The sequence below is a fragment of the Janthinobacterium sp. BCJ23 genome, from assembly GCF_059617945.1.
Genome location: NZ_JCAQAW010000010.1, coordinates 173,015 through 230,685 on the forward strand (window position 1 = coordinate 173,015; position 57,671 = coordinate 230,685).

The 57,671-nt window shown below is 62.4% G+C and carries 47 protein-coding genes, 1 pseudogene and 2 riboswitches; of the genes and pseudogenes, 25 read left to right on the plus strand and 23 right to left on the minus strand.

Annotation, left to right across the window (positions count from 1 at the left end; genetic code table 11):
- Positions 1 to 217: 217 nt before the first annotated feature.
- The 3 genes from pyrH to rpsB all read right to left on the minus strand — a co-directional run bounded on the left by pyrH (position 218) and on the right by rpsB (position 2,905).
- Positions 218 to 934 (minus strand): UMP kinase, encoded by a 717-nt coding sequence (gene pyrH / locus AC54AG_RS25155; RefSeq protein ID WP_034752258.1) that lies wholly within the window; start codon positions 932 to 934, stop codon positions 218 to 220.
- 148 nt (positions 935 to 1,082) lie between these two features.
- Complete coding sequence (gene tsf / locus AC54AG_RS25160; RefSeq protein ID WP_034752260.1) at positions 1,083 to 1,994, minus strand: translation elongation factor Ts; 912 nt, start codon at positions 1,992 to 1,994, stop codon at positions 1,083 to 1,085.
- Between the two features lie 158 nt (positions 1,995 to 2,152).
- Positions 2,153 to 2,905, minus strand: a complete 753-nt coding sequence (gene rpsB / locus AC54AG_RS25165; RefSeq protein WP_010397614.1) for a 30S ribosomal protein S2 — start codon at positions 2,903 to 2,905, stop codon at positions 2,153 to 2,155.
- A gap of 399 nt (positions 2,906 to 3,304) precedes the next feature.
- Here rpsB and map point away from each other — a divergent pair, with 399 nt between their 5' ends.
- The 4 genes from map to AC54AG_RS25185 all read left to right on the plus strand — a co-directional run bounded on the left by map (position 3,305) and on the right by AC54AG_RS25185 (position 8,409).
- On the plus strand, positions 3,305 to 4,117 hold the full coding sequence (gene map / locus AC54AG_RS25170; protein ID WP_496632014.1) for a type I methionyl aminopeptidase: 813 nt from the start codon (positions 3,305 to 3,307) through the stop codon (positions 4,115 to 4,117).
- A gap of 34 nt (positions 4,118 to 4,151) precedes the next feature.
- A complete protein-coding gene (locus AC54AG_RS25175) occupies positions 4,152 to 6,719 on the plus strand; it encodes a [protein-PII] uridylyltransferase (protein WP_034752262.1) in 2,568 nt (855 codons plus the stop codon).
- A gap of 41 nt (positions 6,720 to 6,760) precedes the next feature.
- Entirely contained in the window at positions 6,761 to 7,510 is a 750-nt protein-coding gene (locus AC54AG_RS25180; RefSeq protein ID WP_034752263.1) for a pseudouridine synthase, read from the plus strand.
- 134 nt (positions 7,511 to 7,644) lie between these two features.
- Entirely contained in the window at positions 7,645 to 8,409 is a 765-nt protein-coding gene (locus AC54AG_RS25185) for a flagellar brake protein (RefSeq protein ID WP_496632017.1), read from the plus strand.
- A 179-nt stretch (positions 8,410 to 8,588) separates the two neighbouring features.
- Here the strand turns inward: AC54AG_RS25185 and def are convergent, their stop codons facing one another.
- From def to AC54AG_RS25220, 7 genes are all read right to left on the minus strand, one after another.
- On the minus strand, positions 8,589 to 9,125 hold the full coding sequence (def, locus tag AC54AG_RS25190; protein ID WP_034752265.1) for a peptide deformylase: 537 nt from the start codon (positions 9,123 to 9,125) through the stop codon (positions 8,589 to 8,591).
- Positions 9,122 to 10,015, minus strand: coding sequence for a UTP--glucose-1-phosphate uridylyltransferase GalU (galU, locus tag AC54AG_RS25195; RefSeq protein WP_034752268.1), 894 nt, complete (start codon positions 10,013 to 10,015; stop codon positions 9,122 to 9,124). Before galU ends, def begins: the two co-directional genes overlap by 4 nt.
- A gap of 24 nt (positions 10,016 to 10,039) precedes the next feature.
- The gene (gene ligA, locus AC54AG_RS25200; protein ID WP_496632019.1) at positions 10,040 to 12,391 is read right to left on the minus strand and encodes an NAD-dependent DNA ligase LigA; all 2,352 of its coding nucleotides are present in this window, start codon (positions 12,389 to 12,391) and stop codon (positions 10,040 to 10,042) included.
- 14 nt (positions 12,392 to 12,405) lie between these two features.
- The gene (locus AC54AG_RS25205; protein WP_496632021.1) at positions 12,406 to 13,575 is read right to left on the minus strand and encodes a cell division protein ZipA C-terminal FtsZ-binding domain-containing protein; all 1,170 of its coding nucleotides are present in this window, start codon (positions 13,573 to 13,575) and stop codon (positions 12,406 to 12,408) included.
- Positions 13,572 to 17,099, minus strand: a complete 3,528-nt coding sequence (smc, locus tag AC54AG_RS25210; protein WP_496632023.1) for a chromosome segregation protein SMC — start codon at positions 17,097 to 17,099, stop codon at positions 13,572 to 13,574. The genes AC54AG_RS25205 and smc overlap by 4 nt, the downstream gene beginning before the upstream one ends.
- A 184-nt stretch (positions 17,100 to 17,283) precedes the next feature.
- Positions 17,284 to 17,919 carry a phosphatase PAP2 family protein gene (locus tag AC54AG_RS25215; protein WP_235194236.1) on the minus strand — a complete coding sequence of 212 codons (636 nt, stop codon included), beginning with the start codon at positions 17,917 to 17,919 and terminating at the stop codon, positions 17,284 to 17,286.
- Positions 17,920 to 18,053: 134 nt separating this feature from the next.
- Positions 18,054 to 18,626: an ATP-dependent Clp protease proteolytic subunit gene (locus AC54AG_RS25220; protein WP_034752378.1), complete on the minus strand. Its 573-nt coding sequence runs from the start codon at positions 18,624 to 18,626 to the stop codon at positions 18,054 to 18,056.
- 169 nt (positions 18,627 to 18,795) lie between these two features.
- Positions 18,796 to 18,882, plus strand: a riboswitch (glycine riboswitch).
- Positions 18,883 to 18,909: 27 nt separating this feature from the next.
- A riboswitch (glycine riboswitch) is annotated at positions 18,910 to 19,015 on the plus strand.
- Positions 19,016 to 19,089: 74 nt separating this feature from the next.
- On the opposite strand from AC54AG_RS25220, the gene gcvT reads away from it, so the two are divergent.
- The 3 genes from gcvT to gcvP all read left to right on the plus strand — a co-directional run bounded on the left by gcvT (position 19,090) and on the right by gcvP (position 23,684).
- Positions 19,090 to 20,211 carry a glycine cleavage system aminomethyltransferase GcvT gene (gene gcvT / locus AC54AG_RS25225; protein ID WP_496632026.1) on the plus strand — a complete coding sequence of 374 codons (1,122 nt, stop codon included), beginning with the start codon at positions 19,090 to 19,092 and terminating at the stop codon, positions 20,209 to 20,211.
- Positions 20,212 to 20,284: 73 nt separating this feature from the next.
- Complete coding sequence (gene gcvH / locus AC54AG_RS25230) at positions 20,285 to 20,665, plus strand: glycine cleavage system protein GcvH (RefSeq protein ID WP_034752282.1); 381 nt, start codon at positions 20,285 to 20,287, stop codon at positions 20,663 to 20,665.
- 118 nt (positions 20,666 to 20,783) lie between these two features.
- Positions 20,784 to 23,684, plus strand: a complete 2,901-nt coding sequence (gene gcvP / locus AC54AG_RS25235) for an aminomethyl-transferring glycine dehydrogenase (RefSeq protein ID WP_496632028.1) — start codon at positions 20,784 to 20,786, stop codon at positions 23,682 to 23,684.
- Positions 23,685 to 23,995: 311 nt separating this feature from the next.
- Here gcvP and AC54AG_RS25240 read toward each other — a convergent pair whose 3' ends face one another.
- Positions 23,996 to 24,163 carry a hypothetical protein gene (locus tag AC54AG_RS25240; RefSeq protein ID WP_175444571.1) on the minus strand — a complete coding sequence of 56 codons (168 nt, stop codon included), beginning with the start codon at positions 24,161 to 24,163 and terminating at the stop codon, positions 23,996 to 23,998.
- 144 nt (positions 24,164 to 24,307) lie between these two features.
- Between AC54AG_RS25240 and AC54AG_RS25245 the strand changes: the two genes are divergently transcribed.
- The 6 genes from AC54AG_RS25245 to AC54AG_RS25270 all read left to right on the plus strand — a co-directional run bounded on the left by AC54AG_RS25245 (position 24,308) and on the right by AC54AG_RS25270 (position 30,784).
- A complete protein-coding gene (locus tag AC54AG_RS25245) occupies positions 24,308 to 25,525 on the plus strand; it encodes a Bcr/CflA family efflux MFS transporter (protein WP_496632030.1) in 1,218 nt (405 codons plus the stop codon).
- A gap of 25 nt (positions 25,526 to 25,550) precedes the next feature.
- Positions 25,551 to 26,168 carry a TetR/AcrR family transcriptional regulator gene (locus AC54AG_RS25250; RefSeq protein ID WP_496632032.1) on the plus strand — a complete coding sequence of 206 codons (618 nt, stop codon included), beginning with the start codon at positions 25,551 to 25,553 and terminating at the stop codon, positions 26,166 to 26,168.
- Entirely contained in the window at positions 26,165 to 26,833 is a 669-nt protein-coding gene (locus AC54AG_RS25255; protein WP_496632035.1) for an Asp/Glu/hydantoin racemase, read from the plus strand. Before AC54AG_RS25250 ends, AC54AG_RS25255 begins: the two co-directional genes overlap by 4 nt.
- 379 nt (positions 26,834 to 27,212) lie before the next feature.
- Positions 27,213 to 29,897: a magnesium-translocating P-type ATPase gene (mgtA, locus tag AC54AG_RS25260; RefSeq protein WP_496632037.1), complete on the plus strand. Its 2,685-nt coding sequence runs from the start codon at positions 27,213 to 27,215 to the stop codon at positions 29,895 to 29,897.
- Positions 29,898 to 29,933: 36 nt separating this feature from the next.
- Positions 29,934 to 30,275, plus strand: coding sequence for a hypothetical protein (locus AC54AG_RS25265; RefSeq protein WP_496632039.1), 342 nt, complete (start codon positions 29,934 to 29,936; stop codon positions 30,273 to 30,275).
- Positions 30,272 to 30,784, plus strand: a complete 513-nt coding sequence (locus AC54AG_RS25270; RefSeq protein ID WP_496632041.1) for a ribonuclease HI family protein — start codon at positions 30,272 to 30,274, stop codon at positions 30,782 to 30,784. The genes AC54AG_RS25265 and AC54AG_RS25270 overlap by 4 nt, the downstream gene beginning before the upstream one ends.
- On the opposite strand, the gene AC54AG_RS25275 is transcribed toward AC54AG_RS25270, so the two are convergent.
- The 3 genes from AC54AG_RS25275 to AC54AG_RS25285 form a co-directional block, all read right to left on the minus strand.
- The gene (locus AC54AG_RS25275; RefSeq protein WP_496632043.1) at positions 30,781 to 32,418 is read right to left on the minus strand and encodes a methyl-accepting chemotaxis protein; all 1,638 of its coding nucleotides are present in this window, start codon (positions 32,416 to 32,418) and stop codon (positions 30,781 to 30,783) included. The two genes, AC54AG_RS25270 and AC54AG_RS25275, sit on opposite strands and share 4 nt — an antisense overlap.
- Before the next feature lie 81 nt (positions 32,419 to 32,499).
- Positions 32,500 to 34,107, minus strand: a complete 1,608-nt coding sequence (locus AC54AG_RS25280) for a methyl-accepting chemotaxis protein (RefSeq protein WP_338682048.1) — start codon at positions 34,105 to 34,107, stop codon at positions 32,500 to 32,502.
- 238 nt (positions 34,108 to 34,345) lie between these two features.
- On the minus strand, positions 34,346 to 34,837 hold the full coding sequence (locus AC54AG_RS25285) for a chemotaxis protein CheW (RefSeq protein WP_034752308.1): 492 nt from the start codon (positions 34,835 to 34,837) through the stop codon (positions 34,346 to 34,348).
- Positions 34,838 to 34,885: 48 nt separating this feature from the next.
- On the opposite strand from AC54AG_RS25285, the gene AC54AG_RS25290 reads away from it, so the two are divergent.
- The 5 genes from AC54AG_RS25290 (at position 34,886) to AC54AG_RS25310 (ending at position 39,008) form a co-directional block, all read left to right on the plus strand.
- Positions 34,886 to 35,164, plus strand: a complete 279-nt coding sequence (locus tag AC54AG_RS25290) for a hypothetical protein (RefSeq protein ID WP_139143373.1) — start codon at positions 34,886 to 34,888, stop codon at positions 35,162 to 35,164.
- 3 nt (positions 35,165 to 35,167) lie between these two features.
- Complete coding sequence (locus AC54AG_RS25295; RefSeq protein WP_070303118.1) at positions 35,168 to 35,818, plus strand: HD domain-containing protein; 651 nt, start codon at positions 35,168 to 35,170, stop codon at positions 35,816 to 35,818.
- On the plus strand, positions 35,800 to 37,221 hold the full coding sequence (locus tag AC54AG_RS25300; protein WP_496632047.1) for a TCR/Tet family MFS transporter: 1,422 nt from the start codon (positions 35,800 to 35,802) through the stop codon (positions 37,219 to 37,221). The genes AC54AG_RS25295 and AC54AG_RS25300 overlap by 19 nt, the downstream gene beginning before the upstream one ends.
- Before the next feature lie 100 nt (positions 37,222 to 37,321).
- On the plus strand, positions 37,322 to 38,143 hold the full coding sequence (locus AC54AG_RS25305; protein ID WP_331778709.1) for a substrate-binding periplasmic protein: 822 nt from the start codon (positions 37,322 to 37,324) through the stop codon (positions 38,141 to 38,143).
- 7 nt (positions 38,144 to 38,150) lie between these two features.
- A complete protein-coding gene (locus tag AC54AG_RS25310; RefSeq protein WP_496632049.1) occupies positions 38,151 to 39,008 on the plus strand; it encodes an EamA family transporter in 858 nt (285 codons plus the stop codon).
- On the opposite strand, the gene AC54AG_RS25315 is transcribed toward AC54AG_RS25310, so the two are convergent.
- The gene (locus AC54AG_RS25315; protein WP_219328410.1) at positions 39,005 to 40,948 is read right to left on the minus strand and encodes a CocE/NonD family hydrolase; all 1,944 of its coding nucleotides are present in this window, start codon (positions 40,946 to 40,948) and stop codon (positions 39,005 to 39,007) included. The two genes, AC54AG_RS25310 and AC54AG_RS25315, sit on opposite strands and share 4 nt — an antisense overlap.
- 318 nt (positions 40,949 to 41,266) lie before the next feature.
- Here AC54AG_RS25315 and trpS point away from each other — a divergent pair, with 318 nt between their 5' ends.
- The 4 genes and pseudogenes from trpS to AC54AG_RS25335 all read left to right on the plus strand — a co-directional run bounded on the left by trpS (position 41,267) and on the right by AC54AG_RS25335 (position 46,057).
- Complete coding sequence (trpS, locus tag AC54AG_RS25320) at positions 41,267 to 42,343, plus strand: tryptophan--tRNA ligase (protein WP_217494627.1); 1,077 nt, start codon at positions 41,267 to 41,269, stop codon at positions 42,341 to 42,343.
- A gap of 119 nt (positions 42,344 to 42,462) precedes the next feature.
- Complete coding sequence (locus tag AC54AG_RS25325; RefSeq protein ID WP_496632051.1) at positions 42,463 to 44,052, plus strand: pyridoxal-dependent decarboxylase; 1,590 nt, start codon at positions 42,463 to 42,465, stop codon at positions 44,050 to 44,052.
- A 36-nt stretch (positions 44,053 to 44,088) separates the two neighbouring features.
- Entirely contained in the window at positions 44,089 to 45,330 is a 1,242-nt protein-coding gene (locus tag AC54AG_RS25330) for a voltage-gated chloride channel family protein (protein WP_496632053.1), read from the plus strand.
- Positions 45,327 to 46,057: pseudogene (locus AC54AG_RS25335) on the plus strand (class I SAM-dependent methyltransferase). Before AC54AG_RS25330 ends, AC54AG_RS25335 begins: the two are co-directional and overlap by 4 nt.
- Before the next feature lie 8 nt (positions 46,058 to 46,065).
- Here the strand turns inward: AC54AG_RS25335 and AC54AG_RS25340 are convergent.
- Positions 46,066 to 46,623 (minus strand): helix-turn-helix domain-containing protein, encoded by a 558-nt coding sequence (locus AC54AG_RS25340; protein ID WP_496632055.1) that lies wholly within the window; start codon positions 46,621 to 46,623, stop codon positions 46,066 to 46,068.
- A gap of 51 nt (positions 46,624 to 46,674) precedes the next feature.
- Between AC54AG_RS25340 and AC54AG_RS25345 the strand changes: the two genes are divergently transcribed.
- On the plus strand, positions 46,675 to 47,586 hold the full coding sequence (locus AC54AG_RS25345) for a DMT family transporter (RefSeq protein WP_496632057.1): 912 nt from the start codon (positions 46,675 to 46,677) through the stop codon (positions 47,584 to 47,586).
- On the opposite strand, the gene AC54AG_RS25350 is transcribed toward AC54AG_RS25345, so the two are convergent.
- From AC54AG_RS25350 to AC54AG_RS25375, 6 genes are all read right to left on the minus strand, one after another.
- Positions 47,583 to 48,530: a cupin-like domain-containing protein gene (locus AC54AG_RS25350; protein ID WP_496632059.1), complete on the minus strand. Its 948-nt coding sequence runs from the start codon at positions 48,528 to 48,530 to the stop codon at positions 47,583 to 47,585. The two genes, AC54AG_RS25345 and AC54AG_RS25350, sit on opposite strands and share 4 nt — an antisense overlap.
- A 52-nt stretch (positions 48,531 to 48,582) precedes the next feature.
- Positions 48,583 to 49,575 carry a chemotaxis protein CheB gene (locus AC54AG_RS25355; RefSeq protein ID WP_496632061.1) on the minus strand — a complete coding sequence of 331 codons (993 nt, stop codon included), beginning with the start codon at positions 49,573 to 49,575 and terminating at the stop codon, positions 48,583 to 48,585.
- A 160-nt stretch (positions 49,576 to 49,735) separates the two neighbouring features.
- Positions 49,736 to 50,479, minus strand: a complete 744-nt coding sequence (locus AC54AG_RS25360; protein WP_034752328.1) for a DNA-binding protein — start codon at positions 50,477 to 50,479, stop codon at positions 49,736 to 49,738.
- A 142-nt stretch (positions 50,480 to 50,621) separates the two neighbouring features.
- The gene (locus AC54AG_RS25365; RefSeq protein WP_496632063.1) at positions 50,622 to 51,239 is read right to left on the minus strand and encodes an LON peptidase substrate-binding domain-containing protein; all 618 of its coding nucleotides are present in this window, start codon (positions 51,237 to 51,239) and stop codon (positions 50,622 to 50,624) included.
- A gap of 65 nt (positions 51,240 to 51,304) precedes the next feature.
- Positions 51,305 to 52,543: a DEAD/DEAH box helicase gene (locus AC54AG_RS25370; protein WP_496632065.1), complete on the minus strand. Its 1,239-nt coding sequence runs from the start codon at positions 52,541 to 52,543 to the stop codon at positions 51,305 to 51,307.
- Between the two features lie 119 nt (positions 52,544 to 52,662).
- Positions 52,663 to 54,744 (minus strand): TonB-dependent receptor plug domain-containing protein, encoded by a 2,082-nt coding sequence (locus tag AC54AG_RS25375; protein WP_496632067.1) that lies wholly within the window; start codon positions 54,742 to 54,744, stop codon positions 52,663 to 52,665.
- 393 nt (positions 54,745 to 55,137) lie between these two features.
- Between AC54AG_RS25375 and asd the strand changes: the two genes are divergently transcribed.
- Positions 55,138 to 55,986, plus strand: a complete 849-nt coding sequence (gene asd, locus AC54AG_RS25380; RefSeq protein WP_034752331.1) for an archaetidylserine decarboxylase — start codon at positions 55,138 to 55,140, stop codon at positions 55,984 to 55,986.
- Positions 55,987 to 56,003: 17 nt separating this feature from the next.
- Here asd and AC54AG_RS25385 read toward each other — a convergent pair whose 3' ends face one another.
- The gene (locus AC54AG_RS25385; protein ID WP_496632070.1) at positions 56,004 to 56,909 is read right to left on the minus strand and encodes a LysR family transcriptional regulator; all 906 of its coding nucleotides are present in this window, start codon (positions 56,907 to 56,909) and stop codon (positions 56,004 to 56,006) included.
- Between the two features lie 115 nt (positions 56,910 to 57,024).
- On the opposite strand from AC54AG_RS25385, the gene AC54AG_RS25390 reads away from it, so the two are divergent.
- Positions 57,025 to 57,624: an FMN-dependent NADH-azoreductase gene (locus AC54AG_RS25390; RefSeq protein WP_496632072.1), complete on the plus strand. Its 600-nt coding sequence runs from the start codon at positions 57,025 to 57,027 to the stop codon at positions 57,622 to 57,624.
- Positions 57,625 to 57,671 lie beyond the last annotated feature (47 nt).

A 57,671-nucleotide genomic window follows, 5' to 3' on the forward strand; every position in this document is an offset into this window, starting at 1 on the left:
TGCGCTTCTCAGCCACAACTCCCTTCCGCTCGCGACGGTTTTGTCAGGCGTTGTTAGTGATAAATTAATCTTGCAATTACATCCATATAACGAGCGGCTGGCGCCCGTCAAGAGTGCCGAAAACCGTTCCGGGCAAGGCGCAGCGCCGAAGGCAGTACGAATAGTACGGCGAGGCGCTGCAACGCAGCCATGGACGGTTTCTCGGTGCTCCTTATTTCTATACGTGAACCAGCGTGCCTTCATCCTCGCCCATGATGACGCGCATCAGCGCGCCTGGCTTGGTGATCGAAAACACCTTGATTGGCAGTTTCTGGTCGCGGCACAGGGCGAAAGCGGTGGCGTCCATCACTTGCAGGTGCTTGGCGATGGCGTCGTCGAACGTAATCGTGTGGAACAGGGTGGCGTTCGGATCCTTCTTCGGATCGGCCGTGTAGACGCCGTCGACCTTGGTGGCCTTCAGGACGATCTCGGCGCTGATCTCGGAACCGCGCAGGGCGGCTGCCGTGTCGGTGGTGAAGAACGGATTGCCGGTACCGGCGGCGAAGACGACCACTTTACCTTCTTCCAGGTATTGCAGGGCTTTCGGGCGGACGTACGGCTCGACCACTTGTTCGATGCCGATGGCCGACATGACGCGCGCGGTAATGCCGACGTGGCGCATGGCATCGGCCAGGGCCAGTGCATTCATCACGGTGGCGAGCATGCCCATGTAATCGGCGGTGGCACGGTCCATGCCTTGCGCGCCAGGCGCGACGCCGCGGAAGATATTGCCGCCGCCAATCACGATTGCCAGTTCCACACCCAACTTCGCCACCTCGGCCACATCGGCCACCATGCGCTCGATCGTGGCGCGGTTGATGCCGTAGGGATCATCGCCCATCAGGGCTTCGCCGGACAACTTGAGGAGGACGCGCTTGTAGGCTGGTTTTGACATGAGCTGGGGCTCCATAAATGAGGTTATTCGAGTATGACATGGCGCAGCGCCTTGCAGCGCCGGATAGGCGGGAGGAAGCTGCCCATGCCGCCGCCCGGCACGACAGGTGCGGGCGGGCCAAAAAAACGGGCCTCTCGGCCCGCTTTACTTACGCTCCCTGGGAGGCAGCCATCTGTGCTGCGACTTCTGCTGCGAAGTCGTCTTGCTTCTTCTCGATGCCCTCGCCCACTACGTACATGGCGAAACCTTTGACGCTGGTGTTAGCCGCCTTCAGCATTTGCTCAACCGACAGCTTGTCGTTTTTCACGAAAGCTTGGTTCAGCAGGGAAACTTCTTTCAGGAACTTCTGTACGGAACCTTCCAGGCGCTTGGCCAGGATTTCCGGCGATTGCGCTGGCTTGCCTTCGGCGGCCGCTTTGGCTGCGTCTTCTTCGGCTTTCAGTTGTGCAACCGAACGCTCTTTTTCGATCAGCTCCGCTGGCACTTCGTTCGACGACAGCGACACTGGCTTCATGGCAGCGATGTGCATGGCCACGTCTTTGCCCACTTGCTCATCGGCGCCGTCGAATTCGACGATCACGCCAATGCGCGAACCGTGCAGGTACGAAGCCAGCTTGGCGCTGGTTTCGAAACGCTGGAAGCGGCGGATGGTCATGTTTTCGCCGATTTTGCCGATCAGGGCAGCGCGCACGTCTTCCAGGGTCTTGCCATCGAGCGGCAGGGCCAGCAGGGCAGCTACGTCAGCCGGGTTGTGTTCCGCTACCAGACGGGCAGCGTTGTTGGCCAGTGCCAGGAAATCATCGTTTTTCGCAACGAAGTCGGTTTCCGAGTTCACTTCGACCAGGGCGCCTACGCCGTTGGCGATGTAGGTTGCCACGACGCCTTCAGCGGTGATGCGTGCCGATGCTTTCGATGCCTTGCCGCCCAGTTTGACGCGCAGGATCTCTTCCGCACGAGCCATGTCGCCTTCGGCTTCGGTCAGTGCTTTTTTGCATTCCATCATTGGTGCGTCGGTTTTGCCGCGCAATTCGCCTACCATCGCTGCTGTAATCGCTGCCATGTGTTTCTCCTGATTCGGTGAGTCGATAGTCGCGGCCGGGCATGCATGCCTCGCCAGCGGTCACTATCGTTTTTTTGTTAAAAAAAAGGGGGAGCTGCTGCCACCCCTTTTCCCTTACTGCTGTGCTTACAAACGGCTATCTTGCGATAGCCTGGCCATTAAGCCTGTTCGTTAACTTCGACGAATTCGTCGCCAGCGGCTGCTTTAACCATTTCAACAACTTCGTTACCGGCAGCTGCACGGCCTTCGATGATTGCATCAGCAACACCGCGAGCGTACAACATGATGGCTTTCGAGGAGTCATCGTTACCTGGGATCACGAAGTTCACGCCTTCTGGGGAGTGGTTGGTATCGACAACGCCGATGACCGGGATACCCAGTTTAGCTGCTTCGGTGATCGCACCTTTGTGGTAGCCGACGTCGACGACGAAGATTGCGTCAGGAATGCCGCCCATGTCCTTGATGCCGCCGATCGATTTTTGCAGCTTGATCATTTCGCGGGAGAACATCAGCGCTTCTTTTTTCGACAGCTTCTCGATCGAACCGTCTTCGATCATCACTTCCATGTCTTTCAGACGCTTGATCGAGGTTTTGATCGTTTTGAAGTTGGTCAGCATGCCGCCCAACCAACGTTGATCAACGAAAGGCACGCCAGCGCGTTGTGCTTCAGCAGCGATGATTTCGCGAGCTTGACGCTTGGTGCCAACCATCAGGATGGTGCCACGGTTTGCAGCCAGTTGACGCACGTGCTTCATTGCGTCCTGGTACATCGCCATGGTTTTTTCCAGGTTGATGATGTGGATCTTGTTGCGATGGCCGAAGATGAACGGTGCCATTTTTGGATTCCAAAAACGGGTTTGGTGACCAAAGTGGACACCGGCTTCCAGCATTTCGCGCATTGTTACGGACATTATTAACTCCAGGGTTGGGTCTGGAATCCGATCAGTCACCATACAGGCACCCTTGTCGACCGGATTCGCGTGTTTATATAAATTAAAGACACTGTTTTACTGCATTGCTTAAAAGAGAATTCAAGCAACCCGGGATTCTACACTGAAATGCCTGCCGCATCAAGTCCGCGCCGCAAATCGCGCGCCCGGCGGAAACACCCAGCGCACCACCATGGTGCAAGGCGTGGCCGCGCCGCCTTTTCGTCCGCTTTCTCCCCACAAATCCCCTTCCGGCCCTAGGAAGGAGGCGGCGGATTGAGGGCGCCTCGTTTATAATTTCGACATATTTGCAGACTTTTCCCATACAGCAGGAATCGTCTGTGCTTTTCACCTGAATTCTTGCAGATTGCGAATTACACCATGTCCACCATCCGTATCAATACCGCCACCGACATCGAAGGCATGCGCATTGCCGGCAAGCTCGGCGCCGAAGTGCTCGACTACATCACCCCGTTCGTCAAGGTCGGTGTCACGACAGGCGAACTGGACCGCCTGTGCCATGAATACATGGTCAACGTGCAAGGCACCATCCCTGCACCGCTGAACTACTGCCCGCCCGGCTACACGCCTTACCCGAAGGCCATCTGCACCTCCGTCAACGACGTCATCTGCCATGGCATTCCTGGCGACAAGGTCCTGAAAAGCGGCGACTCCGTCAACCTCGACATCACCGTCATCAAGGATGGCTACCACGGCGACAACAGCCGCATGTTCCTCGTCGGCACGCCGACCATCCTGGCCAAGCGCCTGTCGGAAATCACCTATGAATGCATGTGGCTGGGCATCGACCAGATCAAGCCGGGCGCCCATCTCGGCGATATCGGCCACGCCATCCAGCAGCACGCCGAGAAAGCCGGCTACAGCGTGGTGCGCGAATTCTGCGGCCACGGCATCGGCAAGGTCTTCCATGAAGAACCGCAGGTATTGCATTACGGCAAACCAGGCACCCTCGAGCGCCTGGAAGCGGGCATGATTTTCACCGTCGAACCGATGATCAACTCGGGCCGCCGCGAAATCCGCGAAATGAACGATGGCTGGACCATCAAAACCAAGGACCGCAGCCTGTCGGCGCAATGGGAACACACGGTGCTGGTGACGGAAACGGGCTATGAAGTGCTGACCGTCTCGCCCGGCATGCCGCCACCGCCCGCCTTGATCCTGAACAAAGCCTGATCTTCCATCCCACGCACCGCCACCCAGGGCCCAGATGAAAAAGCAAGTTCGGGAACAGCTGAAACAGCAACTGAAAGCCGACCGCCAGGTCGTCATTGCGGCCTTCCAGGCCGACGGCAAGCCTGAAAAACTGCTGCGCAGCCTGCGCCACAGCGTCGACGGCGTGCTGGCGCGTGCCTGGCAGGAAGCGGGTTTGCCGCCCGGCACGGCGCTGGTGGGCGTGGGCGGCTACGGCCGCGGCGAACTGTTTCCGTATTCCGACGTCGACCTGCTGATCCTGCTGCAACAGGCGCCGGACGCCGCCACGCAGGAAAAGCTCGAGGAACTGGTGCAACTGCTGTGGGACCTGGGCCTGGAAATCGGCCACAGCATCCGCACGGTCGATGAATGCATGGTCGAATCGAAGGCCGACATCACCGTCCAAACGAGCTTGCTCGAAGCGCGCCTCGTGTGCGGCAACGCGGACCTGTTCGCGCAATTGCAGCAACGCTATGACGCGGCCATGGACCCGCAAGCCTTCTTCCAGGCAAAAACAGCGGAAATGCGCCAGCGCCATGCCAAATATGAAGACACGGCTTTCAGCCTGGAACCGAATTGCAAGGAAAGCCCGGGCGGCCTGCGCGACCTGCAGGTCATCCTGTGGGTGGCCAAGGCGGCAGGCCTGGCGAACTCGTGGCGCACCCTGGCCACGAGCGGCCTGATCACCCTGACGGAAGCGCGCCAGCTGATGGAAAAGGAGCGCGCCTTCAAGGATATCCGCGTGCGCCTCCACCTGCACGCGGGACGGCGCGAAGACCGCCTCGTGTTCGACGTGCAGACGGCGATCGCCGAATCGCTGGGCTTGCAGGCGACGGGCAGCGGGCCGCACATGCGCCGCGCCAGCGAATTCTTGATGCAGCGCTACTACTGGGCCGCCAAGACGGTGACCCAGCTCAACACGATTTTGCTGCAAAACATCGAGGCACGGCTATTTCCGCAAGACGACGTGGCCGTGCCCATCAACGAGCGCTTCAACGAGGTCAACAGCCTGATCGACATCAGCGCCGACGACACGTTCGAACAATATCCGTCGGCCATGCTGGAAATTTTTGTCCTGATGACGGAGCGCCCGGCCCTGAAGGGCATGACCTCGCGCGCCACGCGAGCCCTGTGGCATGCACGCTTCAAGATCGACGCCGCCTTCCGCCAGGACCCAGTCAACCGCGCCCTCTTCCTGCGCATCATGCAGGCGCCTGTCGGCATCATCCATGCGCTGCGGCGCATGAACGAGATGAGCATCCTGGGGCGCTACCTGCCGAATTTCCGCCGCATCGTGGGCCAGATGCAGCACGACCTGTTCCATGTGTACACGGTCGACCAGCACATTCTGATGGTGGTGCGTAACATGCGCCGCTTCACCATGAGTGAACACGCACACGAATACCCGTTCTGCAGCCAGCTGATGGCCGACTTCTCGCAGTCGTGGCTGCTGTACGTGGCGGCCCTGTTCCACGACATCGCCAAGGGCCGCGGCGGCGACCACTCGAAGCTGGGCGTGGCCGACGCCACCCAGTTCTGCCAGGATCACGGCCTGTCGCAAGAAGACACGGAACTCGTGGCATTCTTGGTGGAAAATCATTTGACCATGTCGCAAGTGGCGCAAAAGCAGGACTTGTCCGATCCCGACGTCATTGCCGCCTTTGCGAAAGTGGTCAAGGATGAGCGCCACCTGACGGGCCTGTACCTGCTGACGGTGGCCGACATCCGCGGCACCAGCCCGAAAGTGTGGAATGCCTGGAAGGGCAAGCTGCTGGAAGACCTGTACAAGATCACCCTGCGCGTGCTGGGCGGCGAGCCGCACACGGCCGACCGCGAGCTGAAAAACCGCCAGCAGGAAGCGCTGGCCACCCTGCGCCTGTACGGTTTGCCGCCGGACGCGCACCTGAAACTGTGGCAGCAGCTGGACGTGGCGTATTTCCTGCGCCACGACGCGTCCGACATCGCCTGGCAGACGCGCTCGCTGTATGACAAGCTCGACAGCAAGTTGCCGGTGGTAAAATGCCGGCTGGCGCCCATCGGCGAAGGCTTGCAGGTGGCCGTGTACATTCCCGACCAGCCCGACCTGTTCGCGCGCATCTGCAGCTATTTCGACCGCAAGAATTTCAGCATCCTCGACGCGAAGATCCACACGACGAAAAACGGCTATGCGCTCGACACCTTCCTCGTCACCGAGCAGAACTTCGCCAAGAGCTACCGCGACATCATCAGCCTGATCGAGCATGAGCTGGGCGAGCTGCTGCAGTCGCAAACGCCGCTGCCGCCGCCGGGCAAGGGACGGCTGTCGCGCCTGTCGCGCACCTTCCCCTTCCAGCCGACCGTGGATTTGCGGCCCGATGAGAAGGGCCAGTACTATTTGCTGTCGGTGGCGGCCAACGACCGCACGGGCCTGCTGTATGCGATCGCCAACGTGCTGACCAAGTACCGCATCAACTTGCACACGGCCAAGATCATGACCCTGGGCGAGCGGGTCGAAGACGTCTTCCTCGTCGACGGCCCCGCGCTCAACAATGCCCGCAACCAGATATTGCTGGAAACCGATTTACTCGATGCGCTGAAAGTGTAAGCTTTCCGCGCAACGCCTACCCTTACTGAAACTGAAACAACATGACCGAAGAATTATTACGCTTGTCCAAACGCATGTCCGAACTGGGCCTGTGCTCGCGCCGCGAAGCCGATGAATGGATCGCCCGCGGTTGGGTCCGCGTGGATGGCAAAGTAGTGTCCGAGCTGGGCAGCAAGGTCTACCCGAGCCAGAGAGTCACCGTGGAACGTCAGGCGGCGGCCGAGCAATCGAAGCGCGTCACCGTACTGATCAACAAACCGGTCGGCTATGTCAGCGGCCAGGCAGAAGACGGCTACACGCCCGCCGTGGCCCTGATCAAGGCGGAAAACCGCTGGGCGGAAGACCGCAGCCCGGAACAGTTCCACCCGACCCAGCTGCGCAGCCTGGTGGCCGCCGGCCGACTGGACATCGATTCCGTCGGCTTGCTGGTCTTGACGCAGGACGGCCGCGTGGCCAAGCAGCTGATCGGCCACGATACCGACATCGACAAGGAATACCTGGTGCGCGTGAGCTACACCAAGGGCGGCACCCTGCCCGACAGCGAACTGAAAAAGCTCAACCACGGCCTGTGGCTCGACGGCAAGCCGCTGCTGCCGGCCAAGGTGCGCTGGCAAAACGAAGACCAGCTGAGCTTTACCCTGCGCGAAGGCAAGAAACGCCAGATCCGCCGCATGTGCGAAGCCGTCGGCCTGAAAGTGCTGGGATTGAAACGCGTGCGCATCGGCAAGGTCAAACTGGGCGACTTGCCGACGGGACAATGGCGTTACCTGAGCGCTGACGAGCAATTCTAAGCGCCCGCCTGGCATGCCAGGCCACATAAGCAACAGGAATATAGTGATATAAAATTAATTATTGTGATTTACTTAGTAAATATTGCCTTAAACCTATACACTATTCCCCATTAGAACAGAAGAGATACGCTGTCGTGAACGATCCCATTCCCAATCCCCTGCGCAAGGGCGCGCCCAGTCTGGTTGACGTGGCCGAGCCGATGGCCCCCGGCACCAAGCCGCACCATATGAGCGATCCATGGGATATCGGTGAAACCCTGTGCAGCCTGGCTGACAACGGCGACGCCATTTCCATCTACCCGGCAGGCGGCGAAGACGTCATCCTGGCGCGCATCCTGTCCGTCGATGACGACTTGCCGCAATTCGTGCTGGAACTCAATGAAGGCGCGACCCTGCCGGAAGGTGGCGCCACGTTTGTATCGTGGGTGCAAAGCGCCAAGCTGCAATTTACCATCAATGGCGAATGGCAAGCGTATCCCGACCGTCCCAACGTCTACCTGACGAACTTCCCCAGTCATTGCCTGGTGCTGGAACGGCGCGAATCGACGCGCCTGGAAACGCCGCTGGGCGTGTACTACCTGGCCGCTTTCGTGCTCGAGGGGCGTCCGTATGAGCTGCAGCTGTACGATTTCTCGGCCGGCGGCATCGGCATGCGCGCCCATCCGCGCGACACGGTCGGCCTGTACGTGGGCCGCAAGCTGTCGCGCGTGCGCCTGGAACTGGGGCCGAACAAGGTCATGATCGCCGACCTGGAAATCCGCCTGTCGCGCACCTTCCGCTCCTTCCTGCTGGGCGAACAGGTGCAGATCGGCTGCCGCTTCCTGAACCTGACGGAAGCCATGGAAGATGAATTGAAAGCCTTGCTCGATAACCTGGGCAGCAGCCGCAAGGTGCGCTAGGTTTGCTTCACATATAAAAATGGCCGCCCAGCTGATTGCTGCGCGGCCATTTTTTTTGTTTGATAGTCACAAGTACGAGGTGCCTGAAAAACGCTCAGGGCAAGGCGCATTGCCGAAGACAGTACGAATAGTACGGCGAGGCAATGCAACGCCGCCATGGGCGTTTTCTCAGGTGCCGATCAGTCGTCGTCGTTCGGGTCCAGGTCCGGAAACATCACTTCCGTATAGCCGAACTGCGTAAAGTCGACGATACGCATCGGATACAGAATGCCATGTAAATGATCGACTTCATGCTGCACCACGCGCGCATGGAAGCCGTCGCAGTCGCGGCTGATGGGCTGGCCGAACTGGTCCACGCCTTCGTAGTGCAGCTCGCTCCAGCGCGGCACGCTGCCGCGCAGGCCAGGCACGGACAGGCAGCCTTCGAAGCCCTCTTCCTTGCGCTCCGACAAGGGCGTCAGCACAGGGTTGATCAGCACGGTTTCCGGCACTTGCGGCGCGTCCGGATAGCGCAGATTCTGCTTGAAGCCGTAGATCACCAGCTGCAGGTTGACGCCGATCTGCGGCGCCGCCAGGCCCGCGCCATTGGCTGCATGCATGGTGTCGAACATGTCGGCGATCAAGGCATGCAGTTCGGGCGTATCGAATTCACGCACTGGCTCGGCCATCCGCAGCAGGCGCGGATCGCCCATCTTGAGGATTTCACGTACGGTCATTTTGCTTCCAGTGCCGATTGCAATTCTTGCAGGTAGGTGCGAAAGGCCGCACCCGTTTCCGGATGTTTCATGCCCATTGCCGTCGTTGCCTTCAGATAACCCAGCTTGGAGCCGCAATCATAACGCTGCCCCTGGTAGCGGTAAGCCAGCACGCGCTCTTCGCGCATCAGGGCGGCGATGCCGTCCGTCAACTGGATTTCACCGCCGGCGCCCGTGCCGATATTTTCCAGGTGATTAAAGACACGGCTGGTCAGCACATAACGGCCCACCACGGCCAGGGTCGATGGCGCCTCTTCGGGCGAGGGCTTTTCCACGATGGCCGAGACCAGTTCCAGATCGGGCTGATAATTCTTTGCCGACACGATACCGTACTGCTTGGTTTCCGCGCGCGGCACGTCCTGCACCGCCAGCAGCGAGCAATTTTCATACTGGAAGACATCGGTCATCTGCGCCAGCACGGGGCGCACGCCCTCTTCCACGTCCATGAAGTCGTCGGCCAGCAAGACGGCAAACGGCTCGTCGCCGATCACGGGACGGGCGCACAGCACGGCATGCCCCAGGCCCAGCGGCGCCGACTGGCGGATGTAAATGCAGTTGATATGCTTGGGAATGACGTTTTGCACCATCTCGAGCAACTGGCGCTTGCCGGCCGCTTCCAGTTCCGACTCGAGCTCATAGGCCGTATCGAAATGGTCTTCGATGGCGCGCTTGTTGCGGCCCGTGATGAAGATCATTTCCGTGATGCCCGCCGCCACGGCTTCTTCCACCGCGTACTGGATCAATGGCTTGTCAACGATGGGCAACATTTCCTTCGGTTGCGCCTTGGTCGCAGGCAAGAAACGGCTGCCCAGGCCGGCGACGGGAAAGACTGCTTTTCTGATTTTTTTCATGGGTCTTCTGTAATTTTTAAATGATTAGTCTTGCGCGAGCAAGGCCAGCAAACCAGCCTCGTCGAGTATGGCCACGCCCAGTTCCTGGGCTTTGGCCAGTTTGCTGCCAGCATCCGATCCGGCCACGACATAACCGGTTTTCTTCGACACGGAACCGCTGACCTTGCCGCCGGCCGCCTCGATCAGCTCCGCAGCTTCGTCGCGGCTCATGTTGGGCAACGTGCCCGTCAAGACGAAGGTTTTGCCGTCCAGCTTGCCGCCAGCGGCTGGCATTTCAGGCAATTGTGACATTAATTCATTTCGCAGGGCGTCCAGTTGACCAAGCAGCTTGACATTGCTCTCATCGGCCAGCCACTGCGCCAGCGCTTCGGCCACGGCAGCCGGCAAGCCCGCGTGGAAGCTGGCGCCTTGCGCCGCCAGGCTGGCCAGGGTGACGCCCCGCTCCACCAGTTGCTTGCTGCGCGGCTCCGTCAGTTTCGGGATGCCGATGGCCGCCAGCAATTTGGTTTCCTCAAGCTGCGTGCGCAGCTTGGCGCTGGGCGCGTGTTCGCCCTGCGGCGTGACGCCAGCGTCCAGCAATGCCTGCAGCGCCTGCTGATTCTTTTCCTCGGCGAAGAAATCGGCAATCGATTCGGCCACTGTACCGCCGATGTCGGGCAGCACGCGCAGCAAGGCCGCTGGCGCTTGGCGCACATAGGCCAGGCTGCCCAGCCACTCGGCCAGAGTCTTCGCCGTCGATTCGCCCACGTGACGGATGCCCAGCGCGAACAGGAAACGTTCGAGCGGCGGGCGCTTGCTCGCCTCGATGCCGGCCAGCAGGTTTTCCGCCCACTTGGTGGGAATCTTGCCTTGTTGCACTGTTTCCGGCGTCGAACCGTCACGTTCGTCGGCGCGCAACTTCATTTCCAGCAATTTATCGAGGGTAAGGCTGTACAGGTCAGCCAGGCCATGCACGTATTCGAGTTCGACCAGGGTATCGATATAACGTTCCCCCAGGCCTTCGATATCCATCATGCGGCGGCCCGCGAAATGACGGAACGCTTCCTTGCGCTGCGCCGAGCAGAACAAGCCGCCCGAGCAGCGGGCGATGGCTTCGCCCTCTTCGCGCACCACGTGCGAGCCGCAGACGGGGCATGCTTCGAGCATCTTGAACGGCAGCGGCGCAGGTTCTGGGCGTTTTTCCAGTACCACGCTCAGCACTTCAGGAATGACGTCGCCGGCACGGCGCACGACGACGGTATCGCCCACGCGCACATCCTTGCGCAGCACTTCATCTTCATTGTGCAAGGTGGCGTTCGTCACCGTCACGCCGCCCACGGACACGGGCGCCAGACGCGCCACGGGCGTCATGGCGCCCGTGCGGCCCACCTGGATATCGATGCCCAGCACTTGTGTCAGCGCTTCTTCGGCCGGAAACTTGTGCGCCAGCGCAAAACGCGGTGCGCGCGAGACAAAACCCAGCTCCTGCTGGTCTTCCGTCGCGTTCACCTTGTAGACGACGCCGTCGATTTCATACGGCAAGGCGGGGCGGCGCGCGCCGATATCGGCGTAGTAGGCCAGCAAGCCCTGCGCACCCCGCACCACCTTGCGCTCTTTTGACACGGGAATGCCCAAGGTCTCGTACCAGTCCAGCAAGGCCGAATGCGACACTGGCATGGCGGCGCCATCGAGGGCGCCGATGCCGTAGGCATAGAAACGCAGCTTGCGCTGCGCCGTGATGCGCGAATCGAGCTGGCGCAGGCTGCCGGCGGCCGCATTGCGCGGATTGGCAAATTCCTTCTGCCCTGCCTCGCGCTGGCGTTCGTTCAGGCGGGCAAAATCGCCCTTGAACATCATGACTTCGCCGCGCACGTCGAGCAAGGCTGGAATCTTGTCGCCATGCAGGCGCAGCGGGATGCCGGAAATCGTGCGGATATTCGCCGTCACGTCCTCGCCCGTGGCGCCGTCGCCGCGCGTGGCCGCCTGCACGAACAGGCCGTTTTCATAGCGCAGGTTGATGGCCAGGCCATCGAATTTCACTTCGGCCGCATACGCGACGTCCTGCGCATCGAGGCCCAGGCCTTCGCGCACGCGGCGGTCGAAATTGACGATATCGTCATCGGAAAAACCATTGTTCAGCGACAGCATTGGCACCGTGTGCGTGACTTGCTCGAATTGCGGCAACGGTGCCGCCCCCACGCGCAAGGTGGGCGAGTCGGGTGTGCGCAAGTCGGGATGGGTCGCTTCCAGCACCTGCAGTTCGACGAACAGCTTGTCGTACTCGGCGTCGGGGATGGTGGGATTGTCGAGCACGTGGTAGGCGTGCAGATGCCGATTGAGTTCGGCCGTGAGTGCCAGGACGCGGGCGGCGGCGTCCTGGTTGATCGGATCAGTCATTGTTGCGGGATTCTTCAGCTAAATAAACGCAGGGCGCGGGTGGAACCGGCCGGAATGTCGGCCGCATCCATTTCCTGGTAAAACTCTTGCACCTGGCCGGCGATCTCGGCCAGCGCCGCATCGGACAGGGCCTGGTTGTAATCGTCGACGATGGTGGCGTCGAGGCGGCCTACCAGTGCCTTGGCGCAAGCGACCATGGCGCCGAAACCGTCGCGCGCGGGCGCCACGCAGGGCACGTCCAGCAGCAGCGTCAAACGGGGCGTCGTTTCCTCGGCCAGGGTGACATTCGTCGACAGCGAGAACAGATAGCCGCCTTCGCCGTCCGGCATGACGAAGCGGCCGTCCGGACGCACGTCAAAGCCCTGTTTTTCCAGCGCGAACAGCAAGGTGGAAATGGCCCATGGTGCGCCATTCGTGTGCAGGTTCACGCCCAGCTGGGCGTCGTGACCGGCAACGAAACGGTGCAGATTGCGCGCTTCGGCCATCACTTCCATCATGTCCGGCACTTCCGGCTCGGCGCCGATCTCGTCCGCCACACCGCGCAGGCGCGTGACCAGTTCCGAGTATTCGAGCTCGTTCAAGGCCGTGCTGCGGCTGGCCAGCTGCACGCCGCCCTGCATCTTGGTGTAGACACCGCCATGCGTGATCGGTTCCCAGTCGCCATTCACGTGCAAACCAATGAAGTGGACGGGCTTGTTGCCCACCAGGCGCAGGGTTTGCAGCACGGGCAGGATCTTGTCGCCGCGCACGGGCGCTTCCAGCGACAAAGGCAGCAGGCAATCGATGAGCGGATCGACCAGGCTGGTCGCCTGTTCGCTGGCGGCGCTGACTTCCTGCTGCGCCGGCGCGGCAAGAGCGGCGAGAGGCACTTCGATGCCGGCACCACCCAATGACGGTTCCGCATGCACGGGGGCGTCGGGCACGGGCGCCACTGGCGGCGCGCCGAACGACGGTTCGGCCTTGGCGGCGGGCGCGGCGTCAAAGCGCGGCTCCTGGCGCAAGACGGGTTCCTGGGCTTCCACTGCGGGCGCATCGCCTTCGCGCATCAGCACGTCGTCATGGTCGGTGGAAAAGGCCCGTTCCACGCTTTTCTTGGCCTTGTATTCCTGCCATTTGTTGTACGAGAAAACGCCGACGATAAAGACGCCGCCGGCGCCGAACAAGGTAATTTGAAGGTCTGTCATGCTGCTTGTGCCTCGGTTGCAAAATTTGCGGCGGACTCCATGTCCACCGCCACGATGCGCGATACGCCCTGCTCCTGCATCGTCACACCGATCAATTGATGGGCCATTTCCATCGCAATCTTGTTATGCGAAATGAAAAGGAATTGGGTCTGGTCGGACATGCGCTTGACCATGCGGCAGAAGCGTTCCGTGTTCGAATCATCCAGCGGTGCATCGACTTCGTCGAGCAGGCAGAACGGCGCCGGATTCAGGCGGAACATGGAAAACACCAATGCGGTCGCGGTCAGCGCCTTCTCTCCACCGGACAACAGGTGGATGGTGGCATTTTTCTTGCCGGGAGGCTGCGCCATGACTTGTACACCGGAATCGAGAATCTCGTCGCCCGTCATGGTCAGTTTCGCCTGGCCGCCGCCGAACAGGATCGGGAACAGCTCGGAAAAGTGATGGTTGACCTTGTCGAACGTGTCTTGCAGCAAGTCGCGCGTTTCCTTGTCGATCTTGTGGATCGCGTCTTCCAGCGTGTTGATCGCTTCCGTCAGGTCGGCATTCTGGGCGTCGAGGAAATTCTTGCGCTCGGATGCCTGCGCCAGTTCGTCCAGCGCGGCCAGGTTGACGGCGCCCAGGGCCGTGATGGCATTGGTCAGACGCGTGACTTCGCCCTGCAGATACGACGGGCGCATGTCCGGATGCAGCTTTTCCGTCAGGGCCGCTTCATCGGCGCCCGATTCCAGCAATTGCTGGGCGAATTGCTCCTGGTTCAGGCGCGCGGCCTGTTCCTTGAGCTGCATTTCCATGATCTTGTCGCGCTGCGGCTGCAAGCTGCGTTCCGATTGCGTGCGCGCATCTTCGGACAGGCGCAGCTGCTGCGTAATTTGATCGAGTTCGTGGCGCGCGTCGGCCAGCGCCCGCTCCTGCGTGGTGCGGCGTTCGAGCAAATCCTGCAAGCCGTCGGCGGCCGCGCCGCTTTCCAGGTTGGCCAGTTCCAGTTCGCCCGCCTGCAGGCTGGCCGTCACTTGCTGGGCCTGCGTACTGGCCGTGGCGATATTGCGGCGCAACTCCTCGATCTTCGCGCGGTGGGCTTTTTCCGCGTATTCCGTATCCTTGGCGGCCCGCTCCAGGTCGCGCAAGGCTTCGCGCGCCTCGGCCAGACGCTGTTCCTTCTGCAGGAAGTCCGTATGGCCGTCTTCGTGCGCTTCCTGCAAGTTGCCCAGCTCCATGTCCAGCTGTTCGAATTTCTCTTCCGACTCGGCCTTGATCTGCTGCTGTTCCGCTTCCTGCGCGGCGATTTCGGCCAGGTCGGCGCCGATCTGCGTGCTGCGCTGGTTGAAGCGCGCTTCCACTTCCGACAGTTTCACCACGTCCAGCTGCAAGGTATGCACGGAGGAAGTGAGCTGCTGTATGCGCAGTCGCAAGTCGGACAGGTTGCGCGTCAGGGTGGCGACGGCCGCGTCGGCCCGCACGGAACGGGCGCGCGCCTCTTCGGCCAGCAATTGCTGAGCGCGCAACTGTTTGCCGATATTCTCGATTTCCTGCTGGCGGCCCAGCATGCCTTCCTGCTCCGAATCGGCCGCATAGAAGCGCACGCTGGTGGCCGTGACCACGTGACCGGCGCGCGTGACAAAATAGCCGCCCGGCGGCAACTTTGCGCGTTCCGCCAGCGCTTCGGCCGCGTCTTCCACGGCGTAGGCGTTGTACAGCCAATCCTGCAGCAAGCCGCGCAAGCCCGGATCATTGAGTTTGAGCAAGTTCAGAAAAGGCTTGAGGCCCGGCACTTCCGGCAAGGGCAGCGGCGCCACGGTCGATGGCGCGTACAGGGCCAGCTTGGCTGGTGGCGCATCGGCAAAGAAGGCCTTGGCCCAGTCGATGTTCGACAGTTGCAGAGCCGACGTGCGCTCGCGCAAGATCGATTCCATGGCCGCTTCCCAGCCCGCTTCGATCTGCAGCTTTTGCCACAGGCGCGGCAAGGTGTCGAGCTCGTGCTTTTTCAGCCACGGCTGAACCTTGCCCTGCGTTTGTACCCGTTCCTGCAATTGTTTCAAGGCGGAAAGACGCGCTTCCAGCTGGGCGTTGGCAGCCGTTTCGGCATTGACTTGCGCCTGCGCCTCCATCCGTTCCTGCTCCAGCTTCGGCTGCTGCTCCAGCGCCTCTTCCAGGTAAAAGCCCTGCTCTTCCAGGGTTTGCTGCTTTTCTTCCAGCTGCAGTTTCAGGTTTTCCAGGTGGCTGCTATCGGGCAAACTGAGGCTGTTCTTTTCCTGCTGCAGGCGCTCGCGGCGCGTGAGCAAGCTGGCCAGGATGTTCGAGGCGTTGCGCTGGTGCGCCGATTCCAGTTCCAGCTGCTGCTGTGCCTGCATGATCCGCGCGCGCGATTCCGTGCTCTTGTTTTGTGCGGCGCGCCAGGCGGCGTCGAGTTCGGGCAATTGCTCGCCCTTCTGCTCGGCCATCATTTGCGACTGTTCCACCTTGGCAGCCAGTTCCTCGAGGTGGAATTCCGCCTCTTCGATCTGTTCCTGGTATTCGCTACCCTGCTGCGTCCACTGGTCGCGCTGGGCAGTCAATGTGGCCAGCTGCGCCTGCAGGCGGGCGCGCGATTCGATGACGAACTTGATCTGCGCCTCCAGGCTGCCGATTTCCGCATTCGTCTGGTACAGATGGCCTTGCGCCGTATGCAGCCGGTCGCCCACGGCAAAGTGCGCCTGGCGCATCTGCTCGAGGGTCAGTTCCACGTTGCGCAGCTTGGCCGTCTGCTCTTCCAGGTCCGTCTGCGCCTGTTCCACTTCGCGGAAATAGCGCGTCTGTTCGTTTTGCGCCTCGTTCTTGCGCAGCAGCCACAACAGTTTCTGCTTTTCTTCCTGGTCCGCCTGCAAGGCGTGGAAACGGGTGGCCACGGCCGCCTGCGCTTCCAGCTTTTCCAAGTTGGCATTGAGTTCGCGCAAGATGTCTTCCACGCGCAGCAAATTCTCGCGCGTGTCCTGCAGGCGGTTTTCCGTCTCGCGGCGGCGTTCCTTGTATTTCGATACGCCAGCCGCTTCTTCGAGGAAAACGCGCAATTCTTCCGGGCGCGATTCGATGATGCGCGAAATCATGCCCTGGCCGATGATGGCATAGGCGCGCGGACCGAGGCCCGTGCCAAGGAAGATATCCTGGATGTCGCGCCGGCGCACGGGCTGGCCATTGATGTAATAGGTGGACGTGCCGTCGCGCGTCAGGGTGCGCTTGACGGCGATCTCGGCGTACTGGCCCCACTGGCCGGACGCCTTGCCATCGTTATTGTCGAACACCAGTTCCACGGAAGCGCGCCCGGCTGGTTTACGGTGGGTGGAGCCGTTGAAAATGACGTCCTGCATCGATTCGCCGCGCAATTCCGACGCTTTCGATTCGCCCAGCACCCAGCGCACGGCGTCGATGATGTTCGACTTGCCGCAGCCATTCGGCCCGACCACGCCCACGAGCTGGCCTGGCACCTGGAAATTGGTGGGATCGACGAAAGACTTAAATCCCGACAACTTGATGGAAGAGAGACGCACGTGTTTTAGAGTTCCTGGCCTATGCTGGCGGTTATATTATGGGTGAACCCGGTTCATATTCAGTTCAGATGCAGCATCGCGACGGCTGTCTGGCCATGCACCGCAAAAAAAGTGGTTCATCATACCATTTCCTGATGCTTTTCTGGCCAAAAAACAGCGGCGCCAGGCGCCGGTTGGCAGCGGATCAGCGGGCAGGACGGCCATCCTGCGCCAGTTTCCAGTCCGCACGCGAAAAAACGCGCTCGTGGCCGGACAGCACCAGGGCCAGTTTTTGCAGCCATTGTTCGGTCGGCATGGGTTCGGCCTTGAAGCTCAGCACCACCATCAGCGCCAGGCTGGCCAGGGCCAGCGCATGGCTGACGGCGAAATTGACGGCGCCGCGGGCATTCCACATGAAGCCCAGCGCCACCGCCAGGCCCAGCACGCAGCCGCTGACGGCTTCCGACACGCTGTGCGCATGCACGACCACGCGGGAAATGGCCACCAGCACGGCAAAGGCCACGCCGACGAGCACGCCGGCATGGCGCCAGCGCGGCTCGGCCCGCTGCAACAGCACATACATCAGCACGGGAAACACAGCGCCGGCGCGCATGGCGTGGCCGCTGAAACCCGTAAAATCGAGCGTGCTGCTGCCCACGCCCCAGCTCATGAAGGCCAGCTTCGACAGCACCACGAGGGCAAGGCCGCCGCCGTACCACAAGCTCCAGCTGAGCACCAAACGCCACTGGCGCGACACGAGCAGCCACAGGGCAATCGCCACGCCAGCCGGCCCCATCACGGACATGTCGGCCGCAAAAGAAATCCCATTCCACCAAGTCATCGTGCATGCGCTTATTTCATGATCAGCTTGCACTATGCCACGACTCTGCCCTGTTCCGCGCGGCTTTTGCTGTGCTGCAGCGAAGAATTACATTCGATTACAAAATTTCCTCGTCAAGACCAGCCGCCTGGGCGTCAGATATTCGTCAGGCGCTTGCCCTTGGGCGGCGCAAAGTCGCGGATCGAGTCGATCATGCCCACGTCCAGCGCCTGGTCGGCCGTCAGGTGCAGGTCGGAATACGCATGCACCTGCCACTGCTCTTGCGTCAGGTTGACGTGGCCGCGCAGGATGCGCTCGGTGCGCATGTCGTCGGCGCGCAAGCCCTCGACGATGATGCTGAGCGCATCGGGACGCGAACCGGGCGACGCCGTCGCATGCGACTTGTGCACCATGAAGCGGGCCGTGTCGCTGGCGTGGCGCTGCCGCCCCGCCAGGAACAGGGTGACGGCGATGGACGCCACGGCGCCTGCGTTGTAGGTAATGATGTCGAGCGGCAACTTGCTGAGGAAGTTGTACAGACAGATGCCATCGCTGACATAGCCGCCGTTGGACTGGATCAAAATGTGCGCGGTGGTGAGCTTGTCTTCCGTGATGTCGGCCACGGCGTTGAAGACGCGCCGCACCATGTCACTGTTGACGTCGCCCGAGAGGGTAAAGTAACCGTGCTGCTCGGTGTTGTTTTGTGTCTCGCTTTGTGTCGTGTTCATGGCAGGCACCCGCAAGAAAGCCAGGATTTCATCATAGCGCATTCCCGCGCGGCCGGGCGCCCTTTTGCACCGGGCCAGCGCCCCTCCCAGCCCCGCAAACCGGGGCTTTTGCTGCAATTTGGCAACGTCTTTTCAGATTGACAGAAACACCCTGCTGGCATATATTCCTCCCACTTGATCGGGAGAGGGCAACCCAGCGTTGCCGCCGAAGGGGCACTACCCAAAAACTCTCAGGCAAAAGGACCGATCAGGCGGACTGAAGCTGTTGCTTTGGCAACATCTTTAGCTCAACTCTGGAGAGCGGCCGCGGCTATTGCCGGCGGCCCACCGAAGGGGCGCACGGGGCAAGCCCCCGTAATCTCTCAGGTACAAAGGACAGGGGGGTCAGTGATCACGCTGGAAAGCCGTGTTTGGCTATTCTATGTTTTGTTAACTCCCCCTTTACCTTCGTCCCGAGGAATCCATGACGCTCAAAGCGACCCCACTCAACAACGCCCACCGTGCCCTCGGCGCCCGCATGGTCGATTTCGGCGGCTGGGACATGCCTGTCAACTACGGTTCGCAAATCGAAGAACACAACGCCGTGCGCGGCGACGCCGGCATGTTCGACGTGTCCCATATGTGCGTGGTCGATATCGAAGGTCCGAACGTGCGCGCCTTCCTGCGCGGCTTGCTGGCCAATAACGTCGACAAGCTGCAAGTGTCGGGCAAGGCCCTGTACTCGTGCATGTTGAATGCCGAAGGCACCGTCATCGATGACCTGATCGTCTACTTCTTCAATGAAAACTGGTTCCGCCTCGTCGTCAACGCGGGCACGGCCGAAAAAGACGTGGCCTGGATGCAGCAGCAAAATACCGGCACCAACAGCGGCCTGACGATCACGCAGCGCCGCGACGGCAACGACGCCATGGCCCTGGTGGCCGTGCAAGGCCCGAACGCGCGCGCCAAGGTGTGGCAAGTGCTGCCAGAAACGCAAGCCGCGTCCGAAGCCATCAAGCCGTTCAACGTCGTCATCGTCAAGGACACGGCTTTCGGCGAAGTCATGCTGGCGCGCACCGGCTACACGGGCGAAGACGGTTTTGAAATCGGCGTGGCCGCGACCCGGGTGGAAGCGCTGTGGAATGCATTGATCGCCGCTGGCGTCAAGCCGGCCGGCCTCGGTGCGCGCGACACCCTGCGCCTGGAAGCGGGCATGAATCTGTACGGCCAGGACATGGATGAAACCGTCAACCCGCTCGACGCGGGCCTCGCATGGACGATCGACCTGGTCAGCGAGCGTGACTTCATCGGCAAGGCCGCCCTGCTGGCCAAAGGCCAGAATGCGCAATTCGTCGGCCTGATCCTGCGTGAAAAAGGCGGCGTGCTGCGCGCCCATCAAAAAGTCATCATCGCCGGTAACGAGCAAACAGGCGAAATCACGAGCGGCACCTTCAGCCCGACCATGCAGGAAGCAATTGCCCTGGCGCGCGTGCCCAACGGCGTCAACGTGGGCGACACCGTGCACGTGGAAATCCGCGGCAAGCAGCTTGCCGCCTCGGTAGTCAAGCTGCCTTTCGTGCGTAACGGTAAAATCCTGGCTGCGTAAGCGTATTTATAGAGCCGCCCGCAAGACCGTACAACCATAATCAATAACGAACATTTACCATCTGGAGCCACACATGAACATTCCTGCAGACCTGAAGTACACCGCTTCCCACGAATGGGTACGCCTGGAAGCCGACGGCACGATCACCGTCGGCATCACCGAGTACGCGCAGGATGCGCTGGGCGACATCGTCTTTGTCGAACTGCCTGACGTCGGCGCCACCTTCACCGCCGGCGACGACGCCGCCGTGGTGGAATCGGTCAAGGCAGCAAGCGACATCTATGCGCCGCTGTCGGGCGAAGTCGTGGCCGTCAACGACGACGTGGTCAATGCGCCTGAATCGATCAACGCCGACGCCTACGCCAACTGGCTGTTCAAGATCAAGCCAGCCGACGTGTCGGCCCTGGACGGCTTGCTCGACGCTGCCGCCTATGGCGCCACCACCAGCGCGTAATCGCGTTTGACTCACGGGCCGCGTTTGCGGCCCGTTTGCATTTAATTTTGTAGCTATGCCCCGGCGCCGCGCCCGCGCGCCGCATCCCGGTTTTTCAGTCTTTTTTGGCCTCTATATCATGACCCGCACCAGCCTGACCCAACTCGAAGCACGCGATGCCTTCATCGCCCGCCACATCGGCCCTTCCGCCACCGAACAGCAAGCCATGCTGGAGACCCTCGGCTATCCATCGCGCGCCGCGCTGATCGACGCCCTGGTACCGGCCAACATCCGCAACAAGGGCGCCCTGCCCCTGGGCGCGTACTCGCAGCCGATGCCGGAACAGGAAGCCCTGTCGCGCCTGAAAGCCATCGCCGGCAAGAACCAGGTGCTCAAATCTCTGATCGGCCAGGGCTACTACAACACGTTCACCCCTGGCGTCGTGTTGCGCAACATCTTTGAAAACCCGGCCTGGTACACGGCGTACACGCCTTACCAGCCAGAGATTTCGCAAGGCCGCCTGGAAGCGATTTTAAACTTCCAGCAAGTAATCACGGACCTGACCGGCATGGGCATCTCGAATGCCTCGATGCTGGACGAAGGCACGGCCGCCGCCGAAGCGATGACGCTGATCCAGCGCGTGGGCAAGTCGAAGTCGAACGTGCTGTACGTCGCCAACGACGTGCTGCCGCAAACCCTGGAAGTGGTGCAGACGCGCGCCCAGCCGATCGGCATCGAGGTGCGTACGTTCGACCCGGCTGAAATCGAGTCGCTCGACGCCTGCTTCGGCGTGCTGCTGCAATACCCTGGCGTGAACGGTGTCGTGCGCGACTACCGCGCCGGCGTGGAAAAACTGCATGCGAATGGCGCCATGGTCATCGTCGCGGCAGACCTGCTGGCCCTGACCATGCTCACGCCACCGGGCGAATGGGGCGCCGACGTCGTCGTCGGCAACAGCCAGCGCTTCGGCGTGCCGCTCGGTTTCGGCGGCCCGCACGCAGGCTATCTGTCCACGCGCGATGAATTCAAGCGCAATATGTCGGGCCGCCTGGTCGGCGTGACCGTCGATGCGCAAGGCAACAAGGCGTATCGTCTGGCCCTGCAAACGCGCGAACAGCATATCCGCCGCGAAAAAGCGACGTCCAACATCTGCACGGCGCAAGTGCTGCTGGCCGTTATGGCCTCGATGTACGCCGTCTACCACGGCCCTGCCGGCCTGCTGCAGATCGCCCAGCGCGTGCACCGCTTTACGGGGGTGCTGGCGGCCAACCTGAAGACGCTCGGTTATGGCGTCGTCAACGCGAGCTACTTCGACACCCTGACCATCAATGTCGCCGATGCGGCGCAACTGCACGCAACGGCCATGCACCACGGCGTCAACCTGCGCAAGATCGACAACACCCATGTCGGCGTGTCGCTCGACGAAACCACCACGCGCGATGATATCGCGCTGCTGTGGAAGGTCTTCGCGCACGGCCTGGCCAACGCGCCTGCCGCCCCGGACCTGGACGCCGTTGAAGCAAATGTGACCAGCGCGCTGCCGGCCAACCTGGCGCGCGAAAGCGCCTACCTGACCCACCCCGTCTTCAACAGCTACCACTCGGAACACGAAATGCTGCGCTACCTGCGCAGCCTGGCCGACAAGGACCTGGCGCTGGACCGCACCATGATCCCGCTCGGCTCGTGCACCATGAAGCTGAACGCCACGAGCGAGATGATTCCCGTCACCTGGCCCGAGTTCTCGAACATCCACCCGTTCGCGCCGGACGCGCAAACGGTCGGCTACCGCGAAATGATCTCGCAGCTGGAAGAGATGCTGTGCGCGCTGACCGGCTACGCGGCCGTCTCGCTGCAGCCGAACGCCGGCTCGCAGGGCGAATACGCGGGTCTGCTGGTGATCAAGGCGTATCACGAATCGCGCGGCGAAGGCCACCGCAACATCTGCCTGATTCCATCGTCGGCACACGGCACCAACCCCGCATCGGCCAACATGGTCGGCATGCAGGTCGTCGTCACCAGCTGCGACGCCAACGGCAACGTGGATCTGGCCGACCTGAAAGCGAAAGCGGAAAAGCACAGCGCCAACCTGGCTTGCGTGATGGTCACCTACCCATCGACCCACGGCGTGTTTGAAGAAGGCATCCAGGAACTGTGCGAAATCATCCACTCGCACGGCGGCCAGGTCTACATCGACGGCGCCAACATGAACGCGCTGGTCGGCGTGGCCGCTCCCGGCTCGTTTGGCGGCGACGTGTCGCACCTGAACCTGCACAAGACTTTCTGCATCCCGCACGGCGGTGGCGGACCAGGCGTCGGCCCGATCGGCGTGGGCGCCCACCTGGCGAAATTCCTGCCGAACCAGCGTTCAAGCGGCTACCAGCGCGACGCCGCCGGCATCGGCGCCGTCAGCGCCGCGCCATTCGGCTCGGCCAGCATCCTGCCGATTTCGTGGATGTACATCGCCATGATGGGCGCGGAAGGCTTGACGGCGGCCACCGAGACGGCGATCCTGGCGGCGAACTATATCGCGCGCCGCCTGGCGCCGCACTACCCCGTGCTGTATTCGGGCCACGACGGCCTGGTCGCGCACGAGTGCATCCTGGACCTGCGCCCGATCACGGACGCCACCGGCATCAGCAACGAAGACGTGGCCAAGCGTTTGATGGACTTCGGTTTCCATGCGCCGACCATGAGCTTCCCCGTGCCGGGCACGCTGATGATCGAGCCGACGGAAAGCGAATCGAAAGTGGAAATCGACCGCTTCATCGACGCCATGATCGCCATCCGCGCGGAAATCGCCAAGGTCGCCAGCGGTGAATTCGACCACGACGACAACCCTTTGAGGAACGCGCCGCACACGGCACAAGTCTTGATGTCGGACAGCTGGGACCGCAAGTACAGCCGTGAAATCGCGGCCTACCCTGTCGCTTCCCTGCGCCAGCGCAAATACTGGCCGCCGGTCGGCCGCGCCGACAACGTGTACGGCGACCGCAATCTGTTCTGCGGCTGCGCACCGATCAGCTCGTACGAGGAGGAATAACGCCAGACCAAACCTACTGCGCGTCGCGCTTTGCGGCCGGCGATGCTCACCGTACTAGAGTACGGTTGCGCTTCTCGGCCACAAATCACTGACGCTCGCTACGGTTTTGTCAGGCGTCGAAACTCGGTAATCAGGAATTAAAATCCTGGCGAAAACCGGGAGCATTAAACCAGACCGGCAGGCCGCAAGGTCTGCCGTTTTTTTATGCGCCGCCTACAGCTACGTAGGTCGGATTAGCGCGCAAGCGCGTAATCCGACACCACCACCGGCCTCGCCAACAATGTTGTCGGATTACGCTCCGCTAATCCGACCTACGCTAGCGGCAACGCCAGCAGGACGGCGCCCGGCAGCCCTAGGGTCGTGCCGAGTATCGTCAGCAATATGACGTCGCGCCGCTCGCAGCGGGCGCGGTGCGAACTCCAGGCGGCGAACAGCAGCGCCACGGCAACGCCGCTGAGCGAAATTCCCACTTCCGTCATGCCAGCTCTCCCGTCATTGTCTCTTCCTTCATCGCTCTCATCCTTTTCATTGATTGAACAAGCTACCTACCGGTAGGCAGTAAGTGTACAATAAAAAACACGGCGGCGTCCATGCCCTGTTTTTTGACGATAAAAGGAATCGCAATGCAGCAGCAAACCACTCTCCCCGCCGCCAGTCTCGGGCTGGCGGCTTCCCTGGCTCTCGTGGCCGTGCTTGGTCCGGCAGGCATCGACATGTACCTGGCCTCGATGCCCGCCATGGCGCGCGAGCTGCACACCTCGTATGCGAATGTGCAGCTGAGCCTGACCTTCTTCCTGCTGGCACTCGGCGCAGGCCAATTGCTGTGCGGGCCGCTCACCGACATGCTGGGCCGGCGCCGTCCGCTGCTGGCCGGCATCGCCGTCTACATCGTGGCGGCCGTATGGGCGTCGCAGGCGGATCAATTGAGCACCCTGTTGCTGGCGCGTACCTTGCAGGGCCTGGGCGCGGCGCTGACCCTGGTCGTCGTGATGAGCATGGTGCGCGACGTGGCCAATGGGGTCAAAGCGGCGCAGCTGTTTGCCCTGTTGATGACCATTGTCGGTCTGGCGCCCGTGCTGGCGCCCGCCGTGGGCGGCTTGCTCGACGCGCACTACGGCTGGGGCGCCGTGATGCTGGCCCTGGCCGCGCTGGGCGCCTTGACTCTGCTCAATAGCGCGCTGTTCCTGCCGGAAACCTTGCCGCCTGCCCGCCGCGTTTCGCCACGAGGCATGCACCGCACCTATGCGCGCATCGCACTGGACCGCGCCTTCCTGCTGCCCGCGCTGGCCCTGTCCGCCACTTTCTTTTTCCTGTTCGCGTATATCGGCGGCGCGTCGCTCGTGTACCAGCGCGACTTCGGCCTGTCCGCCAGCAGTTTCGGCCTCGTCTTTGGCGCGACGGGCGTGGCCGTGCTGCTGGGCGCCATGGCCAGCGGCCGGATGGTGGAACAGCATGGCGTGGCGCGCTTGAGCCTGGCGGGCAGTGTGGCCATGCTGGGCGGCGCGGCACTGGCCCTGCTCGGTGCTTGGGCGGGAGCGGGCATCGCCGCCGTCGTGCCGGGCATGTTCGTGGCCCTGTTTGGCCTGGGCATCGCGGAAGCGGCGCTGATGGCCATGGCCATGGGTTCGCAGCAGCGCGCACTCGGCTCCACGGCCGCCCTGCTGGGCGCCATCCAGATGACCTTGTCGTCCTTGGCCACGCCTCTGGCGGCCAGTCTTTCCGAATGGGGGCCATTGCCCTGGCTGCTGTTCTTGACCGTGGCCGGCCTGCTGGTATCATGGCTGACCCTGGCCACTGCGCGCATCCATCCAGTCCATGCCGGCAGCCTGGGAGCGCACTGACGCTTCACCCAACCACTACCCTCATATGAAGAAACGCTCGGCCTCGGCCGATAACATCTGCGCCGTCGCCGTCGTGCATTTTTCCGAACACGGCTACGACGCCTCGTCGCTCAGCGACATTGCCGAACAGGCGGGCATGCGCAAGGCTTCGCTGTATTCGCACTTCGCCGGCAAGGACGCCCTGTTTCTGGACGTGTTTGCCGACGCGCTGGCCGAAGAGCAAGCGTTCATGGATAGCTGCTTCGCCGACGAAGCGGCGCTGACGGCGCCCGGCGGCCTGCAGGCCGGCGCCCTGTATTGCGACCGCATGGCGCAGCGCTACGCCGACTCGGCCCATCTGCGCTTTTTGCTGCGCACGGCATATTTACCGCCCGCGCCCTTGCGCATCGAAGTCGGCACGGGCTATGAAGCCTTGCTCGCGCAATTGCAGCGGCATTACGTGGCCAGCCTGGGCCGCATGGCGCCTGCCCTGGCGCCGCAGCGCGTCGACCTGTATGCGCAAGCCTACCTGGGCATCGTCGACAGCCTGCACGTCGAGCTGATCTACGCAGGCGGCGCCGCGCTGCAGCAGAGGCATGCGGCCCTGTGGCACATCCTGTCCGATTCGCTGGCGATGGCGCAAACGGCTTCGCCTTCCCCATGACATCATTCATTTCCTTCCTGCACACGTCTCCCGTGCATGTGGCCAGCTTCGCGCGCCTTCTCGACACCCAGGCGCCAGGCATGCTCGCCGAACACCATGTGGATGAAGCCTTGCTGGCGGCGGCGCAGCAAGCCGGCGCCGACGAGGCCGCGCTGGAACAGCGCATCCACGCCGCCATGGCGACTGCCGCTGCCAGCGGGGCGGCCGTCGTGGTCTGCACCTGCTCCACCATCGGAGCCGCCGCCGAACGCACGCCGACCGACGGACGCTACACCGCCATGCGCATCGACCGCGCCATGGCCGATGCCGCCGTGCTGGCAGGCCCGTGCATCCTGGTCGTGGCGGCCCTGGCCAGCACGCTGGCGCCCACCACGCGCCTGTTGCAGGAATCGGCTGCCGCGCTGGACAGGCCTATCCAGTTGCAGTCGCTGCTGGCCGAAGGCGCGTGGACGCACTTCCAGGCAGGTGATCACGCAACGTACATCGGCGCCATCGCCGGCTGCATAACAGCCACACTGCCAACCGCACCGGCAACCGATGTGATCGTGCTGGCACAGGCGTCGATGGCGCCGGCAGCGCAGGCACTGCAGGAGCTGGGCGTGCCGGTAATGTCGAGTCCATCGCTCGGTGTCGCGCGGGCGCTCGCACAATTGCAGGCACCTTGACGTCAACATTACACTTTGGAAACCTAAGATTTCTTCAGTTGACACCCTGGCAGCCCATCCATAAGATGCCCTCATTATTCATTTACGGAGTCCCACGTGGGTACTTGTTCTAGTGACAGTAGCCGATCTTGTATCGGTGATTGCCTCGGCAGCTAAACAGCAAGCAACGCGGAACTCTCTTTCCTCCGTGCCTTGCTGAGCAAGGTGCGGTGTCTCGCGCGGCCAGTCCGGCTGCGCGCCTCCTCCCTCTTTCCGATCGCGACCGGCTACTGACCCGGATTGCCCGCCAGCGTCATGATTCGTCATGTTGCCTTGGCGGCACGCAAGTCTTGCCTGCGGCTGCGCCGCCCGTCAACACCTCGCCGTGAAAGGAAGAGCCATGAACCTCTTCACCCGCTTATTCGAATCGTTCCTGCGCAAACGCCATACGTCCGGCCATTTCCGCCGCCGCGCCATGCCGCTGGAAAACAGCACGGCCCGCCCCGTGCCCGACCATCTGGCGCGCCAGCTGCTGGCCGCCGCCCATGAAGAGCTCGACAGCGCGCTGAACCGCCTGCACACGCGCATCGAAGGCTTGCGCGATGCCGAGGCGCAAGTCATCGGCGCGCAAACGGGCCCGAACGAGGTCGAGCATGAAAAGCCGCTGGCCTGGTACCAGCATCTGTGGCTGTGCTACAAGAATCCGTTCAACCTGCTGCTCACCGTGCTGGCCATCGTGTCCTACCTGACAGAAGATCCGAAGGCGACCATCGTCATCGGCACCATGGTGATTTTGTCGACCCTGCTGCGTTTCGTGCAGGAAGGCCGCTCGAACCGCGCCGCCGAGCGCCTGAAAGCCATGGTCAGCAATACGGCCACCGTGCTGCGCAATGGCCAGCAGATCGAGCTGCCGATCCGCCAGCTGGTGCAGGGCGACATCATCGTGCTGTCGGCCGGCGACATGATCCCCGCCGATTGCCGTCTGCTGTCCGCGAAAGACCTGTTCGTCAGCCAGGCCGCCATGACCGGTGAATCCTTGCCGGTGGAAAAGATGGCCGAGCTGGCCGACGCCCATGGCAAAGACCCGATGGAACTGGCCAATTTGCTGTTCATGGGCACGAACGTAATTTCGGGCGCCGCCACGGCGCTGGTCCTGGCCACGGGCAACCGCACGTATTTTGGCACCATCGCCACGAGAGTGACGGCCACCGAGCGCACGCCGACGGCGTTCGAGGCGGGCGTGAACAGCGTCAGCTGGCTCTTGATCCGCTTCGCCCTCGTGATGGCGCCGCTCGTGTTCCTCATCAATGGCTGGACCAAGGGCGACTGGATGGAAGCGTTTCTGTTCGCGCTGTCGGTGGCCGTCGGCCTGACGCCGGAAATGCTGCCCATGATCGTCACCAGTACCCTGGCCAAGGGCGCCGTGAAACTGTCGAAAAAGAAAGTCGTCGTCAAGCGCCTCGATGCGATCCAGAACTTCGGCGCCATGGACGTGCTGTGCACCGACAAGACGGGTACCTTGACGCAAGACAAGATCGTGCTTGAGCGTCACACGGACGTGTTCGGCCAACCGTCCGATGAAGTGCTGCAATTTGCCTATCTGAACAGCCACTACCAGACCGGCCTGAAAAATCTGCTGGACCGCGCCGTGCTCGACCATGTGGAATTGCAGACGGAAATGCAGCTGGCCCGCGATTATGTGAAGGTCGATGAAATCCCGTTCGATTTCGTGCGCCGCCGCATGTCCGTCGTCGTTTCCGAAAAAAATGATCATCATGAGCTGATCTGCAAGGGCGCCGTCGAGGAAATTCTCGCCGCCTGCAGCCATTTGCGCCTCGGTGGCGTGAACATTCCGCTCGATCCTGCCCTGCTGGATAAGGTGCTGGAAACCACGCATGGCCTCAATGCGGAAGGCTTGCGCGTAGTGGCAGTGGCAGTCAAGGAAGTGCCGCCGCATAAAACCGTGTATGGCGTGGCCGATGAAACGGCGCTGACCCTGATCGGCTACGTGGCCTTCCTCGATCCGCCGAAGGAATCGACGGCACCCGCCCTGCGCGCGCTGGCCGAACACGGCGTGACCGTGAAAGTCTTGACGGGCGACAACCACCTCGTGACGGCGAAGATCTGCCGCGAAGTGGGCCTGGCCGTGCATGGCGTGCTGCAAGGCCAGCAGCTCGATGACATGGACGACGCCACCCTGGCGCAGGCGGCAGAGGACAACACCGTGTTTGCCAAGCTCAGCCCGCTGCACAAGGAGCGCCTCGTGCGCGCGCTGCGCGGCAATGGCCATATCGTCGGCTTCATGGGCGACGGCATCAACGACGCGCCCGCCCTGCGCGCGGCCGACATCGGCATTTCCGTCGATTCGGCCGTCGATATCGCCAAGGAAGCGGCCGACATCATCCTGCTGGAAAAGAGCCTGATGGTGCTGGAAGAAGGCGTGCTGGAAGGCCGGCGCACCTTCAGCAACATGCTCAAATACATCCGCATGACGGCCAGCTCGAACTTCGGCAATGTGTTTTCCGTACTGGTGGCCAGCGCCTTTTTGCCGTTTTTGCCGATGCTGCCGCTGCACTTGCTGGTGCAAAACCTGCTGTACGACGTGTCGCAGATCGCCATCCCGTTCGACAATGTCGATGCCGAACTGATCCAGCAGCCGTTGAGCTGGAATCCGCGCGACATCGGCCGCTTCATGGTGTTCTTCGGACCCATCAGCTCGATCTTCGACATCAGCACGTTTATCCTGATGTGGCATGTGTTCGGCGCCAATACGCCCGAGCAGCAGACACTGTTCCAGTCCGGCTGGTTCGTCGTGGGGCTGCTGACGCAAACCTTGATCGTGCACCTGATCCGCACGCCCAAGCTGCCGTTCATCGACAGCATCGCATCCGTGCCCCTGCTGGTGGCCACCACCGCCATCATGGCCGTGGGCGTCTTCCTGCCGATGGGTCCGCTGGCGACCTACTTCAAGCTGCAAGCCTTGCCGCTCGGATATTTCCCATGGCTGCTGGGCATCCTCGTCTGCTACACGGTGCTGACAACGTTCATGAAGCGCGTGTATCTGCGCAAATTCGGCTGGCAATAGTATGATGAGCCGCTCTTTCTTCTCACAAAGGCACGCATGAGCGGCTCCCACCTTTCCAAACGTAATCTCGCCCTGCTGCTGTCGGGTCTCGTGTTTCCCGGCAGCGGGCATTTTGTATTGAAACGCAAGGCGCGCGGCTGCCTCTTCCTCGTGCCGGCCCTGGTCGCGCTCGTGCTCGTATTACGCCAGATCATGGCACGTTTGGACCAGGTAATGGCACAGATCGACAGCGGCGCCCTGCCTCTCGACGTGCAGCTGATCGTGGAAAAGGTCGATGCGCTGTCCGCCAATGACGGCCCGGCCATGACAGTGGCCGTGGGCGTCCTGGTGGCGTGCTGGGTAGCCAGCCTCATCGACACCCTCCTGATCAAGCCATGACGGAAGAAGCGGTCGCGCGCAAAGCACGCAAGGAAGCCAAGATGCAGGCGCGCCGCGCGCAGCTGGCGCTCAGCCGCCAGGACCACGGCGGCCCGCTGGCCTGGCGCGGCTGGTTCGACGGTTCCGCCCACCCGAATCCGGGCAAACTGGGCATAGGCGCACTGCTCCTGGGGCCGAACGGCGAACGCATCGAAGTGAGCGAGTCGGCCGGGTATGGCAGCAGCAGCGACGCGGAATACGCGGCCCTGACGGCCGTGCTGCAAGCGGCACTCAAGGTGCGCCCGCCGCCCGTGCAGTTGCTGCTGTTCGGCGACAGCCAGGTGGTGATCAACGACGTGCTGGGAACGACGCCGGTCGGCGCCAAGGGACTGGAAACGCAAAGGGCCACCGTAGTGGCCCTGCTGGAACAATTCAATGAGGTCAGCTTGCGCTGGCTGCCGCGCCACAGGAATGGCGAGGCGGACCGGCTGTCGCAGCTGGCGATTACCGGCTGGGTCGAGAAAGATTAAGCAGCGCGACCGATCCGCAACGCATCCTTCTGCTCTTTCGCCACCGGGCGCTTGGCACCCTTCAAACCGCTGACACTGGCCTGCTGCCCATTCAGTTTGAATACGCTGACGACTTGCGCCAAGTTATGCGCCTGATGCTGCATCGATTCGGCGGCTGCCGCCGATTCTTCCACCAGCGCCGCATTTTGCTGCGTGACGGCATCCATCTGGCCGATGGCCCGGTTGATCTCGTCGATGCCCACGCTTTGCTCGCTGCTCGCTGCCGTGATTTCCGTGATGATGTCGCTCACGCGCTGCACGCTGTCAACGATATCGTTCATGGTCGAACCGGCTTGCGCCACCAGCATGCTGCCCGCATTGACTTGCTCCACAGAGGCACCGATCAGGGTCTTGATTTCTTTCGCGGCGCTGGCCGAACGCTGGGCCAGGTTGCGCACTTCGGACGCCACGACGGCAAAGCCCCGGCCCTGCTCGCCGGCGCGTGCCGCTTCCACGGCCGCGTTCAGCGCCAGGATATTCGTCTGGAAAGCGATGCCATCGATCACACTGATAATGTCGACGATCTTGTTCGACGAGGCATTGATCGATTCCATCGTGCCCACCACCTGCGCCACGACTTCGCCGCCCTTGACGGCCACTTGTGCGGCCGATGACGCCAACTGGTTCGCCTGGCGCGCATTGTCCGCATTCTGTTTCACGGTGCTTGTCAGCTCTTCCATCGACGACGCAGTCTCTTCCAGCGAACCGGCCTGCTCTTCCGTGCGGGAAGACAGGTCCTGGTTGCCGGCGGCGATTTCCGTCGACGAGGTAGCGATGCTGTCCGTGCCCGTACGCACTTCGCTGACGATGTTCAGCAAGCTCGTGTTCATATCCTTCAACGCTTGCAGCAATTGCCCCGTTTCATCCTTGGCGCTGGCGTCGATCTGCGCCGTCAAGTCGCCATCGGCCACCTTGCGGGCAATCTCCACGGCCGTGCGCAGGGGACGCACGATGCCCATCGTCAACAGCCAGGCGCACACGACGCCAAAGCCCAGCGCCAGCACGGCCAGAGTCAGCAGCAAGTTGCGGCTCGTCTTGGCGACCTCGTCGATCTCGCGCGCGGTTTTATCGATGCTGGCACGCTGGTGCTGCAGCATGTCGTTGACCACTTTCAGGTACTTCGTCGAACCGGGCACGAAGATGCCCTGGAACGCTTGCTCCGCTTCCGCTTCCTGTCCATCCGCCTTCAGCTTCGATACTTGCGCGCGCGAATCGAGGTAGACCTTGCGCTGTTCGCTCACGAGGCGGAACAGTTCCTTTTCTTCCGGGCTGGAAATCAAGGCTTCGATTTTCTTTTGCAATTCGCCCGAGACCACCGACGATTGCTTGGCCTCTTCCGCAAAATATGCGCCCAAGGTCGTATCGCTGCTGCGCGCGATGGCCGTGGTACGGCGCACGCCGCTGTCGATTTTCGCGTACCAGTCGGAAATATAGCGTTCCTTCGTCAGCGGCAATTCCATCATGGAACGCGTGGCCGTGGCCACGTCATGCAAGCGCCACACGCTGATGCCCGTGATGAGCATGGAAAACAGCAAGATCACGGCAAAACCCAGGCCGAGGCGCACACCAATACTGACGTTTCTTAACAAATTCATGTGAATATCCTAAAAAAGCGGAACCAGACTATATAAAAGGGGAACAGCAGAAAGCGGCTGCACGAGGCAGCCGCGGCGCCATCAGCGTGTGCCGATGCGCAAGGCGGTTTGCGAAGTTGCCGGGCGTTTCAGCGTCTGCTGGCCATTCAATTTAAAGACGCTGACGACTTGCGCCAGGTTATGCGCCTGGTGCTGCATCGATTCGGCGGCGGCGGCCGACTCTTCCACCAGCGCCGCATTTTGCTGCGTGACGGCATCCATCTGGCCGATGGCGCGGTTGATCTCGTCGATGCCCACGCTTTGCTCGCTGCTCGCTGCCGTGATTTCCGTGATGATGTCGCTCACGCGCTGCACGCTGTCGACGATATCGGTCATGGTCGAACCGGCTTGTGCCACCAGCATGCTGCCCGCGTTGACTTGCTCCACGGATGCGCCGATCAGGGTCTTGATCTCTTTCGCGGCAGAAGCTGAACGCTGGGCCAGGTTGCGCACTTCGGACGCCACGACGGCAAAGCCGCGGCCCTGCTCGCCGGCGCGCGCCGCTTCCACGGCCGCATTCAGGGCCAGGATATTCGTCTGGAAGGCGATACCATCGATGACACTGATAATGTCGACGATCTTGTTAGACGAAGCGTTGATCGATTCCATCGTGCCCACCACTTGCGCCACGACTTCACCGCCCTTGACAGCCACTTGCGCCGCCGATGCCGCCAGCTGGTTCGCCTGGCGCGCATTGTCCGCATTCTGTTTCACGGTCGACGTCAATTCTTCCATCGACGACGCTGTTTCTTCCAGCGAACCGGCCTGCTCTTCCGTGCGGGAAGACAGGTCCTGGTTACCGGCGGCAATCTGTGTCGACGAGGTCGCGATGCTGTCCGTACCGCTGCGCACTTCGCCGACGATGTTGAGCAGGCTCGTGTTCATGTCCTTCAGCGCTTGCAGCAATTGCCCCGTTTCATCGTTGGCGCTGGCGTCGATCTGCGCCGTCAAGTCGCCATCGGCCACCTTGCGGGCAATCTCCACGGCCGTGCGCAAGGGACGCACGATGCCCATCGTCAACAGCCAGGCGCAGACGACGCCAAAGCCCAGCGCCAGCACGGCCAGCACCAGCAGCAGGTTGCGGCTGGTAGTGGCGACGGCGTCGATCTCGCGCGCCGTCGTGTCGATGCTGGCGCGCTGGTGTTCCAGCAAGTCCAGCACCATCTTCTGGTACTTGGCGGCGGCCGGCACGAAGGTCTTTTCAAACACCTCGTTGGCGGCATCGACCTGCGCTTCGCCCTTCAGCTTGTAGACCTGGTCGCGCGAACCGATATACACCTTGCGCTGTTCCAGCAAGCCCGCGAACATGGCTTTTTCTTCCGGCTTGTCGATCAGCGCCTCGATTTTCTTTTGCAGTTCAGCCGAGCTGGACGACGACACTTTCGATTCTTCGGCGAAATAGCCGCTGAGCGAGGTATCGCTGCTGCGGGCAATGGCGATGGTACGGCGCACGGCGCTGTCGATGCGGCCATACCAGTCGGAAATATAGCGCTCCTTGGCCAGCGGCTGCTCCATCATGACGCGCGTGGAACTGGCCACGTCGTGCAGGCGCCAGACGCTGATGCCGGTAATAAGCATGGAAAACAGCAAGATCACGGCAAAACCGAGTCCGAGGCGGACGCCGATGCTGACGTTGCGTAATACATTCATGTGACTATCCTAAAAAGCCCTGATGCAGCGCGCCGAACGGCTGATGGCATCCATTGACGCGCTGCGTGGCTGCGCTATCAAGGCGGGCATGAAAAGTGAAACCAAAGTGAAACTGGCGCACGGTTCGGCTGAACCGTGCGCCAGGAAAGGCGCTAGCGTGCGCCTTGCAGAAAAACCAAGCAATGTCGAGAGTCAATTGTTTCCGACAAACCCAGTCAAAATGACCGGCGGGGAAAAATCAAGCGGCCAATTTTTCGATCAAGCCCATGTCGGCGCTAGACATCAGCTGGTCGATATCGACCAGGATCAGCATGCGCTCGTCGATGGTGCCCAGGCCGATTACGTATTCCGTGTTGATCGAACGGCCCATGTCCGGCGCCGGCTTGATCTGCTCGGGCATCAGGGTGGTGACGTCGGAAACGCGGTCGACGACCATGCCGACGACGCGGTTGCCGATGTTGAGGATGATGACGACGGTGAACTGGTCATAGCTGGGCGTGCCCAGGTTGAACTTGATGCGCATGTCGACGATCGGCACGATGATGCCGCGCAAGTTGACCACGCCCTTGACGAACTCGGGGGCGTTGGCAATGCGGGTCGGCGTTTCGTAGCTGCGGATTTCGCTGACTTTCTGGATGTCGATGCCATATTCTTCCTGGCCCAGGGTAAAGGCCAGGTATTCGGCAGCCTTGGCAACGGTTGCGCCAGTATCGCTGGAATTGGTGTTCATGATAATCCTTTCGTTAACTCGCCTGGGGCGCAGGCCAGGGCGCGCTGCATGCAAGCCCTGGATGTGACGCGCCAAGCACGATGGAATGGCTGTCACTTGTATGTTTTTGCAAATACTTTCTCGCAATTAGCTTATGCTTCTAATTTCCGTGCGGCAATGTTACCCCATGTAAATTTTACATGCACTAAAAAAGAGCATTCGTCTGACCAGTGCTTTTCAAAAATACAATTTATGTGGCAAATACGGCACGCCGAAGTGCCGGGCGCCCCGCCCCACGCGGCGGCGTTTTATGCCACACTGGCGGCCCCTGCTTTTTTACGACTTTGAACCATGCATTCTTTGCTTTCCCAATGGCAACCACGTCTGCTGGCGCTGGCCACGGCCGGCCTGGGCGATGACAGCGCCCACGACATCAACCATCTGCACCGTGTCTGGCGCAATGCCAGCGTCCTGCTGGAAGAATATGCGCAGGCCGACGCCCTCACCGTGATGGCAGCGTGCTACCTGCACGACCTGGTCAACTTGCCGAAAAACCATCCCGAGCGCCATCTGGCCTCGCGCCAGGCGGCAACGCTGGCTTGCCGCCAGTTGGCGGAACTGGAGTTCCCGGCAGAAAAATTGGCCGGCGTGGCCCACGCCATCGAGACGCACAGTTTTTCCGCCAACCTGCCGCCGCACACGATCGAAGCGCAGATCGTGCAGGACGCCGACCGCATCGACGCGCTGGGCGCCGTGGGACTGGCGCGCCTGTTCTATACGGCCGCGCGCATGGATAGCGCGCTCGCGCACGGCACGGATCCGCTGGCCGCGCATCGCCCGCTCGACGACAAGGCCTACGCGCTCGACCATATCGTCACCAAGCTCGACAAATTGCCCGGCAAGATGCAGACGGCGGCGGGCCGCGCGCTGGCCGAACAGCGGCTGGCCGTGCTGACGGATTTCCGCGCCGCCTTCGCTGACGAATGGGGAATGAGCACATAAGCCTGGTGGCGATAGCCAGCAGCACGCATGCTATCTATAATGCAAGCCTCAGCTATCGCGCCGCGCGTCAGCAGAAAACTGCAAGACGCCGGCGCAATACCAACGCGCAGAAAGCATGCATGTCCGATCAAACCAGCCCCGACAGCCATTCCCCGTCATCGCCCGCCGCGCCCGCGCGCGCCGGCAACCTCAATTTCATCCTCGTCTGCGTCTTCATCGACATGCTGGGCATCGGCCTCGTGGTGCCCGTGCTTCCCATCCTGATCGGCAATTTTGTCGACGGCAAGGATGCCCAAGCATTCTGGTACGGCATCATGGCGGCCCTCTTCGGCTTGCTGCAGTTCATCTTCATGCCCATGCTGGGCGCCATCAGCGACCGCGTGGGACGCCGTCCCGTGCTGCTGTACTCGATGGCCGGCATGGGCATCAACTTTCTCGCCACGGGCTGGGCGCCGAACCTGGCCTGCCTGTTCATCGGCAGGGTCATCGGCGGCGTCTCGTCGGCCAGCATGTCGGTCGCGTCCGCCTATGCCTCCGACGTTTCCACGCCCGACAACCGGGCCAAGAGCTTCGGCAAGATCGGCGCCGCCTTCGGCCTGGGCTTCATTTGCGGGCCCATGCTGGGAGGCCTGCTGGGCGAAATCGATCTGCGCCTGCCGTTTTACGTGGCGGCTGGCCTGTCGGCGGCCAATTTCATCTACGGCTATTTCTGTGTGCCCGAATCGCTGCAGCCGGGCCCGCGCGCACCGTTCACCCTGGCCCGCATCAACCCGTTCGCCGCGCTGCTGAAACTGGTGCGCCGCGTGGAAATCCGCGGCCTGGTGCTCGCCTTCGGCCTGATGACGTTTGCGCAAATGATGCTCAACACCACGTGGGTGCTGTACACGCACTTCCGCTTCGACTGGACGCCGCGCCAGAATGGCATCGCCCTGTTCTGCGTGGGCCTGTGCGCGGCCGTCGTGCAGGCGGGCTTGCTGGGCATACTCATCAAACGCTTTGGCGAAGTACGCTTATCCCTGCTGGGCATGGCGTCGGGCGCCCTCACCTACCTGCTGTACGGACTGGCCACGCAAGGCTGGATGATGTATGCGCTGATCCTGTGCAACCTACTGGCCTTTGCCGCCGGCCCGGCCCTGCAAGGCATCATCTCGAAATCATCGAACGCCAGCGAACAGGGAGAACTGATGGGCTCCCTGCAATCGATCAGCAGCCTGGGCATCATCCTCATGCCTTTGCTGGGCAGCATAATCCTCGGTGAAGTGAGCCATTTGCCGCCGCAGGACTGGCGCATCGGCAGCACCTTCTATCTGTGCGCCATCATGCAAACCCTGGGCATCTTGGTGGCCTGGCGCTACTTCAAGGCGCAGCGCCTGGCCAGACTTGCGGTTTCCACCACAAAGTAGCCGCGGGGATAATATTGTATTTGAGAAATAAATAGGCGAGAATGGGATAATCAGCGGGGCGTTACCGACGCCCGGCATTCGATGGCAAGCAAGGATGGGTATGACTGACTTTTATTCCAGCGCCTGGCGCCGAACCATGGCCATGCTGGCGCTGGCGCTGCCGTCCCTGGCGGGCGCGCAATGCTCGCGCGACATCCAGGTGCCCGTCTCGGCGATCGGCGCCAGCGTGGTCGTCAGTGGCGCCACGATCAGCGGCATCTATCCCGACTTGCTGCGCAGCATGGGCGCCAAGCTCGGCTGCAACTTTGTCTTCACGGCCGTGCCCCGCGCGCGCCTGGAAGCGATGTTCGAAGCGGGCAAGGCCGACTTGCTGATCCCGGCCAGCAGCACGCCGCGGCGCGACCAGCATGGCCTGTTCATCCCGCTGATGGGCAGCCGTCCGCTGCTGATCTCGCTGCAGGGCACGCGCGCACCCATCAACACCATGCAGGAACTGATCGACCGGCGCGAATTGCGCGTGGCGCTCGTGCGCGGCTACGACTACGGCGCACCGTACCAGGCACTGGCCAAGGAATTGAGCAGCCAGGGACGCCTGTTCTACGAAGTCGACGCGCTCTCCGTGGCACGTCTGATGCAAAGCGGCTTCATCGATGCCACCATCATGGCCCCCACCATCCTCGCCGGCGTGGCGCAAAACGATGCGCGCGTGTATGGCCTGGCCGACCGATTGCGCCTGGAAGCGCTGCCGGAATTGCCGTGGGGCATGAGCGGCGCCTACCTGTCGCGCAAGTCGCTGACGACGGAAGATCAGGCCACCTTGCGCGAATTGCTGGAAAAGGCGGGCCGCTCGGGCGTCCTGATGGAAGGTTTCCAGCGCCACCACCGCCAGGAATTGTTGTCGCAGAGCATACGCCCCCGCTAAGGCCCGCATGTCCGGTCTGGTCGTCGCCGTCGTCCTGTTTGCCGCGCTGCTGCACGCCAGCTGGAACGCCATCGTCAAGTCGGGCAAGGATACCTTTCTCAGCACGGTGCTTGTCTCCGTGGGCGCGGCCCTGATCTCGCTGGCCGTGCTGCCCTTCGTCACCTCTCCCGCGCCCGCCAGCTGGCCCTATTTGGCCGCCTCGGCCGTGGCGCAGCTGGCCTATTATTCTCTGCTGGCGGCCGCCTACAAGGCCGGCGACATGAGCCATGCCTACCCATTGATGCGCGGCAGCGCGCCGCTCATCGTGGCGCTGGCCAGCTGGCCGCTGATCGGCGAGCGCCTGTCCGCCATGCAAATGGGCGCCGTCGCCTGCATCTGCGCGGGCATCCTCGGCCTGTATGTTGCCGCGCGCCGGCCCGCCACGGCTGGCGCCGCGAAAAACACGGGCCGCGCCACGGCCTTTGCGCTGGGCAACGCCTGCGTCATCGCCAGCTATACCCTGATCGACGGCATCGGCGTGCGCCTGTCCGGCGCGCCGGCCGCCTACACCATGTGGATTTTTGTCTTGAACGGAACGGGACTGCTGCTGTGGACAGCGTTGCGCCGCCCCGCCGACTTGCTTGCGTATGCGCAAACGCAATGGCGCCTGGCCGCCTTTGGCGGTTTCGGCACGCTCGCTTCGTACGGCCTGGCCCTGTGGGCCATGACGCAAGCGCCCGTGGCCGCCATCGCGGCCCTGCGCGAAACGTCGATCCTGTTCGCCATCGCCATTGCCGCGCTGTTCCTGCGCGAAAAAATCAGCCCCCGCCGCTATCTGGCTATCGCCCTGATAGCGGCAGGCGCCGTGCTCATGCGAATGGCCTAGCGGGCGTCGAGCGGCGCGATCGGCAACTCGATGGCGCTGGCCGCCCCTGCCGCGTGGTACACGCGCTGCGTCGCCTTTTTGTAATCGCCTGGCTGGGCCAGGAAGATATTCGGCACGAAGGTTTGCGGATTGCGGTCGTACAGGGGGAACCAGCTCGACTGCACTTGCACGGCAATGCGGTGGCCGGGCAGGAACACATGGTTGGCGTTCGGCAAGGCAAAACGGTAGCGCTCGATCTTGCCGGCAGGAATCGCGGTCGGATGTTCGAGGCTGTCACGGTAGCGACCGCGGAAGATGTCCATCGCCACGCCAAGCTGGTAGCCGCCCATGGCCGGCTGCGACGGCACTTCGTCCGGATACACGTCGATCAGCTTCACCACCCAGTCGGCATCCGTGCCGCTGGTGGCGGCAAACAGGTTGACCATCGGCGCGCCGGCGATGCGCACGGCCGTCTTCAACGGTTCCGAGACATAGCTGAGCACATCCGTACGGTCCGCATAGCCGCGCTGGTCGCTGACCAGCCATGGCTTCCACACGTCTGCATCGTTCAGGCGCACGGGACGGGGGACGAAAGGCACGGGTTTCGCCGGATCGGCCACGTATTCATCGAACGCGCCGCTGGCTGCATCGGCTGTGGCCGATGACGCGGCAAAGCCCAGCTTGTAGCCATCCTGCAGATAGATCGGCGTCAGCTTGGTGTCGCAGGTCTCGCAGGCCAGCGGCCACTGCTGCAGGCGCTGCCACTGGTTCGTGCCGCTCTGGTACGACACGACGGGTGCCGTGTTCGCTTCCGGCGCGCCATCCTTCAGGTATTGATTGAGGAATGGTTGCATGACTTTTTCACGGAACTGGCGCGCCGTGTCGCCGTCAAACTTCAGGGCCCCCAGGCTGGAACCTTCGTAGTTGACGCCGCTGTGGCGCCACGGGCCGATGGCCAGGTAATTGAGATTGTTGCGCGTGTCGCGCCCTTCCATCGCCCAGTAGCTGGCGTAGGGGCCATAGATGTCTTCCTGGTCCCACTGCCCTACCACGTGCATGGTGGGCACGATCAGCGGGCGCTTGGCGAGGATCTTGTCGAGCGCCTGTTCTTGCCAGTAACTGTCGTAAGCCGGGTGCTCGAACAGCTTTTTCGTATAGGTCAGCTTGTCGATGCCGAATTTCTTTGCAAAGTCGCCAGCCGAGCCGATGCGCAGATACGCATCGTAATCGTCGTAGGCGCCCAGCACGGGCGCCTCGCCGCTGCCGCGCACGCTCGTCTGCCATGCCAGGTAAGACAAGCTCGGCATGCGGAAGGCGCCGTTATGGAACCAATCGTCGCCGCGCCAGCCATCGACCATGGCGCTCATGGGAATGGCCACCTTCAGCGCCGGATGCGGGTCGACCAGGGCCATCAGCACCGTATGCCCTTCGTACGAGGAACCAAGCATGCCCACCTTGCCATTGCTTTCCGGGATATTCTTCGACAGCCAGTCGATGGTATCCCACGCATCCGTGACGTTGTCCACTTTGGTATTGTTGAGCGGGCCGCGCACGGGGCGCGTCATCACGTAATCGCCTTCCGAGCCATGCTTGCCGCGCACGTCCTGGAATACGCGGATGTAGCCGTTTTCCACCAGGGTGTCGTCGCCTTGCGGCAAGGTGGCCAGCATGCTGGCGCTGGTGGCGCGCTGGGCGCGGCGGGCAGCGTTATAGGGCGTGCGCGTGAGCATGATAGGCGCCCGTTTGGCGTCTTTCGGCACGACGATGACCGTGTACAGCTTGACGCCATCGCGCATGGGAATCATCACCACGCGCTTGACGTAATCATTCACGTCGGGCATGACCAGCTTGGCGCCGATATCGGGCGCCATCGGCGGAGTTTGCGCCATCGCGGGCGCAGCAAACAGGGAACTGATAACCAGGGCCAGGCCGGTGAGCCGGACGGGGGACGACACGCGCATACTGTTCTCCAATGGATTCATGCCACGCAAAAGTGGCCGAATGGCAATAATACCCGGAAAGCAAGTTCCACAGTAGGCTAGCCTCTGACGCAGCACAGCAGATAAATCGGGCCGCAAACTTGACAGAACGCGCCCAAACTGCAACCATAACGCCATGAAATTTATCCCTTCACAACACGCCTGCTTGAATTGGTGGTCCCGCTCACTTTCGCGCGGCCACTGTATAGTGATGTGAATTAGATCCACGCCGCCTCGATCGGTGGCGTAACAGGCTCAGCCTGGATCATCCCCGATGCAGGCGGCTCAAAAGGAAACTTGATGAGCTTGCCGAACACCCCAGATACCCAAGACCAGAATGACGCACCGGCAGCACCGCTGTCGCCCGCCGCCATCGCTTCGCAATCCGTGATCCTGACGGGCGACCGCCCGACCGGTCCCTTGCATCTGGGCCATTACGTGGGCAGCCTGCGCGACAGGGTCCGCTACCAGAACAGCTACAAGCAATTCATCATGCTGGCCGACGCGCAGGCGCTGACGGACAATATGGACGACATCGACAAGGTGCACCGCAATGTCGTCGAAGTGGCGCTCGACTACCTGGCCGTCGGCATCGACCCGACGAAAACCACGGTCTTCATCCAGTCGCAAATCCCGGAACTGGCCGAGCTGACCTTTTACTACCTGAATATCGTCACCGTGGCGCGCCTCGAGCGCAATCCCACCGTCAAGGAAGAAATCCGCCTGCGCGGCTTCGAGCGCGACATTCCAGCGGGCTTTTTGACCTACCCTGCCAGCCAGGCGGCCGACATCACGGCCTTCAAGGCAGGCGTGGTGCCCGTGGGCGAAGACCAGATCCCGATGATCGAGCAAACGAATGAAATCGTGCGCCGCTTCAACCGCATGTACAACCGCGAAGTGCTGATGGAATGCAAGGCGCTGGTACCGGACATCGGCCGCCTGCCCGGCATCGACGGCAAGGCGAAGATGAGCAAGTCGCTGGGCAATACCATCAACCTGGGCGCGACCTCGGCCGAAATCACGGCCGCCGTGAAAAAAGTCTATACCGACCCGCTGCACCTGCGCGTGGAAGACCCGGGCCACCTGGAAGGCAATATCGCCTTTACGTACCTGGACGCCTTCGATCCGGAAAAAGCGGCGCTGGCCGAAATGAAAGCCCATTACGTGCGCGGCGGCCTGGGCGACAGCATCGTCAAGAAGCGCCTGGACGTGGTCTTGCAGGAAATGCTGGCACCGATCCGCGCCCGCCGTGAAGAGTTCGCCAAGGACAAGGGGCAAGTCATCCAGATGCTGAAAGAAGGCACGTTCAAGGCACGCGAAGTGGCGGCCCGCACGGCCGATGAAGTCAAGTCGGCGCTGGGCCTCAACTACTTCTGATCACAGACAGTCAGCAAACTGATGCGCTCAGGCGGAGTCGGGTAAAATCCCGCTTCCGCCTGGGCGCGATGCATTTGTGTCACCGTGGCACCAGCAATCCGTAGAGAAGACAACGCGCCATGACCGATACCCCTATCGAACAGCTGCTGCAGCAGCATTTTTCCATCGATGCGCTGCAGCAGGCACCCGCGCCCCTGCAGCAGGCGCTGGGCATGCTGGGCGGCTGGCTGGCCGCCGAACGCGACACGCCCTATCCGCACACGCCGTATGCGGAACTGCTGACGCAATTGTCCGACACCTGCCTGCCCGCGCACGGCATGCCCGTGGCGGATTTCCTGCAAGAACTCGACACCACCGTGCTGGCCAATACGGCCCAGCTGAACCACCCGCAATACATCGGCCACATGACGCAGGCCCTGCCCTGGATCAGCGTGCTGGCCGAAGCGTTTACAGCCACCCTGAACCAGAACCAGGTCAAGATCGAGACGGCGTACGTGTCGACCCTGATCGAAAAACAGATCCTCGGCTGGCTGCACCGCCAGATCTACCAGCAGCCCGATGCCGTCTACACGCAGGCCATGGCCGCCACCAGTGGCGCGCTGGGCAATGTCGTCAACGGCGGCACCATGGGCAACTTGACGGCGCTGGCCGTGGCGCTGGAAAAACAATTACCGGGCACGCGCAAGCGGGGCCTGTTCGCCGCCATGCAGGATTCTAGCCATGCGGGGCTGGCCGTGATCGGCTCGGCGCGCAGCCATTACTCCGTGAAAAAGGCCTTGGCAACCCTGGGCCTCGGCGAAAACGCCTTGCAGCTGGTGGCCGTCGACCGCGACAACCGCATCGACGTCGCCGCGCTGGAAGCGACCATTGCCGATTTAAAACTGCGCAAGATCAAAGTCGTCGCCATGATCGGCATCGCCGGTACGACGGAAACGGGCGCCATCGACCCGCTGGCCGCGATGGCGGCCATTGCCGCGCGAGAAAGCATCTGGTTCCACGTGGATGCGGCCTGGGGCGGCGCCCTGTTGATCGCGGAACAGTACCGCGCGTTGTACGACGGGATTGCGCTGGCAGACTCCGTCGTCATCGATGGCCACAAGCTGCTATGGGTGCCGATGGCGCAAAGCATGGTGCTGTTCAAGGATAGCGCCAGCCTGAACTTGCTCAAGCACAATGCCAACTACATCTTGCGCGACAACTCGGGCGACTTGGGCCAGACGTCGCTGGAAGGCTCGCGCCGCTTCGATGCCTTGAAACTGTGGACCTCGTTCAAGGTTCTGGGCGTGTCCGGCTACACGACCTTGCTGCAGCAGGCTGCCACCCTGTCCGGCCAGTTGCAGGATTTATTGGCCGACCAGCAGGATTTCGAACTGGTCACGCGCTCCGATACCTTTATTCTGACCTACCGCTACGTGCCCACGCACTTGCGCCAGCGCATGGAGGCCTTGCTGGCCGGCGGCCAGGTGGACGCTGCCACCGAACTGAACAAGCAACTGAACACCTTGAACGCCAAGCTGCAGAACCGGCAAAAGGCGCAAGGCCACAGCTTTGTTTCGCGCACGGTACTGGAATCGACGCGCTACCCTGGCCCGACCAACGTGCTGCGCGTGGTCATGACGAATGTCAAGACGCGCCCCCACCACTTGCGCGCCATCTTGGCCGAACAGCGCGCCATCGGCCAGGCGCTGGTGGCGGAACTGGGCCTGTAAGGAATCCCCCACCCATCAGTTTTGAATGGATGCACGATGCAGCGTCTTAGCGCCCTCACCGATCTACTAAAGCATCTGTTGAAATGGCTGCTGCTGGCCTTGGTCGTGGCCGTGCTGGCGGGATCGGCCTCGGCCTTCTTCCTGTTCGCCCTGGACTGGGCCACGCGCACGCGGATGGCGCACGCCTGGCTGATCTGGCTGCTGCCCTTGGCGGGCTTTGCCGTCGGCTGGCTGTATTTGCGCTACGGCAGCAGCGTCGAAGGCGGCGCCAACCTCCTGATCGATGAAATCCACGATCCGAAAAAAATCATTCCGCTGCGCATGGCACCGCTGGTGCTGGGCGGCACCGTCATCTCGCATCTGTTCGGCGCGTCCGTCGGACGCGAGGGCACAGCCGTGCAGATGGGCGGCGCGCTGGCCGACCAGCTCACGCGCTTGTTCCGCCTGAACAACGAAGACCGCCGCATCATCCTGATGGCCGGCATCAGCGCCGGCTTTGCCTCCGTCTTCGGCACGCCGCTGGCAGGCGCCATCTTCGGCCTGGAGGTGCTGGCCATCGGCCGCCTGCGCTACGAAGCCATGCTGCCCTGCCTGGCTGCCGCCGTCATCGCCGACCAGGTGGGCTTGCTGTGGGGAGTCCACCATACGCATTACGCCGTGCCGTTGATCCCCGCCCTCTCCGCCTGGACCTTGTGCGCCATGGTGATCGCGGGCGTGCTGTTCGGCGTGACCGGTAAACTGTTTGCGCAAGCCACGCATGGTTTGAGCGGCCTGATGAAGCGCTGGATCGCCTACGCCCCGCTGCGTCCGCTGGCCGGCGGCGTGATCATCGCTGCCGCCGTGTGGCTGATCGGCACGGACAAGTATATCGGCCTGGGTATTCCCACCATCGTCGACGCGCTGAAGGAACCGCTGCCCGCCTGGGATTTTCTCGGCAAGATGGCGTTTACCATTGTTTCACTGGGCACAGGTTTCAAGGGCGGCGAAGTGACGCCCCTGTTCTACATCGGCGCGACCCTGGGCAATGCGCTGGGCCCGCTGTTGCACCAGCCCGTCCCCCTGCTGGCCGCCATCGGCTTTGTCGCCGTCTTTGCGGGCGCGGCCAACACGCCGATCGCCTCGACCCTGATGGCCATGGAACTGTTCGGCGCCGAAATCGGCATGTACGCAGCTATCGCCTGTGTCGTCGCCTACCTGTTTTCCGGCCACGCGGGCATTTACCGGGCGCAACGGGGCGGGCATGCCAAGCGCACGCCCCCCAAGGACATCGACGCATGACACAGAATATCTACGACAACGACAGCTTCTTCACGGCTATAGCCAGCTGCCGCGCTCTGTCGGCGGCCTCGACAGCGCACCGGAATGGCCTGCCCTGCGCGCCATGCTGCCCGGGATGCAAGGAAAAAGCGTGCTGGACCTGGGCTGCGGCTATGGCTGGTTCTGCCGCTGGGCTGCCGAGGCTGGCGCGGCGCGCGTGCTGGGCGTGGACGTATCGGAAAAGATGCTGGCGCAGGCAAGCACCATGGGAGAACACCCGACGGTCAGCTATGCGCGGCTTGATCTGGAACAACTGGCCTTGCCGCCAGCCAGCTACGACCTCGTCTACAGTTCGCTGGCGTTCCACTACGTCGAAGGTTTCGACACCCTGCTGGCCGCCATCCGCCACGGCTTGAAGCCAGGTGGCAAGCTGGTGTTTTCCATCGAGCACCCGATCTTCATGGCGCCGCGCCAGCCCGGCTGGCTGACGGATGCGCAAGGCCGCAAGCGCTGGCCCGTTGACAGCTACCAGCAGCAAGGCCCGCGCATCTCGGACTGGCTGGCGCCCGGCGTGATCAAGCAGCACCGCACCCTCGGCACGACCTTGAATGCTTTGCTACGCGCCGGTTTCCAGCTGGACCACGTGGAAGAATGGGGACCCAGCGACGAACAGCTCGCGCAGCAACCGGCCCTGGCCGAAGAGCGCGAGCGGCCGATGCTGTTGCTGGTGGGGTGTGGCCTCAAGTAACCGCGCCGTCAGCTGGCCACATTGCGCGTAAAGCGCAAGGTCGACGCGCCCGCATTCACGTAGGCATACGCTTGCGCGCTGCTGAAGACAAAAAATTCACCCGTGGCCAACTGCCTGGTTTCCGCCGCCAGCACGAGCTGCAGCGTTCCTTCCAGCACGTAGAGCATTTCGCTGAAGCCGGCCGGATCGGCTTGCGCATCGTAGCGCTCGCCTGGTGCCAGGGTCCACGACCACAGCTCGACCTGGCGGCTGGCGGGCGCCGCGCCCAGCAGCACGGCCTGGCTGGCCTGCGATTCGCTTTGCCACATCAGCACGCGCAGGCTGTCGTGCGGCTGCTGCGGCGGCTGGACGAGGTCGACAAAGGCCACGTTCAAAGCGGCCGCCACATGGTCGAGGTTGGCCAGGCTGATATTGGTGCTGCCAGCCTCGACGCCGTTGACCATGCGCCGGCTCAGGCCAGACTGGCGCCCCAGTTCCTCCTGGCTAAGGCCGGCGGCAAGGCGCAAGCGCCGCAGATTGGTGGCCAGGTGTGCCAGCACGCCACCGGCCTCGGCTTGACTGCGCAATATATTGCTCCTATGATGATGGGAAATATTTTGCTCATAGCATAGCGTCCCATGAAAACACACGCAAGTCCCCCGCCCGCCCTCGGCCTGCCCGAACTGGCCCTGATCGCCATCACCTTCATCTGGGGCGGGACGTTTCTCGTCGTGCAAAACGCCGTGACGGTCAGCGGCCCGCTGGCCTTCGTGGCCGCCCGCTTTGCCGTGGCCGCCAGCATCGGCGCCCTGATTTGCCGGGGCCAGTTGCGGCATTTGACGAAGGCGGAGTTGCTGACGGGCATGGCCATCGGCGTGAGCATCTTTGGCGGCTACGCGCTGCAGACCTATGGTTTGATGCATATTTCCAGCAGCAAATCGGCCTTCATCACGGCCTTTTATGTGCCCATCGTGCCGCTGGTGCAGTGGCTGGTCTTCAAGCAGCGCCCCCACCCTGCCGTGTGGGCGGCTGTCGTGCTGGCGTTCGTCGGCTTGCTGCTGCTTACCGGCACGGATGGCTTGAGCATGGCCTTCGGCACGGGCGAGCTTATCACGGCCGTGGGCGCCATCGCCATCGCCCTGGAAATCATCCTCATCAGCCGCGTCTCGCCGCAGCTGAACATCTTGCGCGTGACCATCGTGCAACTGGCGATGGCGTCATTGATCGCCCTGCTGCTGATGCCCGTCATGGGCGAAGCGCCACCTGTCATCAGCAAGACGTTCATCCTCAGCGTGCTGGCCCTGGGCTGCGCCAGCGCGCTGATCCAATATGTGATGAACTGGGCGCAAAAGCGCATCTCCGCCACGAAGGCGACCCTGATCTATGCGGGCGAACCTGTCTGGGCTGGCGTGATCGGACGTATCGCCGGCGAGCGCCTGCCGGCGCTGGCCATCGTAGGCGCGATATTGATCATTTGTGCGGGCATCCTCAGCGAGTGGCGGCCGAAACGCCTGCGCGCCGACGGCAAGGCCATCGTGCCATCAGATTAAGCGTCGGTACGCCGCAGCGCCGTATCCCCATGCAAGGCCAGCGGCACGGCCCTGGCCCAGCGGTTCGAGGACAGCGAAAACGTCAGCGCACGCACCTGGTGGTACCAGCCGGCGGGCACGTACAGCATGTCGCCCGGCTCGACGATGCATTCGATCATGGTGGCCTGGCGCGCCAGCGGGAAACGCTCGAAATCGGGCGCTTCCGGGTCGAAGGGCGAGCCGAACAGGATGGCGTTCGCTTCGCTCGGATACAGGAAGGCATCGTGGTGCGGCGGCGATAAAATGATGCGCTTGCGGCCCCACACCTGGGCGAAGATATTGTCGTCGTAATCGCAGTGCAAGGGCGTCACCGTGCCGGCCGGCCCGACCCAGAAACGCGGCGGGCCCATCTTGTCGAAATACGTGGGCCAGTGGCACAGGCGGTTCAGCTCGCGTAATTCCAGGTTGCCCAGGTAGGGCGGCAGCACATACTTGCCCTCTGCCACCAGATCCAGATATTGCCCCATCGACATATCCTGCATGGCGCGATCGGCAGCAAAGGCCGTGTTGATGTAGTCGCCTACCCGTGCGCGCACGGGCACATGGCTGAACTGCTCGCGCAAGACTTCGGGACCCAATGCCGACAGGGGCCAGCGCCGCACCAGCCCGCGCATCAGGAAAGGCAAGCCCTGCGCGGCGCGCGCACGAAAGGCGGCGGCGTCCAGCATGGCCAGGCGCGGCACCTCGGTGATGGCAGGCAAGTCGCGCGCCCCCTGCTTGATAGCCTCGCGCATGGCGTCGATAGAGGTAACACCGCGCACCTGCGCATCCTTGTCTTCGCGCGCCTGCTTGCGGGCCAGGGCCGCTTCAGGCGAACTGAATTCGGCTGGCGGCCTCGGCGGCAGTGCACGTGGCAATACGGGGGCTGCCGCAAGCGGGAGCGGCTCTTTTTTTTCTGCGGACATAAACCTTCTTTGCGATCAGGCGCCGCGCGGCATGGCGCGACAGTGCGCTATTTTAAGCCAGCAAGGCCCGTTTCAGCATATCGGCCTGCTCGCCTGCCTGGCGCGCCTTGGCTGCATACTCGCTGGCCGTGCCCGGATGCAACCAAGCCTGGGCCTTGGCGGCCAGGTTCAGGTACAGTTTTTCTTTTTCCTGCAGCGCCCTGACGGCGGCCCAGATGGCGTCTTCCGCCTTTTCATGCTGCAACTCGCCAAGCGTCTGCGCCGTAAAACTGTGGCCCGTATGGCAGCGAAAACGCTGCGGCTTCTGGCCATGCAGCTCCCACAGCGTGCCCTGGCATTCGGGACAGGTGAACGTCGATGGCGTGGCAATTTTTTCCAGTTGCTCCATATTTCCCACTCCCCGCGCAAAACGGTTTTCCACGGCAACCCACTGGGGCACGGGCGGCAAGGACTGTGCAGCGACGGCTGGCGCCGGCGCGCCGCTGGCCAGCGCCAGCAGGGCCGGCCCGATCTCGGTGGACGGCAGGCACCAGTCCACTCCGGCATGGTCGATCGCGCTTTGCGGCATGGACGGCGCCACCGCGTCCTGCGGCTCCTGCACCAGCGCCTTGCCGCCGCAGGCCTTGATGGCCTGCAAGCCCGCCGTGCCATCGTCGAGGTAGCCGCTGAGAATCACGCCCACCACCTTCGGCCCAAAAGCGGCGGCCGCGGTGCGAAACAGGGGGTCGATGGCGGGACGTGTATGGTTTTCCTTCGGTCCCCGGGTCAGCTCGACCATCGCCTGGCCGGCCAGGTTGGCAACGAGCATGTGCCGGTCCGGCGGCGCCAGCAGGATGCGCCCCGCGCGCACAGGTTCGCGCTCTTCGGCAAAGCGCACGGGCAAGGCGGAGGTTTTGCTGAGGATCTCTGGCAGCACGCTATTGCGCGCGCCTACATGCATGACGGCCAGGATTGCCGCGGGCAGGTCCGCCGGCAAGGTGGCGAAGATGGTGGACAGCGCGCTTACGCCGCCCACCGAGGCCCCCATGACGATCAGCGTTTCCATGCCTGCCCCTTTCGCGCCCGGATCACTGAACTATTTTGCCGCGCCTAGTGACAAGATTCCGTGCGCCGACTAACACTGTACGCAGCGTTAGGTTAGAACAGAGACGTAACGACACCTGACAAAACCGTCGCGAGCGGAAGGGAGAGGTGGCCGAGTGTCTTCAGACTGGCGTCTTGAATATTGGATCCACGATGAACTGCTGCGCCTTGATGCGCAAGGTACGCTCCTCGTCCAGCTCGGCGCGCGTTTCGCCCAGCTCTTCGCGTTCCGCTTCCAGTTCCAGGCGCGCGGCCGCCAGTTCCGTTTCCACGCGTGTCAGGCTTTCCAGCTTCAGCTGGGCCTGGATCAGTTCCGCGCGCGCCGCTTCGGCGGCCTCTTCCAGACGGGGGATGCCTTCGAGCTTGAACTGCGCCTTGGCCAGGTCCATGCGCGCCTGCTCTGCCGCCTCTTCCAGGCGCGGCAAGCCTTCCAGGCGAAGCTGCGCCTTGGCCAGGTCCGTGCGGGCCTGGTTCGCCACTTGCCGCTCGCGCTCGAGCTCCTCGCGCAAGGTTTCCAGCTCGCCCGCCTGCAGGTCGAGCAGTTCTTGCTGGCGCTCGTTCTCGCTGGCCAGGTCCATCAATTCCTGTTGATTGTCGTTCATCTCGGCTTCATGCGCGCTGTGGCTGGCGCTTAATTCCTGTCCTACATAATCGAGGATGGCTTGCTGCAGCACGGGCGACAGTTCGGCGGCGGCAGCGATCTGGCGCTGCGCACCGGCCTTGCGGCGCTGCAATAGCTTGCTGATGGTGCCCAGACAGGCGCCGTTGCCCAGCCGTTCGCGCAAGGCGCGCACCGTGATGGACTGGCCTTCGCCGGCCATCGCTTCCATTGCCGCATTGATCTGTTCCGCGCTTACTTTTGCCATGTCGTGTGCTCTTGAATGTTGCCCAGGGCAATCTTGCCCAGGGGCATTATCTTATGCCAGCGGCGGCAAAGCGTAAAGTATTTCTCAATAGTGATTGCAATTGCACAACAGAACGTTGTGCAAACATGCGGCCTGGGATGTTTTACTCTTCGAGCAGACCATTTTCCGTGAGCATATCCTGCACCAGTTCCAGGCGCAGCACGGGATTGTCCTGGCTCAGCAATAGTTGTTTTTGCATGGCGCTCAGAGACAGCAGCTCGCACCAGCGGTTCGCCACCCAGCCGCACTCGTCGAGGCGGTATGGCGGCTGCAGGGGCATTTGATCGGGCGGGATCTTTTGCTCCTGCAGGGTACGGATCAGGGCGCCGAGCGCGTCGGCTACATTCTGCTGCTCTTGCGGGATGGGGATGGTTTTATCGGGCGCCAAGGTGTCGACCTGCGCCATCCACAAGCCGTGCTTCAGCTGTTCGCTGGAGACGATGTGGAAGCGCTGCATGCCCATGCATTTGATTTGCAGCAAGCCCGACAGAGGCGCGGCCCAGTCGACGACGCGCGCCAGAGTGCCCACGGGCGCCAGGGTTTCCAGCTGGCCCGGCTTGCGCACTTCCGCACCTTCCAGCAGCTGCACCACGCCGAACGGCTGCTCGCCCATGATGCACTGACGTATCATGTCCAGATAGCGTACCTCGAAGATCTGCAGGGGCAGATAGCCGTCGGGATACAGCACCGTATTGAGCGGGAACAAAGGTATCGAGGTCATGGCGCATGATGGCACGAATGGCATATCCGTGCAGCGCGCTTTGCCTTTCAGCTTAACTGCGCCGATTATTTGTAAAAGCGCCTTTTCTTGGCTCGCTCCGCCGCCTTCGGCGCCAGCACTTTCACGGCCTTTTTCTGGATCGTGCCGCCGGCGGACGTGCCCGGCACGCGGTGCTCGGCCTCGAAACCGGGTTCTTCGCTGCGTTTCAAGGTTTGCCGCGTCAGCGCTTCGACGGCCGACAGCAACTCCACCTCGTCGGCGCAGACGAGCGAGATCGCTTCGCCCGAGGCGCCCGCGCGGCCCGTGCGGCCGATGCGGTGGATATAGTCTTCCGCCACGGTGGGCAAGTCGAAATTGACGACGACGGGCAATTGGTCGATATCGAGGCCACGGGCGGCCACGTCGGTAGCCACCAGCACCTGCACTTCGGCGGATTTGAAACGGGCCAGCGCGCGCAGGCGGTTCGGCTGCGTCTTGTCGCCGTGAATCGAATCGGCGCGCACGTCCTGCTCCAGCAAAGTGTTCACCAGCAGCTCGACACCCTTGCGCGTCTTGACGAAGACCAGAACCTGGCCCCAGCGCTTTTTCTTCAGCAAGTGCAAAAACAGTTCCGGCTTGCGTTTCTTGTCGCACACGATCACCGATTGCTTGACGGCCTTGACCGTGCTGTTGCGCGCACTCACCTCGACCGAGACGGGATCCTTCAACATGGTTTTCGCCATGGCGCGGATGGCGTCCGAGAAGGTGGCCGAGAACAGCAGGGTCTGGCGCTGCTTGGGCATGGTCATCAGCAATATATCGAGCTCGCGCTCGAAGCCCAGGTCCAGCATGCGGTCGGCCTCGTCCAGCACCAGGGTTTGCACTTGCTCGAACTTGACGGCGCCCTGCGTCTGCAAGTCCAGCAAGCGGCCCGGCGTTGCCACCAGCACGTCGAGGCCCTTGCGCAATTTGCTGATCTGCGGCTCGATGGGCACGCCGCCATACGCGACAAAGCTGCGCAGCGGCAAATTGCCGCCATAGCTGCGGAAGCTGGCATAGACTTGCTCGGCCAGTTCGCGCGTGGGCACGAGCACGAGCACGCGCACGCACTGGGGCGCCACCACGCCTTCCAATGTCAGGCGCTGCAGCAGCGGCACGGCGAAACCGGCCGTCTTGCCCGTACCCGTCTGGGCGGCGGCCATCAGGTCGCGCCCGGCCAGCACGGCAGGAATCGCTTGCGCCTGCACGGGTGTGGGCTTGGCATAGCCGAGCTCGTCAAGTTTGCGGACCAGGGGATCGATCAGGCCGAGGGAGGAAAACGTCATGGGGAAAGCAATCTTGGCAAAGTAAAAGGTGGCGCGCACGGACTGGCCGTGCGCGCAATTGCCGAGATTATAGGCCAGCGGGGATGCCGGCCGGGGTTTACAGTATAGAAACAGCGCGCTCAGAACTTCATTTCCAGGGTCGCGCGCGCCTGCGGCGAACTCGGCGAAATACTGTTACGGGCTATCGTGCCGCTGGCGTCCGCATACGTGGTGGTGCTTTCGAAGTCTTGCGCCAACAAGTTCGACACGGCCAGACGCAGCTGGTTCTTCGCATCAAATTTCCACAGCGCATAAATGTCGACGTCGCGCCGCGGCGAGGTGTAGGCGCTCTGGCGCTCGGTGATGCGCACGGGGCCGCCATTGCGGAAGTTGAAGCTGCCACCCGTCGTCAGCACGCCGTCGGGCGTCTTGTAGTCGAGACCGAAGTTGCCGCTGACGGGGGTTTGCTGGTCGAGCCGGTTGTTCGGTCCCGGCACCTGGTCCACCTGCGACCAGTTGCGGCTGATGCTGGCGCGCAAGTCGATGGCTGGCACGGGCGCGGCCATCACGGCACGCAGCGGGAACTTCGCTTCCAGTTCCAATGTCTGAGTATTGGCGCGGCCATCGTTGACGGGCGTCGATACCCAGCGGTCATTGATGAACAGCAAGCCCTGGCGCGTATAGCCATCGATACGGCGCGCCGAGGCGCGCGCGCTGAGCAAGGCGCCTTCGGCCCAGTAGTGCTCGTACGAGGCGTCGATGCCCAGCGCCAGCTCCGGTTTCAGGTAGGGATTGCCTTCGCGGTCGGGGTCTGTCTGGCTATTGTTGGTCGAGGTATTGCGGCGCGGAATCAGGCTCGCCGTGGGCTGCGCCTTGTAGGTGCGCGTCAGGGCCAAACGTACCTGGTCGCCCTTGGTATCGGGCAGCTTCCACAGGGTCTGCAGCAGCGGGCTCCACACGCTGGTGCGCTGGTTCACTTCGTCATAGGTATCGCCCGCGCTGCGCGTATCGATGCCTTCCCAGCGCACGCCCGCATACATCGACCAGCGCGGCGTGATTTCCCAGTCATCCTGCACGTACAGGGCCAGGCGCTTGATGGTGGCGTCGAAACCTTCGTCGCTGTTGACGGGTGGACGCGCGCCCAAGGCAGCCAGAGCCGCTTCACGCTGGCGGCGCGTTTCATCGCGCTCCGTGTAGGCGCCGTCCCAGCCCATCGACAATGCATGGCCGGGCAGCAAGGGCGACGAATATTTGCCCGTCGAACTGACGCCGTTTTCCGTCGCCTTCACGCCCACCTTGCGCTCGAGCGCCAGGCCGCTGCCGTCGACAAAGCCTTGCTGTAGGCTGTCGGACGTATTGCGGGCGGCCGAGGCGCCGATTTTCAGTTCCAGTCTGGCGCCGCCGGCCAGCTTGTGCATCCACGTCAGGTCGCTGCGGCCGAAGGCGTTGTGGTTGCTTGAACTGCCTGTATTGGTGTCATAGTCGGGGCGCACGCCCTGCTCCGTTTCGGCCCGGCTGAAGTTGCGGTGATTCGAGCGCCCGCCATTGAAAAAGAATTGCGCCGTCACATTGTCGCCATTGGCCAGCACCCAGTTCAGGCGCGGCGACAGATTGATGCCTTCCGGACGGCCATCGCCCGTGCCATTCGTGCGGCGCAGCAGGTTTTGCCGGCCGTCGGGCGTGTAGCCCAGTTCCAGTCCCGGATTGTCGTAATGGTAGTCGTAGCGGAACAGCGAACCGGCCATCGAGTACGAAAAATTGCCGTCGCGGTCGGACAACTGCACGTTGACGCTGGGCGAAAAGCTCACGTCGCTGCCCTGCACGCCCAGTTTGAGTTCGCGCTGCGCCGTCTTCACGGCTTTCTTGAGCACCACATTGATGGTGCCGGCGATCGACTGCGTGCTGTATTCGGCGCTGGCCGCATGCAGAATCTCGATGCGTTCGATCACGTCGGGCGACAGGGTGTCGAGCGAGAAACCGGCAGGCGCCCGCTCGCCATTGAGCAGTATCTGCGTGTAGCCGCTGCCCAGCCCGCGCATGCGGATTTCGCCGCCCGAGCGTCCGGCCGCGCCGGAGACGGTAATGCCGGGCAAGCGCTTGAGCACGTCGGTGACATTCGTGTCGCCATACTTGAGGATTTCCTCGCTGCCCACGACCATCTTGCTGGCCGTATCGTCGCGGCGCGGATCGTAGCCGCTGCCCTTGACTTCGACGGTTTGCATGGCCGGTGCGGCGGGCTTTTCAGCCTTCGGCGGCGCAGTGGTGGCGGCAGCGGCCGTGTCGGCTGGCGCTTCAGATTGCTGGGCCTGGGCATTCCAGGCAAGTAAAACGGCTGAACAAAGGACGGTAAGGCGGAGGCAACGGCGTGGCATCATGACCTGGCTGAAAAAAGTTGGCTGAATAAAAATGGCTAAAAGCTAAAAAACAGGCCGCCGTATTGTGCTGCAATTTTTTCCGAGTGGCGCAGTTTCCCGAAAATATTTCTTACAGCAAATTAAATTCGGCGGCGGACTGCGATACGCACCCTTGCATACGGCGCATATCATTGCGCGCCACATCGCCGCTATAATGCGTTTTCACCATTGTTCCCATCATCCCGTCAAAGGCTTCCCATCGTGTCTGACCGTCTTGCCGTCCTGCCTCAATATCTGCTTCCAAAAGGAGCGTTGACCAACTTTGCCGGCCGGATCGCCGGCGCCAAAGGCGGCGCCATGACCACGCGTTTGATCCGCTGGTTCGTCGGCCGCTACAACGTCAACATGGATGAGGCGCTGGACCCGGACATCACGCACTACACGAGCTTCAACGACTTTTTCACGCGCGCGCTGCGCCCCGATGCCCGTCCGCTGGCCCAGGCCGACTACATCTGCCCCGTCGATGGCCGCATCAGCCAGTTCGGCACGATCGACAAGGACCAGATCTTCCAGGCCAAGGGCCATAACTTCAGCACCACGGCCCTGGTCGGCGGCGACGCGTCCCTGGCGGCCCAGTTCGAACACGGCAGCTTCGCCAATCTGTACCTGAGCCCGCGCGACTACCACCGCATCCACATGCCGTGCGATGGCCGATTGACGCGCATGATCTATGTGCCCGGTGAATTGTTTTCCGTCAACCCGACGACGGCGCGCGGCATTCCCGGCCTGTTCGCCCGCAACGAGCGCGTCGTCTGCGTATTTGACACGGCCAACGGCCCCTTCGTCATGACATTGGTCGGCGCCACCATCGTCGGCAGCATGGCCACCGTCTGGCACGGCGTCGTCAACCCGCCCCGCACGGGCCAGGTGCGCGACTGGAGCTATGCGAACGACAATGTCGTGCTGAAACAGGGCGAAGAACTGGGCCGCTTCCTGCTCGGTTCCACCGTCGTCATGCTGTTCCCGAAAGACACCGTGCAATTCAACGCCAGCTGGCAACCGGCCGGCCCCGTGCAGCTGGGCGAAGTCATGGGCAACCTGCCCAAGTAAGCCAACGGGACGCGCGCCTACACGGGCGCGTCGGTCTTGTACATTTCTTCCATCAAGTCCAGGAACGCGCGCGTCTTGGCCGGCATCAACCGCCGGCCGGGAAACACGGCCCAGCCCGTGACCAGCGGAAAACTCCACTCCGGCAGCACGCGCACCAATTCCCCCGTCGCTACATAGGCCTTGGCAAAGCGGTCCGTGCTGGCCGCGATGCCCACGCCCGTGCACGCCATGCGCACCAGCAATTCAGGCGAGTTGGCCAGCAGGCGCACGGGCAGATCGCGCTCCCAGGTGGTCTTGCCGCGGATCAAAGTCCAGTGCACGAGGCCATGCACGGCGCGCGGCAAGCTGAGCAAATCATGACCGTACAGATCGTCGGGATGCTCGGGCAAGCCGTGCACACTCGTGTATTTCGGCGAGGCATACAACGCCAGGGTGCTGAACGCCACGCGGCGCGCTGACAGGCTGGCGTCGTCGGGCAAATTGCCCATGCGGATGGCCAGGTCGAAGTTCTCTTCCAATAAATCCACGCGGCGCGCCGACAAGTCCAGTTCCAGCGAAATGGCCGGATAGCGGCGCACGAACTCGGCAAGCACCTGGCGCATCAGGGTGTCGCCGAAATCGGCCGGCATGGAAATGCGCAGCAAGCCGCTGGGCCCCGCCTGGCGGTGCTGTGCCAGGGCGCCGGCCGCCTCCGTTTCCTCGACCACCTTGCGCGCATGCTCGAGCAGGCTGGCGCCAAACTCCGTCAGCGCCAGCTTGCGCGTCGTGCGCAGCAGCAATCGTTCGCCCAGTTTCGCTTCCAGCAGCGAGATGCGCCGCGACAGCGTCGATTTGGGCAAGTCCACGCGCACGGCGGCGCGACTGAAACTGCCGCATTCGACGACTCTGGCAAACAGCAGCAAATCTCCGGGATCGATATCCATAAAACCTCATTGTTCCATTGGTGGATTAATGTTATCCATTTTAACGGCTTCCGCATCAATTTTGGAATTGCTATAGTTCATCCATCGCAAGACACCTCACAACGGAGAAAACAAGATGAACATCCTGCAAATCAATTCCAGCGCCCGCAGCACCGGTTCCGCCTCGACCCGCCTGGCTGACGCCATCGTCGCCCGCGTAGAAGCGGCCAACCCTGGTGCCACCCTCGTCCGCCGCGACCTGGCTGCCGCACCGCACCCCGTGCTCGACGAACCGACCCTGCAAGCGCTGTTCACGCCGGTCGATAAACGCACGCCGGAGCAAGCGGCCCGCATCGCCCTGGACGACGCGCTGATTGCGCAAGTGCAAGCGGCTGACGTGATCGTCATCGGCGCGCCGATGTACAACTTCGGCATCACCGTGCAACTGAAAAGCTGGTTCGACGCAATTGCCCGCGCCAACGTCACCTTCAAGTACACGGAAAACGGCCCAGTTGGCCTGCTGAGCGGCAAGAAAGTCTATGTGGGCCTGTCCCGCGGCGGCTTGCACCGCGACAGCGCCAACGATAGCCAGGTGCCTTACCTGAACACCATGTTCGGTTTCCTGGGCATGACCGACGTGCAATATGTGTATTCGGAAGGCATGGGCATGGGTCCGGAAGCCGTGGCCAAGGCACAAGCGCAAGCGGACGCCGAGATCAACGCGATCCTGGTGTAATAGCTGACTGCCGCAACAAGGGGTCAGACGGGGACGCCGAGTTCCGG

Coding starts and splice junctions, on each gene's coding strand:
- pyrH (WP_034752258.1), bottom strand. CDS start 934: ATGTCAAAACCAGCCTACAAGCGCGTCCTCCTCAAGTTGTCCGGCGAA.
- tsf (WP_034752260.1), bottom strand. CDS start 1,994: ATGGCAGCGATTACAGCAGCGATGGTAGGCGAATTGCGCGGCAAAACC.
- rpsB (WP_010397614.1), bottom strand. CDS start 2,905: ATGTCCGTAACAATGCGCGAAATGCTGGAAGCCGGTGTCCACTTTGGT.
- map (WP_496632014.1), top strand. CDS start 3,305: ATGTCCACCATCCGTATCAATACCGCCACCGACATCGAAGGCATGCGC.
- AC54AG_RS25175 (WP_034752262.1), top strand. CDS start 4,152: ATGAAAAAGCAAGTTCGGGAACAGCTGAAACAGCAACTGAAAGCCGAC.
- AC54AG_RS25180 (WP_034752263.1), top strand. CDS start 6,761: ATGACCGAAGAATTATTACGCTTGTCCAAACGCATGTCCGAACTGGGC.
- def (WP_034752265.1), bottom strand. CDS start 9,125: ATGACCGTACGTGAAATCCTCAAGATGGGCGATCCGCGCCTGCTGCGG.
- galU (WP_034752268.1), bottom strand. CDS start 10,015: ATGAAAAAAATCAGAAAAGCAGTCTTTCCCGTCGCCGGCCTGGGCAGC.
- ligA (WP_496632019.1), bottom strand. CDS start 12,391: ATGACTGATCCGATCAACCAGGACGCCGCCGCCCGCGTCCTGGCACTC.
- AC54AG_RS25205 (WP_496632021.1), bottom strand. CDS start 13,575: ATGACAGACCTTCAAATTACCTTGTTCGGCGCCGGCGGCGTCTTTATC.
- AC54AG_RS25215 (WP_235194236.1), bottom strand. CDS start 17,919: ATGACTTGGTGGAATGGGATTTCTTTTGCGGCCGACATGTCCGTGATG.
- AC54AG_RS25220 (WP_034752378.1), bottom strand. CDS start 18,626: ATGAACACGACACAAAGCGAGACACAAAACAACACCGAGCAGCACGGT.
- gcvT (WP_496632026.1), top strand. CDS start 19,090: ATGACGCTCAAAGCGACCCCACTCAACAACGCCCACCGTGCCCTCGGC.
- gcvH (WP_034752282.1), top strand. CDS start 20,285: ATGAACATTCCTGCAGACCTGAAGTACACCGCTTCCCACGAATGGGTA.
- gcvP (WP_496632028.1), top strand. CDS start 20,784: ATGACCCGCACCAGCCTGACCCAACTCGAAGCACGCGATGCCTTCATC.
- AC54AG_RS25240 (WP_175444571.1), bottom strand. CDS start 24,163: ATGACGGAAGTGGGAATTTCGCTCAGCGGCGTTGCCGTGGCGCTGCTG.
- AC54AG_RS25245 (WP_496632030.1), top strand. CDS start 24,308: ATGCAGCAGCAAACCACTCTCCCCGCCGCCAGTCTCGGGCTGGCGGCT.
- AC54AG_RS25250 (WP_496632032.1), top strand. CDS start 25,551: ATGAAGAAACGCTCGGCCTCGGCCGATAACATCTGCGCCGTCGCCGTC.
- AC54AG_RS25255 (WP_496632035.1), top strand. CDS start 26,165: ATGACATCATTCATTTCCTTCCTGCACACGTCTCCCGTGCATGTGGCC.
- mgtA (WP_496632037.1), top strand. CDS start 27,213: ATGAACCTCTTCACCCGCTTATTCGAATCGTTCCTGCGCAAACGCCAT.
- AC54AG_RS25265 (WP_496632039.1), top strand. CDS start 29,934: ATGAGCGGCTCCCACCTTTCCAAACGTAATCTCGCCCTGCTGCTGTCG.
- AC54AG_RS25270 (WP_496632041.1), top strand. CDS start 30,272: ATGACGGAAGAAGCGGTCGCGCGCAAAGCACGCAAGGAAGCCAAGATG.
- AC54AG_RS25275 (WP_496632043.1), bottom strand. CDS start 32,418: ATGAATTTGTTAAGAAACGTCAGTATTGGTGTGCGCCTCGGCCTGGGT.
- AC54AG_RS25280 (WP_338682048.1), bottom strand. CDS start 34,107: ATGAATGTATTACGCAACGTCAGCATCGGCGTCCGCCTCGGACTCGGT.
- AC54AG_RS25285 (WP_034752308.1), bottom strand. CDS start 34,837: ATGAACACCAATTCCAGCGATACTGGCGCAACCGTTGCCAAGGCTGCC.
- AC54AG_RS25290 (WP_139143373.1), top strand. CDS start 34,886: ATGCAAGCCCTGGATGTGACGCGCCAAGCACGATGGAATGGCTGTCAC.
- AC54AG_RS25295 (WP_070303118.1), top strand. CDS start 35,168: ATGCATTCTTTGCTTTCCCAATGGCAACCACGTCTGCTGGCGCTGGCC.
- AC54AG_RS25300 (WP_496632047.1), top strand. CDS start 35,800: ATGGGGAATGAGCACATAAGCCTGGTGGCGATAGCCAGCAGCACGCAT.
- AC54AG_RS25305 (WP_331778709.1), top strand. CDS start 37,322: ATGACTGACTTTTATTCCAGCGCCTGGCGCCGAACCATGGCCATGCTG.
- AC54AG_RS25310 (WP_496632049.1), top strand. CDS start 38,151: ATGTCCGGTCTGGTCGTCGCCGTCGTCCTGTTTGCCGCGCTGCTGCAC.
- AC54AG_RS25315 (WP_219328410.1), bottom strand. CDS start 40,948: ATGCGCGTGTCGTCCCCCGTCCGGCTCACCGGCCTGGCCCTGGTTATC.
- trpS (WP_217494627.1), top strand. CDS start 41,267: ATGAGCTTGCCGAACACCCCAGATACCCAAGACCAGAATGACGCACCG.
- AC54AG_RS25325 (WP_496632051.1), top strand. CDS start 42,463: ATGACCGATACCCCTATCGAACAGCTGCTGCAGCAGCATTTTTCCATC.
- AC54AG_RS25330 (WP_496632053.1), top strand. CDS start 44,089: ATGCAGCGTCTTAGCGCCCTCACCGATCTACTAAAGCATCTGTTGAAA.
- AC54AG_RS25345 (WP_496632057.1), top strand. CDS start 46,675: ATGAAAACACACGCAAGTCCCCCGCCCGCCCTCGGCCTGCCCGAACTG.
- AC54AG_RS25350 (WP_496632059.1), bottom strand. CDS start 48,530: ATGTCCGCAGAAAAAAAAGAGCCGCTCCCGCTTGCGGCAGCCCCCGTA.
- AC54AG_RS25355 (WP_496632061.1), bottom strand. CDS start 49,575: ATGGAAACGCTGATCGTCATGGGGGCCTCGGTGGGCGGCGTAAGCGCG.
- AC54AG_RS25360 (WP_034752328.1), bottom strand. CDS start 50,479: ATGGCAAAAGTAAGCGCGGAACAGATCAATGCGGCAATGGAAGCGATG.
- AC54AG_RS25365 (WP_496632063.1), bottom strand. CDS start 51,239: ATGACCTCGATACCTTTGTTCCCGCTCAATACGGTGCTGTATCCCGAC.
- AC54AG_RS25370 (WP_496632065.1), bottom strand. CDS start 52,543: ATGACGTTTTCCTCCCTCGGCCTGATCGATCCCCTGGTCCGCAAACTT.
- AC54AG_RS25375 (WP_496632067.1), bottom strand. CDS start 54,744: ATGCAAACCGTCGAAGTCAAGGGCAGCGGCTACGATCCGCGCCGCGAC.
- AC54AG_RS25385 (WP_496632070.1), bottom strand. CDS start 56,909: ATGGATATCGATCCCGGAGATTTGCTGCTGTTTGCCAGAGTCGTCGAA.
- AC54AG_RS25390 (WP_496632072.1), top strand. CDS start 57,025: ATGAACATCCTGCAAATCAATTCCAGCGCCCGCAGCACCGGTTCCGCC.